The 57,671-nt window shown below is 50.2% G+C and carries 51 protein-coding genes and 6 pseudogenes; 36 read left to right on the forward strand and 21 right to left on the reverse strand.

Annotated features, from left to right (window positions below):
* The 3 genes from LH51_RS23420 to LH51_RS05695 all read right to left on the reverse strand — a co-directional run.
* A partial coding sequence (locus LH51_RS23420; RefSeq protein WP_268746531.1) for a nitronate monooxygenase occupies window positions 1-181 on the reverse strand: 181 nt, incomplete at its 3' end.
* A complete protein-coding gene (locus LH51_RS05690) occupies window positions 96-830 on the reverse strand; it encodes an NAD(P)H-dependent flavin oxidoreductase (protein WP_052063475.1) in 735 nt (244 codons plus the stop codon). The genes LH51_RS23420 and LH51_RS05690, both read right to left, overlap by 86 nt.
* Window positions 831-911: 81 nt before the next feature.
* Entirely contained in the window at window positions 912-3,068 is a 2,157-nt protein-coding gene (locus LH51_RS05695) for an FAD-dependent oxidoreductase (RefSeq protein ID WP_036520627.1), read from the reverse strand.
* A gap of 378 nt (window positions 3,069-3,446) precedes the next feature.
* On the opposite strand from LH51_RS05695, the pseudogene LH51_RS18855 reads away from it, so the two are divergent.
* The 4 genes and pseudogenes from LH51_RS18855 (at window position 3,447) to LH51_RS05715 (ending at window position 10,704) form a co-directional block, all read left to right on the forward strand.
* Window positions 3,447-8,071 (forward strand): annotated as a pseudogene (locus LH51_RS18855) (EAL domain-containing protein).
* A 139-nt stretch (window positions 8,072-8,210) separates the two neighbouring features.
* The gene (locus LH51_RS05705; protein WP_036520629.1) at window positions 8,211-8,579 is read left to right on the forward strand and encodes a hypothetical protein; all 369 of its coding nucleotides are present in this window, start codon (window positions 8,211-8,213) and stop codon (window positions 8,577-8,579) included.
* A gap of 50 nt (window positions 8,580-8,629) precedes the next feature.
* Window positions 8,630-10,210, forward strand: a complete 1,581-nt coding sequence (locus LH51_RS05710) for a multicopper oxidase family protein (protein ID WP_052063477.1) — start codon at window positions 8,630-8,632, stop codon at window positions 10,208-10,210.
* Window positions 10,211-10,317: 107 nt separating this feature from the next.
* A complete protein-coding gene (locus LH51_RS05715) occupies window positions 10,318-10,704 on the forward strand; it encodes a DUF411 domain-containing protein (RefSeq protein ID WP_144244189.1) in 387 nt (128 codons plus the stop codon).
* Here LH51_RS05715 and LH51_RS05720 read toward each other — a convergent pair.
* Window positions 10,699-11,529, reverse strand: coding sequence for an MOSC domain-containing protein (locus LH51_RS05720; protein ID WP_052063478.1), 831 nt, complete (start codon window positions 11,527-11,529; stop codon window positions 10,699-10,701). The two genes, LH51_RS05715 and LH51_RS05720, sit on opposite strands and share 6 nt — an antisense overlap.
* Complete coding sequence (locus LH51_RS05725) at window positions 11,522-11,785, reverse strand: GNAT family N-acetyltransferase (protein WP_235263553.1); 264 nt, start codon at window positions 11,783-11,785, stop codon at window positions 11,522-11,524. The genes LH51_RS05720 and LH51_RS05725 overlap by 8 nt, the downstream gene beginning before the upstream one ends.
* 208 nt (window positions 11,786-11,993) lie before the next feature.
* On the opposite strand from LH51_RS05725, the gene LH51_RS05730 reads away from it, so the two are divergent.
* Genes LH51_RS05730 through LH51_RS05740 form a run of 4 tightly spaced genes read left to right on the forward strand, consistent with a single transcriptional unit; the run spans window position 11,994 to window position 15,097 of the window.
* Window positions 11,994-12,590: a LemA family protein gene (locus LH51_RS05730; RefSeq protein ID WP_200881883.1), complete on the forward strand. Its 597-nt coding sequence runs from the start codon at window positions 11,994-11,996 to the stop codon at window positions 12,588-12,590.
* Between the two features lie 5 nt (window positions 12,591-12,595).
* On the forward strand, window positions 12,596-13,879 hold the full coding sequence (locus LH51_RS05735; RefSeq protein WP_235263554.1) for a M48 family metallopeptidase: 1,284 nt from the start codon (window positions 12,596-12,598) through the stop codon (window positions 13,877-13,879).
* On the forward strand, window positions 13,876-14,559 hold the full coding sequence (locus tag LH51_RS22250; protein ID WP_235263555.1) for a hypothetical protein: 684 nt from the start codon (window positions 13,876-13,878) through the stop codon (window positions 14,557-14,559). The genes LH51_RS05735 and LH51_RS22250 overlap by 4 nt, the downstream gene beginning before the upstream one ends.
* Complete coding sequence (locus LH51_RS05740) at window positions 14,549-15,097, forward strand: YaeQ family protein (RefSeq protein ID WP_036520633.1); 549 nt, start codon at window positions 14,549-14,551, stop codon at window positions 15,095-15,097. Before LH51_RS22250 ends, LH51_RS05740 begins: the two co-directional genes overlap by 11 nt.
* A 73-nt stretch (window positions 15,098-15,170) precedes the next feature.
* Here LH51_RS05740 and LH51_RS05745 read toward each other — a convergent pair whose 3' ends face one another.
* Together LH51_RS05745 and LH51_RS05750 are read right to left on the reverse strand one after the other, a co-directional pair.
* Window positions 15,171-16,658 (reverse strand): CoA-acylating methylmalonate-semialdehyde dehydrogenase, encoded by a 1,488-nt coding sequence (locus LH51_RS05745; protein ID WP_036520635.1) that lies wholly within the window; start codon window positions 16,656-16,658, stop codon window positions 15,171-15,173.
* A 24-nt stretch (window positions 16,659-16,682) separates the two neighbouring features.
* Window positions 16,683-18,017 carry an aspartate aminotransferase family protein gene (locus LH51_RS05750; protein WP_036520637.1) on the reverse strand — a complete coding sequence of 445 codons (1,335 nt, stop codon included), beginning with the start codon at window positions 18,015-18,017 and terminating at the stop codon, window positions 16,683-16,685.
* Window positions 18,018-18,248: 231 nt separating this feature from the next.
* On the opposite strand from LH51_RS05750, the gene LH51_RS24080 reads away from it, so the two are divergent.
* Genes LH51_RS24080 through lhgO form a run of 3 tightly spaced genes read left to right on the forward strand, consistent with a single transcriptional unit; the run spans window position 18,249 to window position 20,378 of the window.
* Window positions 18,249-18,602 (forward strand): LysR family transcriptional regulator, encoded by a 354-nt coding sequence (locus LH51_RS24080; protein ID WP_327124374.1) that lies wholly within the window; start codon window positions 18,249-18,251, stop codon window positions 18,600-18,602.
* A 14-nt stretch (window positions 18,603-18,616) separates the two neighbouring features.
* On the forward strand, window positions 18,617-19,123 hold the full coding sequence (locus LH51_RS24085) for a substrate-binding domain-containing protein (protein ID WP_327124376.1): 507 nt from the start codon (window positions 18,617-18,619) through the stop codon (window positions 19,121-19,123).
* 58 nt (window positions 19,124-19,181) lie between these two features.
* Window positions 19,182-20,378: an L-2-hydroxyglutarate oxidase gene (gene lhgO, locus LH51_RS05760; protein ID WP_036520639.1), complete on the forward strand. Its 1,197-nt coding sequence runs from the start codon at window positions 19,182-19,184 to the stop codon at window positions 20,376-20,378.
* Here the strand turns inward: lhgO and LH51_RS05765 are convergent.
* Window positions 20,375-22,624, reverse strand: a complete 2,250-nt coding sequence (locus tag LH51_RS05765; protein ID WP_081960684.1) for a sensor domain-containing phosphodiesterase — start codon at window positions 22,622-22,624, stop codon at window positions 20,375-20,377. The two genes, lhgO and LH51_RS05765, sit on opposite strands and share 4 nt — an antisense overlap.
* Window positions 22,625-22,825: 201 nt before the next feature.
* Here LH51_RS05765 and LH51_RS05770 point away from each other — a divergent pair, with 201 nt between their 5' ends.
* The 4 genes and pseudogenes from LH51_RS05770 to LH51_RS05785 all read left to right on the forward strand — a co-directional run bounded on the left by LH51_RS05770 (window position 22,826) and on the right by LH51_RS05785 (window position 27,381).
* Window positions 22,826-23,710 carry a DMT family transporter gene (locus tag LH51_RS05770; RefSeq protein ID WP_036520641.1) on the forward strand — a complete coding sequence of 295 codons (885 nt, stop codon included), beginning with the start codon at window positions 22,826-22,828 and terminating at the stop codon, window positions 23,708-23,710.
* Between the two features lie 150 nt (window positions 23,711-23,860).
* Window positions 23,861-25,384, forward strand: a complete 1,524-nt coding sequence (locus LH51_RS05775) for a cryptochrome/photolyase family protein (protein ID WP_036520684.1) — start codon at window positions 23,861-23,863, stop codon at window positions 25,382-25,384.
* A gap of 104 nt (window positions 25,385-25,488) precedes the next feature.
* Window positions 25,489-26,814 (forward strand): annotated as a pseudogene (locus LH51_RS05780) (aspartate aminotransferase family protein).
* Between the two features lie 9 nt (window positions 26,815-26,823).
* Window positions 26,824-27,381, forward strand: coding sequence for a carboxymuconolactone decarboxylase family protein (locus LH51_RS05785; RefSeq protein ID WP_036520643.1), 558 nt, complete (start codon window positions 26,824-26,826; stop codon window positions 27,379-27,381).
* A 61-nt stretch (window positions 27,382-27,442) separates the two neighbouring features.
* Here the strand turns inward: LH51_RS05785 and LH51_RS05790 are convergent, their stop codons facing one another.
* Window positions 27,443-27,994 carry a copper chaperone PCu(A)C gene (locus tag LH51_RS05790; protein WP_036520645.1) on the reverse strand — a complete coding sequence of 184 codons (552 nt, stop codon included), beginning with the start codon at window positions 27,992-27,994 and terminating at the stop codon, window positions 27,443-27,445.
* Window positions 27,995-28,564: 570 nt separating this feature from the next.
* Here LH51_RS05790 and mnmG point away from each other — a divergent pair.
* From mnmG to glmS, 16 genes and pseudogenes are all read left to right on the forward strand, one after another.
* Window positions 28,565-30,463 (forward strand): tRNA uridine-5-carboxymethylaminomethyl(34) synthesis enzyme MnmG, encoded by a 1,899-nt coding sequence (mnmG, locus tag LH51_RS05795; RefSeq protein ID WP_144244190.1) that lies wholly within the window; start codon window positions 28,565-28,567, stop codon window positions 30,461-30,463.
* Window positions 30,460-31,083 (forward strand): 16S rRNA (guanine(527)-N(7))-methyltransferase RsmG, encoded by a 624-nt coding sequence (gene rsmG, locus LH51_RS05800; protein WP_036520649.1) that lies wholly within the window; start codon window positions 30,460-30,462, stop codon window positions 31,081-31,083. The genes mnmG and rsmG overlap by 4 nt, the downstream gene beginning before the upstream one ends.
* Window positions 31,084-31,085: 2 nt before the next feature.
* Window positions 31,086-31,901, forward strand: a complete 816-nt coding sequence (locus LH51_RS05805; protein WP_036520651.1) for a ParA family protein — start codon at window positions 31,086-31,088, stop codon at window positions 31,899-31,901.
* Complete coding sequence (locus LH51_RS05810; protein WP_036520653.1) at window positions 31,901-32,800, forward strand: ParB/RepB/Spo0J family partition protein; 900 nt, start codon at window positions 31,901-31,903, stop codon at window positions 32,798-32,800. The genes LH51_RS05805 and LH51_RS05810 overlap by 1 nt, the downstream gene beginning before the upstream one ends.
* 118 nt (window positions 32,801-32,918) lie before the next feature.
* Window positions 32,919-33,155, forward strand: coding sequence for a hypothetical protein (locus tag LH51_RS05815; RefSeq protein ID WP_036520655.1), 237 nt, complete (start codon window positions 32,919-32,921; stop codon window positions 33,153-33,155).
* On the forward strand, window positions 33,155-33,367 hold the full coding sequence (locus tag LH51_RS19890; protein WP_235263557.1) for an ATP synthase subunit I: 213 nt from the start codon (window positions 33,155-33,157) through the stop codon (window positions 33,365-33,367). Before LH51_RS05815 ends, LH51_RS19890 begins: the two co-directional genes overlap by 1 nt.
* Window positions 33,368-33,383: 16 nt before the next feature.
* Window positions 33,384-34,208, forward strand: coding sequence for a F0F1 ATP synthase subunit A (gene atpB / locus LH51_RS05825; RefSeq protein ID WP_036520657.1), 825 nt, complete (start codon window positions 33,384-33,386; stop codon window positions 34,206-34,208).
* A 71-nt stretch (window positions 34,209-34,279) separates the two neighbouring features.
* Entirely contained in the window at window positions 34,280-34,504 is a 225-nt protein-coding gene (atpE, locus tag LH51_RS05830; RefSeq protein WP_036520659.1) for a F0F1 ATP synthase subunit C, read from the forward strand.
* A gap of 75 nt (window positions 34,505-34,579) precedes the next feature.
* On the forward strand, window positions 34,580-35,050 hold the full coding sequence (locus tag LH51_RS05835) for a F0F1 ATP synthase subunit B (RefSeq protein WP_036520661.1): 471 nt from the start codon (window positions 34,580-34,582) through the stop codon (window positions 35,048-35,050).
* 9 nt (window positions 35,051-35,059) lie between these two features.
* Window positions 35,060-35,599 carry a F0F1 ATP synthase subunit delta gene (locus LH51_RS05840; RefSeq protein ID WP_442934814.1) on the forward strand — a complete coding sequence of 180 codons (540 nt, stop codon included), beginning with the start codon at window positions 35,060-35,062 and terminating at the stop codon, window positions 35,597-35,599.
* Window positions 35,600-35,614: 15 nt separating this feature from the next.
* A pseudogene (atpA, locus tag LH51_RS05845) lies at window positions 35,615-37,158 on the forward strand (F0F1 ATP synthase subunit alpha).
* A 77-nt stretch (window positions 37,159-37,235) separates the two neighbouring features.
* Window positions 37,236-38,105 (forward strand): F0F1 ATP synthase subunit gamma, encoded by an 870-nt coding sequence (gene atpG / locus LH51_RS05850; protein WP_036520663.1) that lies wholly within the window; start codon window positions 37,236-37,238, stop codon window positions 38,103-38,105.
* 37 nt (window positions 38,106-38,142) lie between these two features.
* Window positions 38,143-39,521: pseudogene (gene atpD / locus LH51_RS05855) on the forward strand (F0F1 ATP synthase subunit beta).
* Between the two features lie 32 nt (window positions 39,522-39,553).
* A pseudogene (locus LH51_RS05860) lies at window positions 39,554-39,967 on the forward strand (F0F1 ATP synthase subunit epsilon); the annotation flags it as partial.
* A gap of 251 nt (window positions 39,968-40,218) precedes the next feature.
* Window positions 40,219-41,585 (forward strand): annotated as a pseudogene (gene glmU, locus LH51_RS05865) (bifunctional UDP-N-acetylglucosamine diphosphorylase/glucosamine-1-phosphate N-acetyltransferase GlmU).
* Between the two features lie 12 nt (window positions 41,586-41,597).
* A complete protein-coding gene (gene glmS / locus LH51_RS05870) occupies window positions 41,598-43,424 on the forward strand; it encodes a glutamine--fructose-6-phosphate transaminase (isomerizing) (protein WP_036520665.1) in 1,827 nt (608 codons plus the stop codon).
* A gap of 227 nt (window positions 43,425-43,651) precedes the next feature.
* On the opposite strand, the gene LH51_RS23425 is transcribed toward glmS, so the two are convergent.
* The 11 genes from LH51_RS23425 to LH51_RS05905 all read right to left on the reverse strand — a co-directional run bounded on the left by LH51_RS23425 (window position 43,652) and on the right by LH51_RS05905 (window position 51,580).
* Window positions 43,652-44,152, reverse strand: coding sequence for a transporter substrate-binding domain-containing protein (locus tag LH51_RS23425; protein WP_268746528.1), 501 nt, complete (start codon window positions 44,150-44,152; stop codon window positions 43,652-43,654).
* Window positions 44,112-44,546 carry a transporter substrate-binding domain-containing protein gene (locus LH51_RS23430; RefSeq protein WP_268746529.1) on the reverse strand — a complete coding sequence of 145 codons (435 nt, stop codon included), beginning with the start codon at window positions 44,544-44,546 and terminating at the stop codon, window positions 44,112-44,114. Before LH51_RS23430 ends, LH51_RS23425 begins: the two co-directional genes overlap by 41 nt.
* A complete protein-coding gene (locus tag LH51_RS05880) occupies window positions 44,512-45,450 on the reverse strand; it encodes an amino acid ABC transporter substrate-binding protein (protein WP_235263556.1) in 939 nt (312 codons plus the stop codon). Before LH51_RS05880 ends, LH51_RS23430 begins: the two co-directional genes overlap by 35 nt.
* A gap of 1 nt (window position 45,451) precedes the next feature.
* A complete protein-coding gene (locus LH51_RS23435; RefSeq protein WP_327124396.1) occupies window positions 45,452-45,814 on the reverse strand; it encodes a GGDEF domain-containing protein in 363 nt (120 codons plus the stop codon).
* The gene (locus LH51_RS23440; RefSeq protein WP_268746530.1) at window positions 45,808-46,887 is read right to left on the reverse strand and encodes a putative bifunctional diguanylate cyclase/phosphodiesterase; all 1,080 of its coding nucleotides are present in this window, start codon (window positions 46,885-46,887) and stop codon (window positions 45,808-45,810) included. The genes LH51_RS23435 and LH51_RS23440 overlap by 7 nt, the downstream gene beginning before the upstream one ends.
* Before the next feature lie 332 nt (window positions 46,888-47,219).
* Entirely contained in the window at window positions 47,220-47,930 is a 711-nt protein-coding gene (locus LH51_RS23445; protein ID WP_052063479.1) for an aminotransferase class V-fold PLP-dependent enzyme, read from the reverse strand.
* Window positions 47,931-47,941: 11 nt separating this feature from the next.
* Entirely contained in the window at window positions 47,942-48,529 is a 588-nt protein-coding gene (locus LH51_RS18865) for an aminotransferase class V-fold PLP-dependent enzyme (protein WP_160173682.1), read from the reverse strand.
* A 60-nt stretch (window positions 48,530-48,589) separates the two neighbouring features.
* Window positions 48,590-49,756 carry a tripartite tricarboxylate transporter permease gene (locus LH51_RS05895; RefSeq protein WP_200881884.1) on the reverse strand — a complete coding sequence of 389 codons (1,167 nt, stop codon included), beginning with the start codon at window positions 49,754-49,756 and terminating at the stop codon, window positions 48,590-48,592.
* Window positions 49,757-49,766: 10 nt separating this feature from the next.
* Window positions 49,767-50,081, reverse strand: coding sequence for a tripartite tricarboxylate transporter permease (locus LH51_RS21235; RefSeq protein WP_200881885.1), 315 nt, complete (start codon window positions 50,079-50,081; stop codon window positions 49,767-49,769).
* A 226-nt stretch (window positions 50,082-50,307) separates the two neighbouring features.
* Window positions 50,308-50,562, reverse strand: coding sequence for a hypothetical protein (locus tag LH51_RS05900; RefSeq protein ID WP_036520667.1), 255 nt, complete (start codon window positions 50,560-50,562; stop codon window positions 50,308-50,310).
* Between the two features lie 13 nt (window positions 50,563-50,575).
* Window positions 50,576-51,580, reverse strand: a complete 1,005-nt coding sequence (locus LH51_RS05905; RefSeq protein WP_052063481.1) for a Bug family tripartite tricarboxylate transporter substrate binding protein — start codon at window positions 51,578-51,580, stop codon at window positions 50,576-50,578.
* Between the two features lie 183 nt (window positions 51,581-51,763).
* Here LH51_RS05905 and LH51_RS05910 point away from each other — a divergent pair, with 183 nt between their 5' ends.
* A complete protein-coding gene (locus tag LH51_RS05910; protein WP_036520669.1) occupies window positions 51,764-52,669 on the forward strand; it encodes a LysR family transcriptional regulator in 906 nt (301 codons plus the stop codon).
* Here LH51_RS05910 and LH51_RS05915 read toward each other — a convergent pair.
* Window positions 52,647-53,555 (reverse strand): LysR family transcriptional regulator, encoded by a 909-nt coding sequence (locus tag LH51_RS05915; RefSeq protein WP_052063482.1) that lies wholly within the window; start codon window positions 53,553-53,555, stop codon window positions 52,647-52,649. The two genes, LH51_RS05910 and LH51_RS05915, sit on opposite strands and share 23 nt — an antisense overlap.
* 89 nt (window positions 53,556-53,644) lie before the next feature.
* Here LH51_RS05915 and LH51_RS05920 point away from each other — a divergent pair, with 89 nt between their 5' ends.
* From LH51_RS05920 to LH51_RS05935, 4 genes are all read left to right on the forward strand, one after another.
* A complete protein-coding gene (locus LH51_RS05920) occupies window positions 53,645-54,295 on the forward strand; it encodes a 4-carboxy-4-hydroxy-2-oxoadipate aldolase/oxaloacetate decarboxylase (RefSeq protein ID WP_081960689.1) in 651 nt (216 codons plus the stop codon).
* A gap of 93 nt (window positions 54,296-54,388) precedes the next feature.
* Window positions 54,389-55,357 (forward strand): tripartite tricarboxylate transporter substrate binding protein, encoded by a 969-nt coding sequence (locus LH51_RS05925; RefSeq protein ID WP_036520674.1) that lies wholly within the window; start codon window positions 54,389-54,391, stop codon window positions 55,355-55,357.
* A gap of 82 nt (window positions 55,358-55,439) precedes the next feature.
* Complete coding sequence (locus LH51_RS18870) at window positions 55,440-55,889, forward strand: tripartite tricarboxylate transporter TctB family protein (RefSeq protein ID WP_052063483.1); 450 nt, start codon at window positions 55,440-55,442, stop codon at window positions 55,887-55,889.
* Window positions 55,890-55,901: 12 nt separating this feature from the next.
* Window positions 55,902-57,422, forward strand: coding sequence for a tripartite tricarboxylate transporter permease (locus LH51_RS05935; RefSeq protein WP_081960690.1), 1,521 nt, complete (start codon window positions 55,902-55,904; stop codon window positions 57,420-57,422).
* Window positions 57,423-57,671 lie beyond the last annotated feature (249 nt).

Consider the following 57,671-nt stretch of genomic DNA (forward strand, 5'->3'; position numbering starts at 1 on the left):
CCGCGCGCCGGCGNCCGGAAAACACATTAGTCAGAGCCGTATGCACAGCCTCGGGAGACGCTAGCGCCTGTCGATGCAGGGCGGATGTATTGGCTTCAGGACAGAGTAGATAGGCCGTACCCACCTGCACACCTGTCGCCCCCAGCGCCAGTGCCGCCTTGACCCCGGCCGGGCTGGCGATACCACCGGCGGCAATCACCCGGGGTGTTAAGACGATCTACCAACTGCGGCAGCAGGGCGAACAAACCGGTTTGCGTGCTCAGGTCATCGCTCAGGAACATTCCGCGATGACCACCGGCCTCAAGCCCCTGGGCAATCACCGCATCCACACCACGTGCTTCCAGCCACAAGGCTTCCTCCAGGGTGGTGGCACTGGAGAGGATCTTGCTGCCCCAGCTACGCACCTGCTCTAACAGCCGTTCATCGGGCAAACCAAAATGAAAGCTGACAACCGGTGGTTTAAATTCACTCAGTAGCGCGGCTGTATCGGCATTAAAAGGTGTACGTCCGGCGCCAGCTTGAATAACCTCTTGCCCAAGCTCTAACTCACGATAATAGGGTAACAGTGCCTGCTGCCAGCGAGCTTGTGTCGCGGCATCCGGCGCAGGCTGCGCATGACAGAAAAAATTTACATTGTAGGGTCGCGTGGTTGCCGTGCTGATGCGGCTTAACTCTGCAGCCAGGCTATCGGCGGTAAGCATGGCGCAGGGCAGGGATCCCAAACCCCCGGCCCCGGAAACCGCCAGGGTCAGATCACTACCCTGAACACCCGCCATAGGTGCTTGAATAATAGGCCATTGCATACCCAGATCTTCAGCAAACTTTGACACCTGTCGTCTCCTTATAAATTAACCAGACCCGCCATTAAAGCGGCCCCACTATAACAAACTAACCGGGTGATGCCTTTACCCCTAACGTCTGCGCCAGACATGATAACGCTGCAACCAGGCCAGCACTCGCTGCGGCGCATGGGCTTTTTTCCAGTTACCTGCGGCAAATTTATTGCCCTCAGTCAGGGTTGGATAAATATGGATAGTGCCGAGCAGTTTATTCAAACCCAGCCCATGTTTCATCGCCAGCACAAACTCAGCTATCAAATCACCGGCATGCGGTCCCACCAGGGTCACCCCGAGGATTTTGTCTTTACCCGGTGGTGTCAGAACTTTAATAAAGCCATAGGCCTGGCTGTCAGCAATGGCTCTATCCAGATCGTCCAGAGCATAATGAGTTACCTCATAGGCAACTCCCTGAGCCTTCGCGTCCTGTTCATTCAACCCAACCCGCGCCACTTCAGGATCGGTAAACGTAGCCCAGGGCAGGTAGGTGTAATCCACCGGAAAACGCTTAAACTCACCGAACAGGGCATTCACTGTGGCATGCCAGGCCTGGTGTGAAGCCGCATGGGTAAACTGATAAGGACCGATCAAATCACCGCAGGCATAGATATTGGGATAGAGCGTCTGCAGATAGCTGTTGGTATCAATACCCTTGGCCTGATCCGGAAGTAACCCCAGGGTCTCCAGTCCATAGCCATGCAGCCGCGGCTTGCGCCCCACGGCAAGCAGCAGCCGGTCAAACCCGATACGCTCTTCATCGCCAGTGGCATTTTTAACCAGCAAGTACGACTGACCTGTTTGCGCATCGGTTTCAACAGCCAGCGCTTGATGATTCAGACGCAGATCAACCCCTTCACTGCGCAACTTCATCATCACCGCTTCACTGGCATCGGCATCCTCACGGGGCATGATCCGTTCACCCCGTTCTACCTGAATCACCTGAGACCCCAGACGCTGAAAAGCCTGACTCAACTCACAGCCTATGGGGCCACCACCCAGTACCAATAACCGTTGTGGCAGGGTGTCCAGCGACCAGAGGTTTTCAGAGGTCAGATAATCTATGTCTGCCAGCCCCGCTAAATCAGGCAGCAGCGGTTCGGCTCCAGTCGCAAGAATAATAGCGCGAGAGGACACCCGCTCGACTTTGCCATCAGGGTAGCGAATATCGACTTCCCATGGGCTAACCAGTGTGGCGGTACCTTGACGAACATCCACACCGAGGCCCTGAAAACGTTCAACCGAATCATGTGGCTCAATGGTTTCGATCACCTTATGCACGCGCTGCATCACCGCTTTGAAATCTATATCGGGCGTATGCGGGGTTATACCGAAGCGCTCCGCTTCACGCATTTCCTGAGCCAAGCGGGCGGTGCGAATCAAGGCTTTAGACGGTACGCAACCGGTATTCAGGCAGTCCCCCCCCATCTGGTGTTTTTCCACCAGGATCACCCTGGCTTTAACCGCTGCCGCAATATAAGCCGCGACCAGTCCCCCACTACCAGCACCAATCACCAGCAGATTGGTATCAAACTGACGAGGCTTGGTCCAAACTGCCATAGACTTTCGATTCTTTATGATTGTAAGTACTCGCTTAGCCACTATAGGAAAAATGCCTAGCAGCACAAAAGCACCCAGTAGCCCCGGTGAGAGCACATCACCGGGAGCGCTGATCTGCGCCAGCTGCGTGCCCGCATTCACATACACCAGAGTGCCGGCGATCATCCCCAGTTGACTGACCCACCAGAACGTCCAGACTTTCATCTGCGTCAGGCCCATGGCCAGATTCAGTACGAAGAAAGGCACTGCGGGTACCAGGCGTAAGGCAAACAGGTAAAACGCACCTTCGCGTTGAATCCCGCTATCGAGTTTTTGCATCTGACGACTGAAACGCTGCCGCACCCAATCATGTAACAGAAAGCGTGACACCAGCATCGCCAGCGTAGCGCCCAGTGTGGAAGCGAAAGATACCAACAAAAACCCCCAGCCCAGTCCGAAAACCGCCCCTCCAGCCAGAGTCATAATCGCCGCTCCCGGCAAAGACAGGGCGGTCACACCGACATAGATCAGAAAATACACCAGGCTAAGCAATACAGGCCTGGCATCACGCAGTGCAATCAGTTCATTCTGCTGTCGCTTCAGGTTGTCAAAGCTCAAAACCTCCAGCCAGCCGAGCTGCCAGATCACTAGGCCAGAGGCCAACAGTATCAGCAGCAGCCCTATTTTTTTACTCATAACCGGTACCTTATTCTGTGTAGATGTACTGTATGGGTCGGCACTTATGCAAATACCTTACACAAGCCTCTCAAATTTCTATAGCTAAGCCAGTCTCGCAAGCCAGAGTAACTCCATAAGGTTTTCAAACACACCAGCCGTTGTTAACTCTAGAGTATGACCCTGTTATCACGCATAGTTCAGTCAAATCTTTTCCCGGATAGTGCTTTAGTATCATGGCTCTTGCCTCTTCGCCTTATTCGTGGCAATTCACCCATATAATGTGTAGGATTGAAACAATATCCATGTAGCTTGTGACGTAATTTGGGGGCTTTTGCGGTCTTAGGTAAGTTTCTTATTCCAGCGAAAGGACAAGATGGTTTTATTGAGAACTGCTGAATGACAACAAAACAAAACGCAGTAGATAATAAGTTAATTCACGGCAAGGCTACTGCAGCAAAAAAGCGAGCCGACAAGAGCGGAAACAAGCCGGAAACAAGGGTCGTGGCGGGTAAACGTCCCTATATTGTCGGTATTGGTTCCTCCGCCGGTGGGCTTGAAGCACTAACCAATCTGATCAGTGCACTACCCACAGATCTTGGTGCCAGTTATGTGGTGATTCAGCACCTTTCACCTACCCACCGCAGTATGATGGCACAGCTGCTTGGGCGTGAAACAGCCATGGCGGTACTGGAGATCGAAGACGGTGTAACCCCCCAGGCAGACACTATTTATGTAACGCCTCCAAGTCACAATGTGATGCTGAAAGCTGGCCAGTTCTCACTAATTGAAGGCCCGCGCCAAACCCTGCCTCGTCCCTCGGTAAATACCTTTTTTACTTCTCTCGCCAATGGTAAAGGCGAGGATGCTATTGGTGTGATCCTTTCCGGCACAGGATCAGACGGAGCGGCAGGATTACGCGAGATTAAAGCGGCTGGTGGATTTACCTTTGCCCAGGAACCCGGTACAGCCAAATACTCTGGCATGCCCCAGGCGGCAATTGATACCGGCTGTACCGATGCCGTATTACCCCCGGAATCGATTGCCAACGAAATTGCCCTGATCACCCGCACCCACGGTGCCGTTTCACTTACTCCCAAACCGGCAACTGCCGCGACCTCCCTGAAAAAGCTATTAATAAAGGTCAAGCAGCATACCCACATCGATTTTGGCGGATACAAGGAAGGCACGGTTATCCGGCGTATTGAACGCCGTCTTGCAGCACGCCGCGTAAGTTCACTGGAAGATTATCTTATTCTGGTTGAAAGCGACACGGATGAATTAGACAGATTATGTAAGGATATCCTGATTTCGGTGACCGCCTTTTTTCGTGATCGCGAAGCCTTTGAGGTTTTACGAACATCCTTACAAGCCATGCTGCAGGAAAAGCAGCCGGGTGACGAGATCCGTCTTTGGGTTGCCGGTTGCGCGACAGGAGAAGAGGCCTATACCCTGGCCATCCTGCTTGCCGAGCTGCTGGGACCAAATCTGGTGCATTACCGTATTCAGATTTTTGCCACCGATATTGACATGAATGCCCTGGCTATTGCGCGGCGTGGTTCCTATAACGAAACAGTGCTCAATGACATGGATGATGAGCTGTTGAATCGTTATTTTACCCGTTCTACAGGTAATCACTTTGAAATTTCCCGAACCCTGCGTGAGATGGTGGTAGTAGCACGACAGGATATTATTCAGGACCCTCCATTCCTGCGTCTTGACCTGGTCAGTTGTCGTAATGTGCTGATCTATTTTAATGCGGACCTGCAAGCCAAAGTACTATCAACCTTCCACTATGGCTTACGAACGGGGGCGCTGCTTTTTCTCGGCAAATCCGAAGGAATCGCCCACCAGGAAAACCTGTTTACACCAGCAGACAAATCGGCCCACCTGTTCCGTCGTCAAGCGGGTGAGGGGCGTTTGCTTTCCACCAGCTTCCGGCTGCCGGATGTGCGCCGCCAGAGTTCGAATATGCCCCGCTCTTCGGACAGCGAGCAGCGCTTGCTGGATGTAGCGATCAAGCACTATATCCCGCCGGCCGTATTGATCAATTCCAGTTATGAGATTCAGCATATCCATGGGGATGTGTCGCCCTACCTGTCTATCGGTGCAGGCAGGCCCAGCACCAATCTGCAGCAGTTAATCAAGCAGGAATACCGTACCGACCTGCAACTACTGGTTCATCAGGTAGAACACAAGTTAAATGCTGCCTACGGGCGTCCTTACGGAATCAAGATCCCGGACGGGATGATCCATGCTCGAATGGCAGTACACCCTCTGGAACAGGGGGTTACCAATACCTTTTTTCTGGTCTGCTTTGAACCCACAACTGAGCCTCAAGCACCTGATCCCCAATCAGCACTGACTTATGGTGCTAAGGAGGGCCACGACATCAAGGTGCTTGAAGATGAGCTGAACATTACCCGCGAACGCCTGCAAACTGTTATTGAAGAGCTGGAAACCTCAAATGAGGAGATGCAAGCGCTTAATGAAGAGGTTCAGGCTGCCAATGAGGAGCTGCAATCATCTAATGAAGAACTGGAATCTTCTAATGAGGAATTACAGTCGACTAACGAAGAGCTGACAACTGTAAATGATGAGTTGCAGCTTCGTTCCGCCGAGTTAGCTGAAGCGTTGAATGATCTGGAAAAAATCCAGAACAGTGTCGGCTTCCCAATTCTGGTCTGTAATGCGGCTATGGAGCTGACCCGCTTCAACAGTCCTGCTGCGGATGTCTTTTCGCTGGTGGGCAAATCCATAGGCCAGGCTATCCCGTCCCTGCGTTTACCGAAAGGCATGAAAGATATCTCGGCATGGGTCAATCTGGCTATAGAAGACAATATCAGCATTGAAGAACCGATTTACACCAATGATCGCCACTACCTGCTACACATCGCACCCTATGAGAAAACGCTGCTAGCCGGTACGCGTGGTGCCATTATCGTTTTGATGGATCAAACCGAACAGATGAATCAGGAGCGGGAGATCAGCGAGAGTCGTCAGCAATTGATGGCGATTATGAATAATTCCACAACGATCATCACTCTCAAGGATCTGACAGGACGGTATGAGTTTGTTAACGCCCAGTTTGAAAAAGTGTTTGGTCTGCATGCCCAGGATGTCATAGGCAAAACCGATGCTCAGCTCTTTTCTGCCAAAATATCCGATGAATTACGTAGCCGCGACCTGGATGTGGCTCGCAAGGCCGCGTCAGTTGAATCTGAAGATGTGATCGATTTGATCGATGGCGAGCATTATCTGATGTCAGTACGCTTCCCGTTATTTGATGCCGATGCAGTTATTCAGAGTATCTGCACCCAGTCCATCGATATCACCTCACGCAAACATGCTGAAGAGCAGTTGCGTCTGGCCGCACGGGTCTTTGACCGGGCCGGTGAAGGGATTGTTGTCACTGATACATCACAAACAATTCTGACTGTGAATGATGCCTTCACCAAGGTCACCGGTTATGCGGCTGCAGAAGTATTAGGTAAAACACCAGCTATACTCAACTCTGGTCGTCATGACAAGGAGTTCTACCAGACTATGTGGGATACCCTGCAGGAGCATGGCTGGTGGCAAGGCGAAATATGGAACAAGCGAAAAAATGGTGAACTTTATCCCGAATGGCTGACCGTGAATACGGTGCACAACCCTGACGGCAAGATCATCAACTATGTGGGTATTTTCAGCGATATCACTGTGATCAAGGAGTCTCAGCACCGTATCGAGTTCCTCGCAACCCACGATGAGATGACCTCACTTCCCAATCGCGGCCTTTTCCTTGATCGTGTACATCAGATGGTGATGAGAGCACGGCGTGATCAGAACACCCGTGCGGCAGTTTTCTTTGTCGACCTGGATAACTTCAAGGTAATCAATGACTCACTCGGCCATCAAGCCGGTGATGACATGCTCAAGGAAGTGGCGATTCGTTTGCGTGACTGTGTCCGGGGTGCCGATACAGTAGCGCGTTTTGGCGGTGATGAGTTTGCCCTGTTACTGGAAGGTGCTACTGCAACAGAAGCCGAGATCACCGCAGGGCGTATTGCAACTGCCCTGGCAACCCCTATCTCCTTGTCTGGGCAGGCGATCCATATTAGCGCGAGCATCGGGATCAGCCTGTTTCCTGAAGATGGCGATGATGCAGACACCCTGCTCAAGCACGCTGATGGCGCCATGTACAAGGCCAAGGATGTAGGTAAATGCACCCACTGTTTCTTTACCAGCGACCTGAAAAAATCGGCAGATGAACGTCTGCAACTGGAAAATGGTCTGCGCCTGGCAATTGAGCGGGATGAGTTGTTTCTGCTTTATCAGCCACAACTGGCACTGAGTAGCGGCGAGTTGATCGGTGTTGAAGCCTTGTTGCGCTGGCAGCATCCGGTACTGGGTTTGATCCCACCCGACAAGTTTATCCCCTTGGCAGAAAAAACCGGTCTAATCAATGTAGTAGGAGAGTGGGTGGCCGAAAACGCCTGCCGTCAAGCAGCCGCATGGATCGAGCAGGGCTACGGGTTACCCAGGATTTCGATCAATGTTTCGGCAGAGCAGTTTCGCCGTGGTGATATTCCACTATCCATGCGAAATCTGCTGGAAAAATACCGGCTCGCTCCTGAAAGTCTGGTTATTGAACTGACCGAGACAGCGTTAATGGTCGACCCTGAACAGGCCCAAAAAATATTGCGCAAACTCAAGGATATGGGACTGCGGGTAAGTATCGATGACTTTGGCACGGGCTACTCATCATTGGCGCATTTACGTCGCTTTCCGATAGATGAACTCAAGATTGATCGCAACTTCGTCGATGAGGTAGCCTCCTGTCAGGATGATCGGGCCATCGCCCGGACCATCCTGCGATGGCCGATACTTTGAATCTCTCGGCAGTAGCAGAGGGGATAGAGACTCAGGAGCAATGCAATGTGCTGCATGAGCTGGGATGTCCATCAGGTCAGGGGTATCTTTTTGCCGCTGCAATCAGCGCCGAAGATGTTATGCGACGTTTTCCTATTATCCAAAAATAGTTACAGCGCCTCTGATTATTCGTGAGCAGATATCCTGCTCACCATCCAACTGATCGACGCTTGTTGGCTAATTTAATCATGAACTATTAACTCTGTTTGTCGTCTTATTAGTGCATCAACTTATTAATCAGGGTAACGCATGCAACCCAAACGGCAATTATTACACAAGTACATCGGTAGCCTTATGCTGCTGTTGCTTGTTATTGCCATGTTTCCAGCCAACCTTGTTGCTGCCTCGCCCCTGGCTACTGAACATCACCAGGTAACAGCGCATCCTTGTGATGCACAGTACTCCTCCACTCAGTTTTCCGAATCTACCCAGCCAGACTCAGGCACACTCGTGACTGATATATGTCAGGGGGAGGGTTGCCTGCAATGCAGTACTTGTGCAGCGGTTAACCTGACCATCAGCAGTACCGACGAACCACCACTGGCATGGAAACAATATTATCTAAGCCATCAGGGCAGTGAAACGACCCAGCGTTTAGAACGTCCGCCCAAAAGCTGATTCAGACCCGGTAAACAGATCTGACCTTACCTCTGAAAAGGCTGAACACTATGATACGTCGAGACTTTATGCGCCTGGGTGCGCTGGGACTTTTAACCCTGACACCGCTTGCCTCAATTGCCATGTCCAAACACCACCAGGGTTCTGGTGTTGATCTTAAAATACGCCAACTACCAGAACACCTGCCCCTAAGGCAGCTACCTGAAATAGAGAATCTGGCCAGCGGTAATGTTTTTAAAGCCAGACTCAGCGTTGCTGCGACGCCGGTCGAGCTAACCGGGCCGGAGAAAACACAACTCTGGCTGTATAATAACCAGATCACCCCGCTGATCCAGGTAACCGAAGGGGATCATGTGGAAGTCCAGGTGGACAACCACCTGCACCAACCAACGACGGTGCACTGGCATGGCCTGAAAGTTCCAAACTCGGAAGATGGTGGTCCGCATGACCTGATAGCCCCGCATCAGAGTCGGACTTACCGCTTTCAGGTGAAACCAGGTGACGCAGGACTGCACTGGTTTCACCCCCATCCACATGCATACCTGGCCGACCAGATCGCACACAGCATGGCGGCTGCCTTTCTGGTAAAACCCTACCAGGACCCCATGCCTGCGCTACCCAGCTATTTGTTGATGGTAACCGACTTACGCCTGGACGCTCAGGGACAGGTTGCCCCACATACCCATGTAGACTGGGTGAACGGTCGAGAGGGGGATATATTGCTGGTGAATGGCCAGCGTAATCCTAAACTGGAGCTGGCACCTGGCAGCACCCTGCGGCTACGGATGATCAACGCCTGTGCCGGACGCTACCTGCGTCTGGCACTGGACAAGCACACTATACAACTCATCGGTACCGACGGCGGTTATCTGGAGCAGCCAGTGGAGCTGGAGGAACTGCTACTGGTTCCCGGCCAGCGCTGTGATATGTTGATCAAGCTCAGTCATGAGCCCAACCAATCCTTTGCGCTGCAAACACTCCCTTATGACCGCGACTGGATGGGACCGAGACCGGCACACTACCTGACAACAGAAACCCTGATGACCCTGGCAACCAACGCGGCCACTCGGGCCCCGGCAATTGCACTGCCACAACGCTTGACTGAGATTAAGCCCTTGGCAGAAGCCGAAGTCCATCGTCTGTTAGAGCTGTCTGAGGTCATGCCTGGCCATGCTATGTCATCAATGGGTCACAATCAGGAAAGTACCACTAGCCCCCAAGGCCATGGCGGGCATAGCATGCACGGCAACCAGGGTCAGCATAGCCCCGCAGGCATTATGACAGGGCGTCCCCCGATTGAATTTCTAATCAATGGCGAATCCTTTACCCCCGGCCGGATCATGTTTACCGGCAAGGTCGGACAGCTTGAGGAATGGGAGGTTTTCAACAATTCACATATGGACCATCCCTTCCATATTCACGGTACCCATTTTCAGGTGGTTGCCGAACAGGATGCAGCCGGGGCTTGGCAAATACCGGCTTACCGCGCTTGGCGGGACACAGTGAATTTGCTACCAAACCAGCGCCTGAAATTACGCCTGGTATTTAATGAGCCCGGGGAGTGGATGTTCCACTGCCATATTATTGAACATGAAGAACTGGGTATGATGGCCAGTATACTGGTGCAATAACCCGTTAAGGAGAAAATGATGAAAACCAAGTTTGCAATAATTACTACCGTCTTGCTCAGTGCCTTAGGCTTATCTTGATCAGTGCTAACAGCTCGGCTGAACCGACCATGCAGGTCTACAAGAGTGAAACCTGTGGTTGCTGTCAGGACTGGATAGAGCATATCGAAGCGGCCGGTATTCCTGTTGAAAGCACCAATTTGAACGCTATGAACAACAAGAAAATGGAGCTGGGTGTACCTCCACAACTGGCATCCTGCCATACCGCTGTGATAGATGGCTATGTGATCGAAGGGCATGTACCGGCTTCGGATATCCTACGCCTGCTGCGTGAAAAACCCGCCGTTACCGGCCTCACAGTACCCGGTATGCCGCACGGCTCACCGGGTATGGAAACCGGCAAGGAAGATCACTATCAGGTGCTGGCATTTGACAGCAAAGACGAAAGCATAAACGTCTGGTCTGAGTATAATCAGCCTGATCCCAGCCAATCATGATCCACGCAACACCGGAGGTGCTTTACTTGAGAGCACCTCCAGTTTCATCCCCGTAGCAATCAGGCCCGGCTGCAATACCAGCAAATTCTGCCCAAAGATGGCACCACCTGTCTCCAGACGTCGATGCGCCAGCAAGGTCCGTAAGGGTTCCTGTGTCCGATCAAAGTCCCGACTGCCAGGAGGCAGGGTAATCAACTTACAGCGCTCGCAGGGTGAATGCACTCTAAGACGCACATCACCTATAGCAATATCCAACCAGCCATCTTCGGCAAACGGCAGGCTACCGGACACCACTAAATTGGCACGGAACTGCTGCTTATCCACAGGCACGGGACAACGTGTCTGTAACCAGTCGAGTGAGGCCTCAGAGGTCAGCAACAGCGGGTAACCATCTGCAAAACCCACCTGCGCATCGTCACAGTCTTTAACCGGTCGATGGCTTTGCTGGCCAAAATACACCAGTCGGCAATCTATCCCCAGAAAATGGCTAATCCAGGTATTAGCGCTGTCACCACAGGACTGCGCGGCAACCGTCTGCTTCCAGACCACCACATCTTGATACACTTCAGGAAAGTCAGCGGGTTGCAGATGTAGAGCAGGAAAACCCTCAGCCGCCAACATCATTCCATCACCCACCGGGGTAGCCAGCAGGTGCGTCAGGGCCGGATAGCGTCGCGCGGTAATAAACTGTCCATCGGGATCAGTCAGCATATAACGCCGGTCAGCATCCAATCCCTGTGGACCCACCCAGGCACGGCTCACCCGCAGCGGCGCACTAGACTTCACCGGATAGATAAACAGATCCGTTACAACCCCATCAGTCATCCTGTTCATCCTCTTCTTCCCGTTTCAGAAACTTACCCACATACCAGCAACTGGCTTCAATCTGATAATCATGTTCGCGTGCCCAAGCCAGCCCGGCACGCACCAGCTGTTCTGCGAGCCCTCGTCCCCGCAGGGATTCCGGTACGTAGGTATGAGTAAAATTAATCCGAGTGCCACGAATAACATAATCCAGAACCGCATCAATACCCGCGTCAGTCATGATAAAACGTTGTTGTGAAGGTTGATGTTCAATCACAGGAATTCCTTTATTGTCATAGAATATAAGTCAAGTATTACTCACCCGGAAAAGCAACACAACTTACCCCCTGTAGAGCCTTGCCAGCCACCCCTCACTCAGACTGGACATAACCACGCAATTGCTTAAGAATACTGACATCACATTGGTGCTCGGCTGCGAGCCTGGCCAATGGCCTGAACCCACTCCCAACGCAAGGATACCGCGCATGGAACTGTCTACGATTATCTTCATTGTGGTTGTTGCTGTTGTTGTCTTTTATACCATCAGTATCTTTAACCGCCTGGTGGCGTTGAAGAACCGTTTTGAAAATGCTTTTTCACAGATTGAAGTGCAGCTAAAACGACGCTATGACCTGATACCTAACCTGGTAGAAACCGCCAAGGGTTATATGCAGCATGAGCGGGAAACGCTGGAAGCCGTGACTGCGGCACGCAATACCGCTATGGCCAGTTTACAGGCAGCGGCATCCAATCCGGGCAGTGCCGCCGCCATCGGTGAGTTGATGAGTTCAGAAGGTGCACTGCAAAGTGCACTGAGTGGGCTCAAAGTGACCATGGAAGCCTATCCGGATCTGAAAGCCTCTGAAAATATGCAGCAGCTATCCGAAGAGCTGATCAGTACTGAAAACCGGGTATCCTTTGCACGCCAGGCTTTCAATGATGCGGTGATGGCTTACAACACCTACAAGCAGAGTTTTCCACAGCGGGTGTTTGCTACCACCTTTGGTCATGCGGAAGATGCGTCACTGCTGGTGTTTGAAGACAGCGCCGAAATTCAGGCCGCACCTAAAGTGTCCTTTTAACTCCGATGAATTTTTTTGAGCACCAGGACCGCGCCAAGCGCAAAACGCTACAGCTGGTGGTGCTGTTTATTCTGGGTGTCATCAGCCTGATACTCACCCTGACACTGGCAGTAGGCGCCTTTCTGTATTTTCAACAGGGCTCAGCGGGAGCTACAGGACAAGGACAGTCCTTGCCACCCGTCAGTCAGGTACTCTCTACTGAACAGCTTCCACTGCTTGCAGGTATCGCTCTGGCCGTCTGTGCCGTTGTGTTGCTAGGCTCCTTGTTCAGACGCATGCAGCTGGGCAGTGGCGGTCATACCGTGGCCGAAGCCCTCGGTGGCCGCTTGCTCAATACCGCTACCCGCGATGCCAACGAGAAACGCATACTTAATGTGGTAGAGGAGATGGCACTGGCTTCGGGTATTGCCGTGCCCCCGGTGTATCTGTTGGATGATGATTCCATTAATGCCTTTGCCGCGGGGTTTAACCCACAGGATGCGGTTATCGGCATTACCCGTGGTGCCATAGAGCTGCTCAGTCGTGATGAACTGCAGGGAGTTATTGCCCATGAGTTCAGCCATATACTCCACGGTGATATGCGCCTGAATATCCGTCTGATTTCCTGGTTGTACGGTATTTTGCTGCTGGGGTTGATCGGGCGCTTTCTTCTCAGCAGCCTGCGCTTCCGCCGGGTCCGCTCTTCGCGTAATGACAAGAGTGCGGCGGTAATGATGCTGCTCGGTGTTGGATTACTGATTGTCGGTTATGCCGGTTCTTTCTTTGGTAACCTGATCAAAGCCGCCGTGAGCCGACAACGCGAGTTTCTCGCCGATGCCTCCGCTGTTCAATATACCCGCAACCCGCTAGGCATTGCCGGGGCGTTGAAAAAAATCGGTGGGCATTATGCTGGCTCCAGTCTGAATGCGCCCGGTGCCAATGAATTCAGCCATATGTATTTCGGCAGTTCCGGCAGCTCCGGCCTGACCTCATTGCTGGCTACCCACCCGCCACTGGAAGAACGCATCAAGCGGGTTGATCCTGGCTGGAAGGGCGATCTGCCGCAGCCTGAACGTATGACACAAGAACCGATACAAGAACCGACCGATTCAGGCGACAGGAAAGCGTCGGCTCTGGCCGCGATGGCCATGGCCGCAAGCAGCGTGAATGCTCAACAGGCGGCTCAGCACTCCATAGCGGCGATGGGCGATCCAGATGCCGCACATTTGGCCTATGCCACAATCTGCTTGAAGCACTGGATGATCAACTACAGGCCGCCGCACACGAACCTTTCTCGGCCAGGGCTTTGATCTACGGCCTGCTGCTCAGTGATGATGCACAGATACGTGAACAGCAACTGATACAGCTTGAGCAGGAGGCTCATCCAGATACCTACGCTATGTTACAACGGCACCTGAATGCGCTGATTTCATTGGATGCGCGCCTGCGGCTGCCGCTGACAGACCTGGCCCTGCCCGCACTGAAACAGCTGACGGCTGATCAATATCAGACTTTCAAGTCCTGTATGGATCTGTTAATCCGGGCCGATAACAAGTTCAGTCTGTTTGAATGGTCGTTGCGTAAAATAGTTATTCGCAACCTGGAAAGCCGTCGTCAAAGCACCAAACGCTTCAAGCTGAAAGACTGCCACCCAGAAATGCAACGCCTGATCACTTTACTTGCTCACGCAGGCCAGAGTGATCAAGCAGCGGCATCGGCGGCTTACCAGGCAGCCGCTACACAGCTTCAATTACATGATGATTTCAGTAGATCAGAGCGCCCTGGACTGAAACAACTGGAGCTGGACCTGAACAAACTGGCACAACTGCGGCCACTGCAAAAACCCGCACTGTTGCAGGCACTGGTCACCTGTGCCAGCCATGATGGCAGGATCAGTGTCACTGAAGCCGAACTGCTGCGGGCAATAGCTGACTGCCTCGATTGCCCCTTACCCCCTCTACTTGCTGACAAGGACACCCATGGCGCTTAAAGCCCAGGTTATTAAAGCCCAGTTGCAAATCGCTGATATGGATCGACATCACTATCAGGATTATGCCCTGCGACTGGCACAACACCCCTCGGAAACCGATGAACGCCTGATGATCAGGTTGCTGGCCTTTGCCCTGAACGCGTCGGAGCAGCTTGAGTTTGCCCGTGATCTGAGCGGTGAAGGCGGGGCAGAACTCTGGGCACCCAATCTGCATGGCGGTATCGATCTGTGGATTATTTTCGGTCAGGTGGATGAAAAATGGCTGCGTAAAGCCAGCCAGCAGGCCGGACAAGTGAAAGTCTATACCTATGGCGGTCGCAGTGTGCCTATCTGGTGGCAGCAAAACCAGCAGGCCTTGCAACGCTACGAAAATCTGGAAGTCTGGGAAATCACCGATGACAGCGTCAAGGCGTTAGGGGCATTGGCAGACCGTAATCTACAGCTGCAGATCAGTATCAATGAAGGTCAGGTATGGATTGCCGATGCCAAAACCAGTGTGGCTCTGGAACCCAAATTACTCAAAGGCTTTAAGGCCTGATCCCTGAAGCGGAATCAGGCCACTGGTTTTTCTGAACAGCGAATCAAATCAGTCAAATCAGTTAAATAAGTGCTCAGGACGGGAAGGAGAACTGCGCCCCTTCACGCACACCGGATGATGGCCAGCGCTGGGTAATGGTTTTGCGGCGGGTGTAGAAACGCACGCCATCCGGACCATAGGCAAACAGATCCCCAAACAGCGAACGTTTCCAGCCGCCGAAGCTATGGTAGGACACAGGTACTGGCAGAGGCACGTTAATACCCACCATACCCACCTGGATGTTATCACTGAAATAACGTGCTGCTTCACCATCACGGGTAAACAGGCAGGTACCATTGCCGTATTCATGTGCATCGATCAGATCCATCGCAGCCTGCATGGAATCCACACGCACGACCACCAATACCGGCCCAAAAATTTCCTCTTCGTAGCAGCGCATACCGGGTTTGACCTGATCGATCAGCGTACCACCGACAAAAAAGCCGCTGGCATCACCGACCGCCGGGTTACGGCCATCCACCACTAGCACAGCACCTTCTTCCTCAGCACTGTGAATATAGCCTTCCACCTTGGCTTTATGGGCTTCGGTGATCAATGGGCCAAAGTCATTACTGCTATCGGTGTAAGCGCCCACTTTCAGACTCTGCATCCGCTGACGCAGCTTGGCAACCAGCGTATCGGCCGCTTCATCACCGACCGCTACCGCGACAGAGATCGCCATGCAGCGCTCACCTGACGAACCGAAGGCGGCACCCGTCAGTGCTTCCACAGCGTTATCCATATCGGCATCCGGCATAACGATGGCGTGGTTTTTAGCTCCGCCCAGTGCCTGACAGCGTTTGCCATGCGCAGAGGCCGTCTGATAGACATACTCAGCAATCGGTGTGGAACCAACGAAGCTGACGGCGGCTATATCTGGGTGAGTCAGCAGAGTATCCACAGCTTCCTTATCACCATTGACCACATTCAATACACCAGCAGGCAAACCCGCCTGAAGCAGTAACTGAGCAATCAGCAGGGTGGAGGAGGGATCACGCTCTGAAGGCTTGAGGATAAAACAGTTACCTGACACGATCGCCAGCGGATACATCCACAGTGGCACCATGGCGGGGAAGTTGAACGGCGTGATGCCGGCGACTACGCCCAGCGGCTGCATTTCACTCCAGGAATCGATGCCTGGGCCAACATTTTTGCTGTGTTCACCCTTAAGCAGCTCCGGGGCATAGCAGGCATATTCAACATTTTCGATACCACGCTGCAGTTCACCCATGGCATCGTGCGAAATTTTGCCATGCTCCAGTCCGATCAGGCGAACGATCTCGTCCGCATTGGCTTCCAGCAGTTCCTTAAAGCGAAACATCACCCGGGCACGCTTGGCCGCTGGCGTGTTACGCCAGGCCGGGAAGGCCGCTTTGGCGCTGGCAATAGCCTGTTCAACTGTCGCTGTTGAAGCCAGCAGTACATCGGCATGTGCCGACCCGGCCGAGGGGTTATACACAGGCTGGTGTCGCCCTTCGGGGGTAACCAGCTCGCCGTTAATCAGGTGTCCAATCGGGTTCATTCGTGTCTCACTTCTTTAATCGGGTTATTCGGTTTCGTTGATCGCATCGCCCAATGCATTGATCAATAAATCTATTTCTTCTTTATCCACAGTAAATGGCAGGCCGAGTTGAATCGTGTCACCGCCGTAGCGGACATAAAAGCCTTTATCCCAGCACTTCATCGCTATCTGATAAGGCCGCTTCAGGGGTTCACCCGGTGCCGGCGCAATAGTCAACGCACCCGCCAGACCATAGTTACGAATATCGGTGATATGCTGAGTGCCTTTCAGACTGTGCAGCGCCTGCTCAAATACCGGCGCCATACTGGCCGAGCGCTGTATTAGTTGCTCACTTTCCAGCAGATCCAGTGCCGCCAGCCCAGCCGCGCAGGCCACCGGATGCGCCGAATAGGTATAACCATGTGGCAGTTCCAGCAGATAGTCCAGTCCACCCTGTTCCATAAAGGTGGTATAGATCTCTGAACGAACCACCACCGCGCCCATAGGCACAGCACCGTTAGTCATCTGTTTGGCAATATTCAGTATATCCGGTTTGACGCCAAAAGCTTCTGCACCTGTCTTGGTGCCGCAACGTCCGAAGGCGGTAATGACTTCATCAAAGATCAACAGAATATTGTGCTGATCACAGATTTCCCGCAAGCGTTGCAGGTAACCAACTGGCGGGGGAATAACACCGGCGGAACCGGCCATAGGTTCTACTATCACCGCGGCTATATTGGAGGCATCATGCAGGGTAATCAGTTCCAGCAGCTCATTGGCCAGCTCAGCGCCGGTTTTCGGCATACCCCGGGTAAAGGCATTTTCTTTAAGTATGGTGTGCGCCAGATGGTCCGCTTCCACCGCCTGACCGAACAGCGCACGGTTAGCGCCTATGCCACCGACACTGATGCCACCGAAATTCACCCCATGATAGCCCTTGATCCGGCCAATCAGACGGGTTTTCGACGGCATGCCTTTCTTGCGCCAGTAAGCACGGGCAATTTTTAACGAGGTGTCGGCACTTTCCGACCCGGAACCGGTGAAAAACACATGGTCCAGACCTTCCGGCATAAACTCCACCACCCGGTTGGCCAGTTGGAAGGCTTTCGGATGGCCAAACTGAAACGCCGGGGAGTAATCCAGCTGTTTCAACTGTTGACTGACCGCCTCGGCAATTTCCGGACGGTTATGACCGGCACCACAGCACCACAGACCAGAGAGGCCATCGAAGATACGTCGACCTTCAGCATCGATATAGTATTTGTCGTCGGCCCCGACAATCATGCGCGGGTTGTCTTTGAACTGACGGTTGCCGGTATAGGGCATCCAGTAGGCTTCTAACTGATCACGGCTCAAACCAGCGGCTTTGTTATCCGACATAATGGCATCTCCAGGTGCCGGTACAGGTTTCCGACACAGCGATAGTAATAATAAGTGCAACCAGTGTGAGCCGGACGTTAGGTTTTTAAAATATTTATTTAGTTATCTTTACTTAACCTTTTAGTTAACTAAAAGGTTGGCTAAACTAAAACTCTTTAACTGTTAAAGCATTAGCATGAAAACATTAAAACCCGCCTTATCTGCCAGGTAGCCGATGCCGATATCCGCTTATTGCGGATTTTTCGTAACGTTGTCGAACGGGGCGGTTTTGCCGCCGCAGAAGCGGACCTGAACATCAGTCGCGCCGCTATCAGTACCGCCATGTCCGATCTGGAACAACGCCTGTCATTACGTTTGTGCCAACGTGGTCGTAGTGGCTTTTCCCTGACAGAAGAGGGCCGCGAGGTCTATGCCTACAGCCTGCAACTTCTGTCAGCACTGGAAGATTTCCGTACCCAGGTCAACAGCCTGCATGCACACTTGAAAGGGGAGTTAAATATCGGCATCACCGATAATCTGGTGACCATGCCGAAAATGTATATCACCGATGCCATTGGTGCTATCAAGCACGCGGCCCCGAAGTGATGATCAATATCCGCATGGCCCCTCCCGCTGAGATTGAAGTTGCGGTGCTGGATGGGCGTTTGCATCTGGGTGTGGTCCCGGTCATCAAAGCCCTGCCAGGGCTAAATTATCTGGCACTTTACAGCGAGACCTCACAGCTCTACTGCAGCCATTCAAATGCGTTGTTCGGTAAAGAGACTGTAACGGACACTGAACTCAAGCGTATGGATGTAGTTGCTGCTGCCTATGCACAAACAGAACAAGCGCTGAATCATTACCAGTCACTGCATGTCAGCGCCACAGCCACTGACAGGGAAGGGATCGCCTTTCTGATATTAACTGGTCGTTATCTGGGTTTTCTACCCACCCATTATGCCGAGCGTTGGGTCAGGGAGGGAAAAATGCAGGCGATTGCACCTGCCCAACGTCAGTTCAGCACGGATTTTGCGGCGATTACCCGCAAGGGCAAGCGCCCCAATCTGATTTTAGAAACCTATCTGGAACTGTTGCAACACACCATTGAGAAAACAGCAGAGCATTGAGTGTGTTCAACAAACACGCCACAATGATTGTTCATTGACGTTAATGAGGTTCAGCAGGGTGTACGATTTCATCATTATCGGTGGCGGTATTCTGGGTACGTCCACAGCAATGCAGCTGCAACAACGCTATCCGGACAAACGGGTTCTGCTACTGGAAAAAGAATCCGGCCCGGCTCAGCATCAGACAGGTCACAACAGTGGGGTGATCCATGCCGGTGTCTACTACACCCCGGGTAGTCTGAAAGCGCGTTTTTGCCTTGAAGGCAATCGGCGCATGAAAGCTTTCTGTGATGAACACCAGGTAGAGTATAACGTTTGTGGCAAATTGCTGGTTGCTACCAATGACCTGGAAATGCAGCGTATGCAGGCGCTCTGGGAAAGAACAGAGGCTAATGGCCTGGAACGTGAATGGTTGTCAGCCGGTGCTCTACGCGAACGTGAACCCAATATAACCGGACTCGGCGCGATTTTTGTGCCCTCCAGCGGTATCGTGAATTATGCCCAGGTAACCCAGGCAATGGCACAGGTGTTTCAGCAACTAGGAGGCGAGATACGCTATGATCATAGTGTGAATGCCTTACTGGAAACTGATCAGGAAGTGCGGGTTTCCACCGAGCAGGAAACCTTTACCACGCGTTACCTGATCAGTTGCTCCGGCCTGATGGCAGATAGGGTAGTACGCATGCTGGGTCTGAAACCTGACTTCACCATCTGCCCGTTCCGGGGAGAGTACTACCTGTTACCAGAGCAGCATAACCAGATCGTCAATCATCTGATCTATCCGATTCCCGATCCCTCCATGCCGTTTCTCGGTGTACACCTGACCCGCATGATCGATGGCACCACCACAGTAGGACCCAATGCGGTACTGGCACTGAAGCGGGAAGGTTATCGGAAAAGCGATATTTCAGCAGCTGATATGCTGCAGATGTTCACCAACCCCGGCATTCTTAAAGTGTTGGCCAAAAATCTGCGTCCTGGTCTGGTGGAGATGAAAAACTCGCTGTTCAAATCAGCCTATCTTGAAGAAGTGCGCAAATACTGCCCGAATATTACCCAGGCCGATCTGCAACCCTATCCTGCGGGTGTGCGTGCACAGGCCGTTAGCCGTGATGGCAAACTGATTGATGATTTTCTGTTTATTAATACCCGCCGCACAGTGAATGTCTGCAATGCACCATCGCCTGCGGCCACGTCTTCCTTGCCAATTGGCGAGCATATTCTTGAGCAGGTGGATAAACTGATCGAAAACTAGAAACTCAATAGCGGTAGCGTTTCGCTCACCCAGTCGGGGAGCGCATCAGCTGGCATAGGACGGGCAATGCCATAACCCTGTGCCAACTCACACCCCAATGCCAACATTTTGCGGCAATGCGCTGGTGTTTCAACACCCTCAGCGATGACACGCAGGTTAAAGGCCGCCGCCAGACTAAGAATACCCTGAATAATGGAAAGATCATCGGTCTCAGTGAGCATGTCACGTACAAAACTCTGATCAATTTTCAAACACTCAATCGGTAAGCGTTTAAGATAGGCCAGCGAAGAGTAACCTGTTCCAAAATCATCCAATGAAAAACTGACACCCAACCGGCGACAGTCCAACATGATCTGAGTGACCTGTTCGATATCGCTCAGTGCACTGGTTTCCAGTATCTCCAGCTCAACATCCTCTGCATTGACTCTGGGGTGAGCCGCCAAAGCAGATTGCATAAACAGGCTAAAGTTATCCAACTGTATCTGCTGAGCTGCAACGTTGATACTTAACGGACAATCAAAACCCTGTTGTTTCCACGTTTGCATCTGCATCAATGCCGTGTTGATCACCCATTCACCCAGCTTGATACCCAGCTCATGTCCTTCTGTAACTGGCAGAAATATTCCCGGAGATAACAGGCCCAGCTGTGGATGCTGCCAGCGAACCAAGACTTCTGCCCCCTCAAGTGTAAGGGTACGCATATTGATTTTTGGCTGATAATAGAGAACAAACTCTTCACGCTCTAAACCTTCAGCAATCGATTGTCTGGCTCGTTGCTTTTTACATATTTCATCTTCCAGTTGAATATCAAAGAACTGGAAACGGTTCTTACCTGCCTGTTTAGCCAGATACATCGCCTGATCAGCATGCCGAATTAATTGATCCGGATCCGACTCATCCAGGGGATAGAGAGTAACGCCAATACTGGCAGATACTTTTAAGCTATGCCCATCCAGGATAACTGGCGATGAAGCCGCTTCCAATAAACGTTCCATCAGCAGCTCACAATCATCCATGACATTAATATTGCCTAATACGGCAATAAACTCATCTCCACCAATACGTGCCAGAGTGTCATCTTCACGTAAGCAGGATTGCATCGATTGCGCCAACTGTTTGAGCAACAGATCACCCATATTATGGCCATGGGTATCATTGATGTGTTTGAAGCCATCCAGATCCAAATAGGCTACGGCCACCAGATGATTATGACGACGGCTCATGTTCAGCATTTGGTTAAGTCGGTCAGCCAGTAAAGTACGATTGGGCAAACTCGTTAGTGCATCAAAGTGTGCCAGTTGTTTCAGTTCCTGCTGAACGGCTTTCAATGCGGTTAAATCGACATCAACACAATAAAGTTCTTTCTGACCCACTGAGGTGGTGTGCATAACATGACTGGAAAAGACTCTGAGACGAGAACCGTCCTTACGTTGCAAAGTCAGCTCGCCTGAGGGGATCTCTTCATTACCCTGTAGCCAGGATACAATCGCTGCTTTAACCTCACTGCGATCTTCTGATGGAATAATCAGATTTTCCAGTTGTTGGCCTAAAGCTTCTTCCAGTGTATAGCCATAAAGCTGCTCACTGGCTTTGTTCCATAAAAACACACGTCGGTTGGCGTCATAACCCTGTACAGCAATGGCAGGTATCTTCTCAAATATATAGCGCAATCGTGCTTCACTGGCCTTCAACATATCTGTAGCACGTTTGTGCTCCAACGCATGGGTAAAGATGTCACCCACAATCCGTAACAGATAAATGTCATCATCCGACCAGATGCGTTTTTGATTAACCGCATCCAGACCAATAAAACCTACCAGACGGGTATTAGAAATCATCGGGACTGATAGCATGGACTGAATAGACTGACTAACCAACAGCTCCTTATCGGCGAAAGCTTTGCCAGTAAGCTGCGCTACATCAGGGAAATTAACTATCTGCTTGGATTTGATCAACTGAGCTGTCAAATAACGATCACTCAACGGCATATTTTGAAGTATTGCCTTTTGGGGCTTAATACCTGGTGCACACCATTCATGGGTATTGTCTGCATGGGTTTCTTCCCATATTTGGAACAAATAGCAACGATCTGCGCGGGTAAAATCAGCAATCAACTGTAACGAGTTCTCAATTTCTGTGTCCAGGTCCTGATAGGTACACACAACCACGGCTGAAGAGATGCGGCTAATCAGATGCTCCAGCTCATAACGCTGATTCAGTAATTGAATTGCCGTATCTTTATCCATTCTAATACCACTACATAGGTTCTATTTGTGTTTCAAAGTATAGTCGCTATATGTCGTTATCAAACTATACGGTTGAGAGCCAGATTAAGATGCATAAATTGCCCTGATGACAAGATCGGCAACACAAAGTCTATGCACTAGGGTATTCTGATAATCTGTGTATGAAAACTCATCGGGAGCCTAAAGGGACAAGCGTAGTTTATGAAGGATCAAAAAAAAGCCGTGTTTTTTGCCCTGGGTGCTGTGGCCTGCTGGTCAACTGTTGCAAGTGCTTTTAAGTTGTCTCTCAACTATTTTTCACCGGCGCAATTACTGCTTATAGCAACCCTTACCTCTGTATTGCTAATGCTGGGTATCCTCTCATTTCAGGGCAAACTGAAATACTTACTGCCCACTTTCGGCAAGCGCCCGTACTTTTTTTTACTGGCCGGTTTTATGAACCCGGCGCTCTATTATCTGGTGTTGTTCCAGGCCTACGACCGTCTTCCGGCTCAACAGGCACAAACCCTCAACTACACTTGGGCTATCACCCTAACGCTACTGGCGGTGCCTTTTCTGGGCCAACGTATCCGCCGTCAGGATTGGCTGGCCATCATACTGGGTTATTTCGGTGCACTGGTTATAGCGACCAAGGGGGATTTACTAAGCCTGAATTTCGATGATCCAACAGGTGTCGCACTGGCTTTACTATCTACTGTGATATGGGCTGGCTACTGGATACTGAACACCCGCAACTCATCCGATCCAATTATTTCTCTGGCGTTAAGTTTTATACTGGCTTTTCCAATGATTCTGCTCGCCACCGCCATCTGGTCTGATTTTCAGATGACTGCATGGCAAGGCTGGCTGGGCGCCATCTATGTGGGCATTTTTGAGATGGGTATTGCCTTTGTCATGTGGTTGATGGCAATGCGCTATGCTGAAAACACCGCCAGAATATCCAACCTGATCTTTATTTCCCCCTTTGCTTCTCTGATTTTTCTGCGCTTTCTGGTGGGCGAACAGATCTATGCTGCAACGCTGGTTGGTCTGGTGATGATAGTGATTGCATTACTGATTCAACAGATCAAAAAATCAACACCTTGAATTATCAGATAAAATCGAACTTATATGCGGTTATTAACCAAGACTGCAGCTGTTTTTTACACATTATAAACAGAGTTATCCACAGATTTTTTGATCTAAGTACTGTTGAAAGCCGTAATTCAGTCTTAACTCTTAAACATCGATGTGACTATGAAAGAACTGCGACTGATTCTGGGTGATCAATTAAATGCGGCACATAGCTGGTATAAACACCAGGATGATCAGGTCATTTTCCTTATTGCTGAATTGGCGCAGGAAACCCATTATGTTGTCCATCATGTGCAGAAGATCACCGGCTTTTTTGCCGCTATGCAGCAGTTTGCCCAGGCTTTACAACTGGCGGGCCATCAGGTTGACTACCTGACCCTGGATGATACAGCCCAATTCAAGGATCTGCCCGAGCTACTTAGCAATCGTATAGCCCTGCATGCTATTACCCAGTTTAGTTATCAAGCGCCTGATGAATACCGCTTGGATCAACAACTGAGTCGCTTTACAGAGTCATTAAACATTCCAGCTACAATGGTTGATACAGAGCATTTTTTAACCTCGAGAGATGCCTGGAACAGCTTACCGCACAGCCGCATGGAGTTTTTTTACCGGCATTTACGTAAGACCTATAATGTTTTAATGGATAGTGAAGGAAAACCCCTGGGAGGACGCTGGAACTTCGATAGCGAAAACCGTAATCGATTACCGGACAAGACCAACATACCTGAGCCCTTGCTATTCAGTGAAGATGTATCTGCTATCCATGCACGATTGCAACGCCACCGGGTTAAAACGCTGGGAAGCCTGGACCCGCATAACTTTATCTGGCCAATTAACCGCCAACAGGCGCGTCAGCTATTGCAGCATTTTTTACACCAGTGTTTAAGCCACTTCGGTCAGTACCAGGATGCCATGACCGAACGGGGCTGGAGCCTGTTTCACAGTCGACTGTCATTTTGCCTGAATACAAAAATGCTGCATCCGATGGAAGTTATTCGTGCCGCTGAAAACTACTGGCAAACACACCAGTCAGATATATCACTGGCACAAATAGAGGGTTTTATTCGCCAAATACTGGGCTGGCGGGAATATGTACGAGCACTCTATTGGGCGCACATGCCTGATTATGCCAACAACAACTATTTATCAGCCGAACGGGACCTGCCTGATTTTTACTGGACAGGACAAACACACATGCGATGCATGGCCCATAGTATTACCCAGTCACTTGAACAAGCCTATGCACACCATATCCAACGCTTGATGGTCACTGGCAATTTTGCCCTGCTCGCCGGGCTCCATCCCGATGCCGTTGATCACTGGTACCTGGGCATCTATATGGATGCTATAGAGTGGGTTGAAATGCCCAATACCCGGGGAATGAGCTTGTTTGCCGATGCGGGCCTGATTGCCAGTAAACCCTATGCCGCTTCAGGTAACTATCTGAATAAAATGAGCCACTACTGTAAAAACTGCCACTATGATGTGAAACGTCGATCAGGATCGGGCAGTTGTCCATTCAACAGTCTTTATTGGCATTTTATCCATACACATGCCGATAAATTCAGCACCAACCCTCGTATGACTATGGTGTACCGAAACTGGCAAAAATTTAGTCAGGAAGAACAGCAATCTATTCTTATTACAGCCGAGAATAACCTGGAAAACATACACAAACTCTAATAAATCCAGTCGTGCCGTCTGATAATTTGGCCTATACTTTTGGCTTAGTTTATTAACCATATTTATGTCGGCTTTTAACAGCCTAATCGTGTCAAGGATGTGCCATGAGTCATGTATTGCATCGCAGCTTGCTTCAGAATTACCCCACCGCTGTAAAAGGAGATGGGGTCTACATTATTGATGCTGACAATAAACGTTACCTCGATGCCTGTGGCGGTGCCGCTGTCTCCTGCCTGGGTCACAGTGATGCAAGTGTGATAGAAGCAATAAAAAAACAGGTGGATTCTATCGCCTATGCGCACAGTTCTTTCTTCACCACGGAACCCATGGAGCAGTTGGCTGATTTTCTCGCTGAACGTGCACCCGGCTCACTCAATTCAGTGTATTTTGTTTCAGGCGGTTCAGAAGCAGTAGAGTCTGCACTGAAACTGGCGCGTCAGTATTATGTGGAAAAAGGCAACCTCAGCGTAAACACATTATTGCCCGACGCCAGAGTTACCATGGCAATACTCTGGGCGCCCTGGCCACCGGTGGTAACCTCTGGCGACGCCAGCAATTTGAACCCCTGTTGATTAATATCCATCACCTGAGCCCTTGTTATGCCTATCGCGAACAACTGAGTGACGAAACTGAAGCGAATTTTGCCCTACGCTTAGCCAACGAGTTGGAGCAGAAAATCGCTGAACTGGGTGGCGAAAACATTATGGCCTTTATTGCTGAACCCGTTGTCGGCGCAACAATGGGTGCGGTGCCAGCCGTTACTGATTACTTTAAACGCATGCGCGAAATCTGCAGCCGCCATGGGATTTTACTCATTGCTGATGAAGTGATGTGTGGTATGGGTCGCACCGGGGCTTTATTTGCCAGTGCTCAGGAAGGGATTGAACCTGATCTTATCTGTATTGCCAAAGGCTGGGTGCCGGTTATCAGCCTATCGGTGCCACCCTGGTGAGTGAAGACATCATTTCTACATTACGTAATGGCAGCGGATTTTTTCAGCATGGTCATACCTATATAGGTCATGCAACAGCCTGTGCCGCTGCTTGGCGGTTCAACAGCGAATTGAATCTGATCAACTACTTGAAAATGTAACCCTGATGGGTGAAAAACTTCATCAAGCCCTTGTACAAGCACTGGGTGATCACCCGAACATTGGCGATATTCGGGGACGCGGACTATTTCGTGGGATTGAACTGGTCAAAAACCGAGATACCAAGGAACCCTTTGATGCATCACTGAAACTGCATGCTAAAATCAAGGCCGAAGCCATGCAGCAGGGCTTGATGTGCTACCCCATGGGCGGAACCATCAATGGAAAAGATGGCGACCATATACTGCTGGCGCCAGCGTTTATTATTACCGAAGCACACATCACTGAAATAGTCGATAAACTGAGCCGATCTATCGATCAGGTAATGAAACAGGTTTAAGGAAAAACGATGCAATCACGCTTGACAGAACTAACACCCGAAAATACCACTACTGAGCAGCAACGTGTGCTCGACTCTATTCTGAATGGGCCCAGAGGCAATCTGGATGGCCCCTTTTTGGCTTGGGTACACAGTCCGGAGCTGGCTGATCACGCCCAGAAACTGGGTGCTTACTGCCGTTACCATAGCCGTATTCCATTAAGACTGAGTGAATTGGCTATTTTGACAACGGCGGCCTGCTGGCAATCTCAGGCAGAATGGCAGATACACGAACCTATTGCCCATCAGGCCGGTATAAGTTCTCAAATATCTGAAGCCATACGTACAGATAAAGAGCCTGTGTTTGCAGATGCGCAAGAGCAATTAGTGTATCAAATCACTCGAACTCTCTATAAAAGCAAACGTATTTCCGATTCTCTCTACCAGCAGGCCGTTGCTATTTTAGGTGAAGCTGCTTTGGTCGACCTGATCGGTATTCTTGGCTACTACAGCCTGGTGGCAATGACGCTGAATGTTTTCGAAGTACAGCGTGAAACTGATCAACCACTGCCCTTTGTACAACCCTGATATAAGCAGATACACAGCTAATAGTCAGCACCCTGAATACACAGGTTCAGGGTGCTTTTTACTAACGGATCATCGGATCTGTCAAAACCCCTTCATCCAGGTCTTCTGAACGACGCGGTGAATGGCCTTGCTGCATTGGATCTGTGCGTATATTTTCCAGCATACGATCACCACTTACAGCCACTGAACGTATCTGAATCCGAACACTTTGTGACTCACCCTCATCAAACAGCAGATTCATACTGAAGCGACTGCCGGCACGCAACCTTGAATTGATACCTTCCAGCAACAGATAAAGGTTGGTGTTATCCATATTAACCGGCACGCCACTGGGTAAAACTACATCACTGATATCCGTGATCTGAGCAGTGCCTTCAACATTTACCATACTTTGAATCACAACCTTATCCGCAATATCAGTAGTTACAGATAGCAACTTACGCTCTTTATTGGATAAGTTAGTAATTGTCATATAGACCGGAGCACGATCCAGTTCAGGAACAGCAAAATAGGGACTCCAGGCACTGTCTACATATATTTTTTCAGCTATTGCCTGAGCAGAAAAACTCAGACTGACCAGTAATATGGCCAAAAAACGATAAATACCCATCATTTTACCCTCCTTATCAGTTAGGGATAACCCCTACTAGGCATCAAGTGTAACCTAGTTTTCCACCGATCCCAAACCTATTTTAATCCCTTGTTTTTAGTGTATATGTGGATAAAACCACAGTTTAACCACAGGTTATTAGCATTATTACCACCAGTACAGTGATAAAAAATACTTATCCACTTTTAGCTGTGTGTAATATGTATAATTAACCCGTAACAACCTTGGCATAAAACTGTGTATAACTTCACCTGTGGATAAGCAGCTTGTTTATTCACAGGCCCTCAACATCTGCAACACACCCAAAACAGCCCTGAAGTAACAGAGTTAACCATAGTCTAATATCATGTAATATATAGAATTTATGTATTTTTACACAGAAAAATGGCTAGCTTACTATAAACACAACAATAAGCTTTTCTTCTTAAAAGACTTTATTTTATTAATATCAAAACACTTAATAGCATTGGTTATTTTTTGACCATTTCTTATCGGCGTTCAGAAGGCTATACTTAGCGCCCTGAAATAACCGCCTGCCTACCAGGCTCAAATTTTTAACGGTGATAACACATGCTGGATTACCCGGATCACTTTGATGTCATTGTCATAGGTGGTGGCCATGCCGGTACTGAAGCGGCTCTGGCCTCGGCACGTATGGGCGTAAAAACACTACTGCTGACCCATAACATCGAAACCCTGGGGCAGATGTCCTGTAACCCCGCAATTGGGGGAATAGGAAAAAGTCATTTGGTCAAAGAGATCGATGCTTTGGATGGTGCCATGGCGCGTGCCACGGACTTAGGTGGTATTCAGTTTCGTACATTGAATGCACGCAAAGGACCCGCTGTGCGTGCTACACGTGCCCAGGCTGACCGTATTCTTTACAAAGCCGCCATTCGTCATATTCTGGAAAATCAGCCCAACCTGCAGATTTTTCAGCAAGCCGCCGATGATCTGATCATGCAAGGTGACAGGATTGCCGGTGTAATCACTCAAAGCGGCATACGTTTTCAGGCAAAAACGGTGGTATTAACCGCAGGTACATTTCTTGGTGGTGTGATCCATATCGGTCTGGAAAACTATCAAGGGGGCCGCGCTGGTGATCCTCCCGCTGTTGCTCTGGCACGTCGTTTACGTGAAATGCCGTTTCGGGTTGAACGCTTAAAAACCGGAACCCCACCGCGTATTGATGCGCGTAGTGTCGATTTTTCAGTGATGCAGGAACAACCGGGTGATACCCCTACCCCGGTTATGTCGTATATGGGTAACCTGGCAGACCATCCGCAACAGGTAAGTTGTTATATCACCCATACCAATGCACAAACACATGAAATCATTCGTGGTGGATTAGATCGTTCACCTATGTACAGTGGTGTGATTGAAGGGATTGGCCCGAGGTACTGCCCTTCGATTGAAGATAAAATTCACCGCTTTGCCGATAAGGATCAGCATCAGATTTTTGTTGAACCGGAAGGCCTGACAACACATGAACTCTACCCCAATGGTATATCCACCAGCTTACCCTTTGATGTGCAACTGAATCTGGTACGTTCGATCAAGGGCTTTGAAAACGCGCACATCACCCGCCCCGGCTATGCCATAGAGTATGATTATTTTAATCCTCAGGATCTTAAGCACACCCTGGAAACCCGTTTTATATCCGGGCTGTATTTTGCCGGTCAGATCAATGGTACAACCGGGTATGAAGAAGCGGGTGCTCAAGGATTGTTGGCAGGGATGAATGCCGCGCTGCAAGTTCAGGAAAAAGCCCAGTGGTATCCTCGTCGCGATGAAGCCTATATCGGGGTGTTGGTCGATGATCTGATTACCCACGGTACCTCAGAACCCTATCGCATGTTTACCAGTCGTGCCGAGTATCGCCTGGTATTACGTGAAGATAATGCTGATATGCGTCTGACTGAAAAAGGTCGAGAGTTGGGATTGGTGTCTGATGAGCGTTGGCAGGCCTTTGAGCGCAAACGTGAAGCGGTTGAACAGGAAAAGCAGCGTCTTGAAACCACGTATATTCAGCCTAATTCACCTGAATCGGCTAAGTTGGCTGAAAAACTGACTACCCCTCTTAGCCGTGAATACAGTCTGGCTGATCTGATCCGTCGTCCAGAGTTAGGCTATGCCGATCTGTGTGAACTGCATGGTGAAGGTGTGGAAGATCCCGCCGTGGCTGAACAGGTGGAAGTGGCCTTTAAGTATGCCGGTTACATTGAGCGTCAGCGCAGTGAAATAGAGCAGATGCGCAAACAAGAGGATACGCCACTACCCGCTGATCTGGATTATTCACAAGTCGGAGGCTTATCCAATGAGCTACGCAGTAAACTGGAAGCGGTTAAACCGGTGAGTATTGCCCAGGTATCCCGCATTCAGGGGATGACCCCGGCTGCCGTCTCTCTGCTGCTGGTACATTTGAAAAAACGTCAGATGGCGGCAAAACAGGCTCGGACTGCAGCGCTATGAGTAGTTATCGTAATCAACTGGATAAAATATTTGTCCAGATGGGCATAGCGATCAGTGATGCTCAGGCCGATCAGTTAATTGCTTACCTTGAACTGCTGATCAAGTGGAACAAGGCTTACAACCTCACGGCTGTCAGATCACCTGAGGCCATGATCAGCCGGCATCTGGCCGATAGTCTGAGCATTCTGGCCCATGTCAGTGGTGATCGCATCATTGATGTTGGCAGTGGTCCGGGACTACCCGGCATTCCCCTGGCAATCTGTAAACCTGACTGTGAAGTAACTACGATTGACAGCAACGGCAAAAAAACCCGTTTTCAGCAACAGGTTAAAGCCGAACTGGGGTTGCACAATCTGACTGTGGTTCAAGGTCGCGTAGAAGCTTATCAACCGACACCTTTTGATGCGGTAATTTCCAGGGCTTTTGCCTCTGTGAATGACATGCTCGACTGGACGGCGCATCTTTGTGCTGACAAGGGTATTTTTCTTGCCATGAAAGGGCTGTATCCTGAGCAGGAAATCAGCACACTTCGTGAAGGGTTTAGTTTGCAGTCTACCCATGTTTTAACTGTTCCGGGGTGCGATGCTGAACGACATCTGCTGATACTAGGGAGAGCCTGACGGTGGCGAAGATTCTCACGATTACCAACCAGAAAGGTGGTGTCGGTAAAACCACAACCTGTGTAAACCTGGCGGCATCGCTGGCGGCGACCAAAAAACGGGTCTTGCTGATAGATCTTGATCCACAGGGCAATGCGACCATGGGAAGTGGAGTCGACAAGCATGAACTTGAGGGTTCATCTTATGAACTGCTGATTGGTGACATGACCGCTGAGCAGTGCATAGTCACAGGACTACCCTGTGGTTTCGATATTATTGGTGCCAATGGGGATCTTACTGCTGCCGAAGTGGAATTGCTGCAACTGCCACGACGTGAATTTCGTCTGAAAATGGCGCTGATGCCACTGCATGAACGTTACGATTATATTTTGCTGGATAATCCACCGTCACTGAATCTGCTGACCGTCAATGCGCTGTCAGCCTCTGCGGGCGTATTGATTCCGATGCAGTGTGAATACTATGCCCTGGAAGGCATCAGCGCATTGATCGGTACTATCGATAAAATACACAAACGTCTGAATCCTGAACTCAAGATTGAAGGCATACTGCGAACCATGTTTGATCCGCGTATGAGTCTGACCAAAGATGTCTCTGTACATCTGGTAGAGTACTTCGGTGACAAGGTTTATCGTACGGTAATTCCGCGAAATGTACGTTTGGCCGAAGCGCCGAGTCATGGTTTACCTGTATTGCAATATGATAAAAGCTCACGTGGCGCCTTGGCTTATTTAGCCTTGGCTGGAGAGTTAATCCGGCGTACCGAAGCGGAACTTAAACAGTCAACACAGCAACAACCTGACACACAGGAAGCCGAATAATGGTGGTGAAAAAGCGTGGTTTAGGAAGAGGCCTGGATGCCTTGTTATCCGGGATGTCAGACGATCAGCAATCGCCCCTGCATGAGGCAGCGGTACCCTTGTCTTCTCCAGGTGAACTGCAGCATATGGATCTTAACCGGATTGAACGGGGTCGTTATCAGCCGCGTCGGGATATGGAACCTCAGGCACTGGAAGAACTGGCTGAGTCGATTCGGGTACAAGGGGTAATGCAACCCATCGTGGTGCGCCCCATTGCCGATGGTAATTATGAAATCATTGCTGGTGAACGTCGTTGGCGTGCAACTCAAATGGCTGGGCTGAGCACTATACCGGTCATAATTCGTGATGTACCGGATGAAGCGGCCATTGCTATGGCGCTGATTGAGAACATCCAGCGCGAAAACCTCAATCCTATTGAAGAAGCCATGGCATTGAGTCGTTTACAAACCGAGTTTGAACTAACTCAGCAACAGGTGGCAGATGCGGTGGGTAAATCCCGATCGGCTATTGCTAATTTATTGCGTTTAATGAACCTTACCGATGACGTTAAGAAATTGCTCGAATACGGCGATTTAGAAATGGGGCATGCACGCGCCCTGTTGGCACTGGAAGCGGAGTTGCAGATAGAAGCGGCTGGTCAAGTGGTAGCAAAGGCCCTTTCCGTTAGAGAAACTGAGTTGCTGGTAAAAAAATTCCAGTCAGGTGAAATTCCAAAGAAATCAGCACCGCCAGTACAAAGTGAATCGTTAAAAGATATATCCAGCCAATTATCGCGCTTTTTTTCAGCGCCGGTGAAAGTCTCTTCCAGTGCTCAGGGTAAAGGAAAAATCAGCATAAGTTTCAACTCACAAGAGCAGCTTGATGCCATTTTGACGCAATTGGATAAATCGACTGATTAAACTATGTACAACTGTCGATTAGTAATACCTTAGTAATAGACAAGCGCTATAGCTGTTGAGTCATAAGGCTTAAACCCCTATAATCGCCGGACTTAACATCAGGCTGTAGTTGGATAGGATGAGCCCGGATCAGGAGAAACGATTAGAATCTGCTGGTTTAGCAAGTGGTTCAGGCAGAGATAAGCAACGTAAACGCTTTGCTGCTGTTTGCTTCAGGGTGTTATTACTGCAATTGGCACTCACAAGTGTGCTAGCCTTAGCACTGATGTTTAAAGATTTTGTGACAGCCTATTCGGCCTTTATTGGGGGCTTCTATATCTTCTCCCAACAGGTTGGTTTTCACTCAGAGTACTGATAAAAAACACAGCACGATCGCCACGGGAAATACTGGCCAACATTTATATGAGTGAAACCGGAAAGGTTTTGTTGGCCGTGGCACTGTTTAGTCTGGTATTCATGCTGATTGAACCGCTGAATGCCGCGGCGCTGTTTGTAACCTATATCCTGCTGCAGGTCACCGGTTGGTATCTGCAGTTGAAACTGAATCATCGATTTCTGAAACTTTGACTGAGAGAAGCTGAGAATGGCAAGCGAAAACCCTACATCCTCAGAATACATATCCCATCACCTGAGTAATCTGACTTTTGGTAATCACCCCGTGGAAGGCTGGGGTTTTGCTGGTGGTCAGAAAGCTGCAGAAATGGGATTCTGGGCGATCCACGTTGATACCATGTTTTTTTCGATTCTAACCGGGGTGTTCTTCATCTGGTTGTTCAAAAAAGTGGCTGATACCGCTGTAAGCGGAGTACCTGGCAATCTGCAAAACTTCATTGAAGTGGTTGTGGAATTTGTTCAGGATAACGTCAAGAGTATTTTCCATCACAACAACCCGACTATAGCGCCTTTAGCGTTAACGGTATTTGTGTGGATATTCCTGATGAACGCCTTGAAGCTGATCCCGGTAGATTTCATTCCCTACATAGCGGGTGAAATGGGGCTGCCCTACTGGAAAATAGTACCAACAACCGATATCAACGCCACGCTGGGCATGAGTTTCAGCGTATTTTTCCTGATTATCTACTACAGTATCAAGGTTAAAGGCGTTAAAGGGTTTGCTGCGGAACTGTCTTTACAGCCGCTGGGTAAGTATTTCATTCCGTTCAACCTGTTCCTGGAACTGGTTAACCTTGTAGCCAAGCCTGTTTCACTGGGTCTGCGTCTATTCGGTAACATGTATGCGGGTGAAATCATCTTTATCCTGATTGCGCTACTGCCTTTCTGGATTCAGTGGGTGCTTTCAGTACCCTGGGCGATCTTCCATATCCTGGTTATCGTACTACAGGCGTTTATCTTCATGGTGCTGACAATCGTTTACATGGCGATGGCACATGATGAACATGAGCACTGATTAAGGTCAGTGCTGTTAACTAAAATCGATTTCAATTCACTTTAACCTTAAAAAAATGTTGGAGAAAAAAAATGGCTGAACTGCTGTTTATCGCTGTTGCTCTGCTACTGGGTCTGTCTGCACTGGCTGGTGCTCTGGGCGTAAGTTTGCTGGGTGGTAAGTTTCTTGAAGGTGCTGCACGTCAGCCAGAGCTGGTTCCACTGCTTCGCAGCCAGTTCTTCATCGTCGTCGGTCTGGTTGATGCGGTTCCGATGATCGGTGTTGGTATGGCACTGTACATGCTTTTCGCAGGTTGATAACCGGTAATTATACCTTTGGGGCTGACCCTGGCAGGGTCTTAACCATTCAAATCAACCGCGAGGGGTAATGGCGTGAATATTAATCTCACCATCATTGGTCAGGCCATAGCATTCGCGATTTTTGTGATGTTCTGCATGAAGTATGTATGGCCACCGATTACGGTAGCTATGGCAGATCGCAAAAAGAAGATTGCCGAAGGTTTGGATGCAGCTGACCGTGCTGAACGTGATCTGAGACTCGCTCAAGAGCGGGCCGCTGATGATCTACGTGAAGGCAAGGAACAGGCCGCCGCCATCATTGAACAGGCCAACAAACGCGCTAACCTGATGATTGAAGAAGCAAAAGAGCAGGCTCGAGAAGAAGCCAACCGTGTAAAAACGGCTGCTCAGGCTGAACTGGAACAGGAAGTAAACCGTGCAAGAGAAGTTCTTCGCGCACAGGTTTCTGTTCTGGCGATTGCCGGTGCTGAAAAGATTCTGGAAGCCTCTGTTGACCAAAAAGCACACGCTAAGCTGGTTGAAAAACTAGCCGCTGAGCTTTAAGCGAGGTTTATGATGGCTGAACTCAACACAATCGCTCGGCCTTATACCAAAGCAGCGTTCGACTATGCGCTGAATAAGGGCGACCTCGATCAGTGGTCAGACATACTGGCATTTACGGCAGTAATCGTGAATGACAGTGAAATGAAGCGAGTTCTTGGAACGCCTTCACTGAGCACGGAGCAAAAAGCAGAACTGATCGTATCGGTCTGTGATAAGACCATGAACGACGGTGCGAAGAATTTCATCTATCTTCTTGCCGAAAATCAGCGTCTGCTTTTGCTTCCCAAGATATCAGCACAGTTTGATCAGTTTAAAGCCGATCATGAAAAGTCAGTAGATGTTGATCTGACGACGGCGTTTGAACTGGATCAAGAACTGGTTGATAAACTGGCTCAGGCACTGCGCTCCAAACTGGGACGTGAAGTGAAAATGACCTCGACGGTGGATCAATCCATCATCGGCGGCGTGATCCTTCGCGCAAATGACCTTGTGATCGACGGTTCGGTTCGTGCTCGACTGACGAAACTGGCCGAAGCGATGAATTCCTGAGTATGGGGAATAACTATGCAGCAACTGAATCCATCTGAGATCAGCGAGATTCTCAAGAAGCGCATCGAAAAACTCGACGTGTCTTCTGAAGCCCGTAATGAGGGCACAATCGTAAGCGTATCTGATGGTATTATTTTGATTCACGGTCTGGCCGACGTAATGTACGGCGAAATGATCGAGTTTCCAGGTGGTATCTACGGTATGGCTCTTAACCTTGAGCGCGACTCTGTCGGCGCCGTGGTTCTGGGTGATTATCAAAGTCTGGTAGAGGGCATGATTGCTCGCTGCACAGGCCGAATTCTGGAAGTGCCAGTTGGCCCTGAACTGCTTGGTCGCGTTGTAGACGCGCTGGGTAATCCGGTCGACGGCAAGGGTCCAATTGAAGCTAAATTAAGCGATCCGGTCGAAAAAGTGGCCCCGGGTGTTATTGAACGTCAATCGGTAGATCAGCCTGTTCAGACAGGTCTGAAAGCCATCGACGCTATGGTACCCATCGGTCGTGGTCAGCGTGAGCTGATCATCGGTGACCGCCAGATCGGTAAGTCAGCGATCGCAATCGATGCGATCATCAACCAGAAAGGTACCGGCATCAAGTGTATCTACGTAGCGATCGGACAGAAACAGTCCACCATTGCTAACGTGGTGCGTAAGCTTGAAGAGCACGGCGCGATGGATCACACCATCGTCGTAGCCGCTGGTGCAGCTGACCCGGCTTCCATGTTGTTCCTGGCTCCTTATGCCGGTTGCTCCATGGGTGAATACTTCCGCGACCGCGGTGAAGATGCACTGATCATTTATGATGATCTGACCAAGCAGGCCTGGCTTATCGCCAGATCTCCCTGCTGTTGCGTCGCCCACCGGGTCGTGAAGCTTATCCTGGTGACGTGTTCTATCTTCACTCTCGTCTGCTTGAGCGTGCTGCTCGCGTAAACGTTGATTATGTTGAGAAGTTCACCAAGGGTGAAGTCAAAGGTAAAACAGGTTCATTGACAGCGCTGCCTGTAATTGAGACTCAGGGTGGAGACGTTTCGGCGTTCGTACCAACCAACGTTATCTCAATCACTGATGGTCAGATCTTCCTTGAATCCGACCTGTTCAACTCAGGTATCCGTCCAGCGATCAACGCCGGTCTGTCTGTATCCCGTGTAGGTGGTGCTGCTCAGACCAAAATCGTCAAGAAACTTGGCGGTGGTGTGCGTTTGGCTCTGGCACAGTATCGTGAGCTTGCGGCTTTCGCGCAGTTTGCTTCTGACTTGGATGACACGACACGTGCTCAGCTTGAGCATGGTCAGCGCGTTACCGAGCTGATGAAGCAGGCACAGTATTCTCCGATGTCTGTCGCTGAGATGGGTCTGAGTCTATACGCTGCCAACGAAGGCTTCCTGAAAGATGTAGAGCTGAACAAAATCGGTGCTTTTGAAACTGCGCTGATCGGCTTCTTCAACAGCGAATTTGCTGACCTGATGAAGTCAATCAATGAATCCGGCGATTATAACGACGAGATTGCAGCGAAGTTGAAAGCCGGCATCGAGAAGTTCAAATCTACCCAGACTTGGTAATTACTCGTCAGAGTAGCGGGTCTGTGGTGAACTTCACTTTACAGACCGGACACTGAGTTAGGAATAGAGGCGGAACTATGGCAGTCGGAAAAGAGATTAAGACACAGATTGCGAGCATTGGTAGCACGCGCAAGATTACCAGCGCCATGGAAATGGTGGCTGCGTCAAAAATGCGTAAAGCTCAGGACCGCATGAAGGCTTCCCGCCCGTACGCTAACGGTATCAGAGGTGTTGTTCATCATTTGGCCACGGCCAATCCTGAATACAACCACCTCTATATGCAGGAGCGTGAAGTGAAACGCGTCGGATTTATCGTCGTGTCCACGGATCGCGGACTCTGTGGTGGCTTGAACGTGAATACGTTTAAGACAGCCGTCAGCGCTATGAAAGAATTCCATTCGCAGAATGTCGAAATCGATATTTGTGCACTGGGAAACAAGGCGATTACTTTCTTTAAAAACTATGGCGGTAATGTTGTTGCTGCCAAAGGGCACATGGGTGATACCCCGGAACTGGCTGATCTGATCGGCTCAGTTAGGGTGATGCTCAGCGCTTTTGAAGAAGGCAGACTGGATAAAATATTCATGGTTTCTAACGAATTCGTGAATACCATGACCCAGAAGCCGACGGTAGAGCAAGTGTTGCCAGCTAAGGCAGACGAAAACGACACAGAAGAACAGCTCAAGCGCAGCTGGGATTACCTCTACGAGCCGGATGCACAGGAGTTGCTCGAAGCACTCTTCATTCGCTATGTAGAATCGGTGGTTTACCAGGGTGTGATTGAGAATATCGCCTGTGAGCAGGCAGCAAGAATGCTGGCGATGAAAAATGCGACAGATAATGCCGGCGACCTTATTGATGAGCTTCAAATGGTATACAACAAGGCTCGTCAGGCGGCTATTACTCAGGAAATTTCTGAGATCGTCAGTGGTGCTGCTGCTGTATAGTGCAGTGAACAGGTTTAAACGTTGAGAGGATCCGAACATGAGTAGCGGACGTATTGTTCAGATTATCGGTGCGGTAGTTGACGTGGAATTCCCACGTGACGCCATTCCGAAGGTTTATGACGCATTACACGTCACAAAAACCGGCCTGACACTGGAAGTTCAGCAGCAGCTGGGCGACGGTGTTGTAAGGCTATTGCCATGGGTCAGACCGAAGGTGTGAGTCGTGGATTAGATGTAGAAAACACAGGTGCACCTATTTCTGTACCTGTAGGTACAGCGACACTGGGACGTATTATGGACGTTCTGGGTAATCCGATCGATGAAGCGGGCCCTATCGGTGAAGAAGAGCGCATGCCTATTCACCGTAAAGCACCGGCTTACGCCGATCAGGCAGCGTCTAACGACCTGCTGGAAACCGGCATCAAGGTTATCGACCTGGTTTGCCCGTTTGCCAAGGGTGGTAAAGTCGGTCTGTTCGGTGGTGCCGGTGTAGGTAAAACCGTAAACATGATGGAGCTTATCCGTAACATCGCGATTGAACACTCAGGTTTCTCTGTGTTTGCCGGTGTGGGTGAGCGTACTCGTGAAGGTAACGACTTCTACTTCGAGATGAAAGAGTCCAACGTACTGGACAAAGTATCTCTGGTATACGGTCAGATGAATGAGCCTCCTGGTAACCGTCTGCGTGTTGCGCTGACTGGCCTGACCATGGCAGAAAAATTCCGTGACGAAGGCCGTGACGTACTGTTGTTCGTAGACAACATCTACCGTTACACCCTGGCCGGTACTGAAGTATCAGCACTGCTGGGTCGTATGCCATCGGCGGTAGGTTATCAGCCAACTCTGGCGGAAGAGATGGGCGTTCTGCAGGAACGTATCACCTCAACCAAAGTCGGTTCTATCACTTCTATCCAGGCGGTATACGTACCGGCGGATGACTTGACTGACCCGTCTCCGGCAACGACCTTCTCGCATCTTGATGCGACTGTGGTACTGTCGCGTCAGATCGCTGAGCTGGGTATCTATCCTGCCGTTGATCCACTGGATTCCACATCACGTCAGCTGGATCCGCTGGTTATTGGTCAGGAACACTATGAAGTCGCACGTAACGTCCAGGGTGTTCTGCAGCGCTATAAAGAGCTGAAAGACATCATTGCGATTCTGGGTATGGATGAGTTGTCTGATGAAGATAAATCCATTGTATCCCGTGCACGTAAGATTCAGCGTTTCCTGTCTCAACCGTTCTTCGTGGCTGAAGTATTTACCGGATCTCCGGGTAAATACGTACCGCTGAAAGACACCATCAGCAGCTTTAAAGCCATTCTGGAAGGTGAATATGATCACATGCCAGAACAGGCTTTCTACATGGTTGGTGGCATCGACGAAGCGATTGAGAAAGCCAAGGGCATGAAATAAGTTCTGGCGGAACCTTTTAAGAGGTAATCAACATGGCTGTAACTGTTCAATGCGAGATCGTCAGTGCTGAGGAAGAGATTTTCTCCGGGCTGGTAGAGTTTATCTCGGTGACAGGTAGCCTGGGTGACCTGGGTATTATGCCCGGTCACACTCCGCTGTTAACGGAACTGAAACCAGGCCCGGTCGAACTGCGAAAAGAGGGCGGTGAACAGGACGTTTTCTACGTCTCTGGTGGTTTTATCGAGATTCAGCCGTTCAAGGTAACGGTTTTGGCAGACACAGCGTTGCATGCCAAAGATCTGGATGAAGCTGCAGCAATGGAAGCGCAGAAACATGCACAGCATGCTATTTCTGACAAATCCGGTGAGTTTCAATACTCACGCGCTGCCTCCCAGCTGGCAGAAGCCGCAGCTCAGCTGCGTACTCTGCAGCAGATCAAGAAAAAAACTCGGCAAGTAACCCGTCCAGGCGGGTTTGCCGAAACAAAAGAGCCTCCTTCGGGAGGCTTTTTTATTTACAGGATGTACGGGCAGAAAACCGCTCCTGCGTTTTCTGCATAGGCGCCGTCCATGGCGCTATATGCCGCAGGCACACGGATGCGCAGGAGCGGTGACGTTTCGTCTTCGATCATGGATGTTTAACACCTCCCCGGTGTAAAATAGGCGCCAGTAGCAATCAAGGACACAGGAAATACGGCATGCAAACAGATGTAGTGATACTGGCGGCGGGTCAGGGAAGCCGAATGAAATCTGCGTTACCTAAGGTAATGCACTCGCTGGCAGGTAAACCCATGCTGCAGCACGTCATAGACAGCGCTTCATCACTGCCTGATACCGATATCCATGTAGTGATAGGGCATGGCGCCGATCAGGTCAAACAACAGCTGCACAATCAGCCAGTAACCCTGGCCCTTCAGGCTGAACAACTGGGTACCGGGCATGCGGTTGCACAGGCCCTGCCTCAATGCCACAAAGAGGCCATCGTATTGATCCTCTATGGCGATGTGCCACTGATTCAACCTGAGACCCTGAACCAACTTATCCACATAGCGGCGCAGGATCACCTGGCGTTGCTGACGGTTGAGTTAAATGATCCAAGCGGTTATGGCCGTATAGTACGCAACCCGGTAAAGGATGTTGTCGCCATCGTTGAACACAAGGATGCCAGCGATGATCAACGGGCCATAAATGAAGTGAATACCGGCATTATGGCGCTGAAACACAGCTATTTGCAGGCCTGGCTGCCGCAGTTGTCTGCTGAAAATGCACAGGGCGAATATTATCTCACCGATATTATTGCCATGGCCGCGGCGGAAGGTGTCAGGATTGGCGCGATTCAACCCACCTCTGAACAAGAGGTCCAGGGGGTTAATAATCGTCTGCAACTGGCCGAACTGGAGCGCTGGTATCAGCGTCAACAGGCTGAATTACTTATGACCAATGGCATCACCCTGATGGATCCTGCGCGCATAGATGTGCGTGGTCAGCTTTCAGCCGCGCAGGATGTTATTATCGATGTGAACTGTATTTTTGAAGGTGAGGTTAGCTTGGGTGAAGGGGTGGTTGTCGGTCCCAACTGCCTGATCCGTAACAGCCATATCGCTGCGGGCTGTTGTATTGAAGCCAATTCCATCATTGATGGGGCGCAGGTTGGTGAATCAGCAGTCATCGGTCCCTTTGCTCGTTTGCGCCCAGGTACTGAGCTGGCCGAGGGCAGTAAAATCGGCAACTTTGTCGAAACCAAAAAGTCTCGTATCGGTAAGGGTAGCAAGGTAAATCATCTGAGTTACATCGGTGATGCCGATATCGGTGAAGAGGCTAATATCGGTGCCGGCACCATTACCTGTAATTATGATGGTGTGAATAAATCCGAAACACATATAGGTGATCGTGCCTTTATCGGCTCCAATACTGCCTGGTAGCCCCAGTCAAAGTTGGTGATGATGCGACCATTGCTGCCGGTTCGGTGATTACCCGAGACACCCCGGCCGGACAACTATCAGTTGGTCGTGCCCGACAGCAAACCCTGAGCCACTGGAAACGCCCCAGTAAACGCAATGCATAAGGAATCTGAGTCATGTGTGGAATAGTTGGAGCTGTTGCTGCCCGTCCGGTAGCTGAAATTCTTCTGGAAGGCTTAAGACGGCTGGAATACCGCGGCTATGATTCTGCCGGTATGGCGTTATTGGAAGCCGGGCAGGTGGAACGTTTGCGCCGTGCCGGTAAGGTGCAAGCGCTGGCCGATCTGTTGGCCGAGCAGCCACAAACTGGTGAAATCGGCATAGCCCACACCCGCTGGGCGACTCATGGTAAACCTACAGAATCCAATGCCCATCCACACATGTCAGGCGAACGCCTGGCGGTAGTGCACAACGGCATCATTGAAAACTATGAACCCCTGCGCGAAGCACTCAAGGCCGACGGCTATGTGTTCAACTCTGACACAGATACCGAGGTGGTTGCGCACCTGTTGGATCAGACACTAAAAACCGGCGTCACACCGACACAGGCGCTACGCCAGTGTGTTGCACGTATGGAAGGTGCCTTTGCACTGGGGGTGGTGCATGCCGACTATCCTGATCAACTGCTGGCGGCCCGTAAGGGTAGCCCGTTGGTAATCGGTGTCGGTATGGGCGAGAACTTTATTGCCTCGGACCAACTGGCGCTGTTGCCGGTGACTGACCGCTTTATGTTTCTGGAAGAGGGTGATATTGCCACTCTGACCACCCATCAGATTCAGGTTGTGGATGCCGCAGGTAACGCAGTAGAGCGTCCCATTAGTATTTTTGAACACGGTCAGGCTGCGGCCGAAAAGGGCGCCTTCAAGCACTTTATGCTGAAAGAAATCTATGAACAGCCGGAAGTAATGAAACGGGTACTGGAAGGGCGCATCAGTCAGGGGCACCTGCTGGAACAGGCTTGGGGCGTGGGTGCCTCGGCGTATTTTGATCAGGTTAAACAGGTGCAGATAGTCGCTTGTGGTACCAGTTACCATGCCGGAATGATTGCCCGTTACTGGATAGAGTCGATTGTCGGCATTCCTTGTAATGTCGAAGTGGCCAGCGAGTTCCGCTACCGTGACGTGGTACTGCCGCAAAACACCCTGTTGATAACTCTGTCACAGTCGGGTGAAACCGCCGATACCCTGGCGGCACTGCGTGAAGTGAAGCAGCGCGTACTCGCCAGTCTGGCGATCTGTAATGTCCCCGGCAGCTCCCTGGTACGTGAATCCGACCTGGCACTGATGACCAACGCTGGTCCCGAAATCGGCGTAGCATCCACCAAGGCGTTCACCTCACAGCTGGTGGCACTGCTGATGACCACACTGATACTGGCGCGACGCACTGGTCTGAAATCCGAACAGGAAGGGCAAATTGTAGAAGCCCTTCAGGCGTTACCGACACTGATCCAATCGCTGCTGTCACTCAACGACAGCATCGCCAAAATGGCCGAAGCCTTTGCCGAAAAACACCACGCCCTGTTCCTGGGACGCGGCACCCTCTATCCGGTGGCTATGGAAGGAGCGCTGAAACTTAAAGAGATCTCCTACATCCATGCCGAAGCCTACCCGGCTGGCGAGCTAAAACATGGCCCGCTGGCACTGGTCGACAAGGATATGCCGGTAGTCGCCGTAGCACCCAACAACGACATGCTGGATAAGCTCAAGTCCAACCTCCAGGAAGTACGCGCCCGCGGCGGTGAACTCTTCGTGTTCACTGGCTGCGAGCAAAGCATACGCGACGAAGAGGGCGTCACCACCCTGACACTCCCTGCCGTACACCCGCTACTGGAACCCCTAGCCTATACTCTGCCACTACAGCTGCTGTCATACCATGTCGCCGTACTGAAAGGCACGGATGTGGATCAGCCGAGGAACCTGGCAAAAAGTGTAACGGTGGAATAGCACCCTGTAGGAGCCCACTCTGTGGGCGAAAAAGAAAGGCATCGCTCCTGTAGGAGCCCACTTCGTGGGCGAAGAGCTTCGCTCACAGAGTGAGCTCCTACGCAGAGTGAGCTCCTACAGAATAAAGAACACCCCCCTATTGTAGGAGCCCGCTCTGCGGGCGAAAGGTGTTTTGTTTGAGCATTCGCCCGCAGAGCGGGCTCCCACAACAAAACAGCTAATTCCCCCTACCGGGGTGCAACAAAGTGCTCAGCCAACATGTCACTCATTGGCACGTTAAGCGTTATGCCTTTCCCGGGCAGGGGTTGCTGAAACCAGCGTTGATACAGCCGTGGCATCTCCGGGCTGGTGTAAATCTGTTCAAGCGCGTTATTCACGTGTTCCGCAAAGGCGTCATCACCCAGTCGCATCATAAAGCCCAGGGGTTCCGTCGGGGAAACAGCTTCTTCAGACAGGGTGTATCTTTCAGGGTTGTCTGATTCGGCAATCATGGTACTGAGTAATATATCGTCCATGGCGAAGGCGGCTACGCGATCATCTGCTACTAGATCAAAGGCTTGTTGTAAGGTGTCTACCGGAATGATGGATAAATTCAGTTGTTGCTGTCGGTTTGCCCGATTAATCTGACTAACATTGACTGTACCTCGGGCGACACTGACGCTGCGCCCGGCCAGATCTTGCAGGGTTTTAAAATTGTTTTTCTGCAGGGCTACGTAGCGCACGGACACAAAAAAAATGGCTCAGCGCAAACTGTGCGCTACGCTGGCGCTCTGGCGTATTAGTGCTGGCATTGCACTCAATATCGATATCGCCACTATTGAGTAACATAATCCGGTTGCTGGGTGTGCGCGGCACATAGACTATATCCAGTGAGGGAAGGTTTAATTGCGCTTGCAGTTGTTCAGCCAGGCGTTGGCAAATATCGATAGAGTAGCCAACGACCTCGTTGCTCTGCTCATCCACATAAGAGAAGGGCGCTGTATCACCATAGCCAACGCGCAGCACCCCTGTTGCTTCTATACGTTCAAGCGTATTGATCGGTGTTGTTGCCTGTGCAGCCCCTCCACCCCAAAGCATGATCAGTAAGCTACATCCCAGGGATAATATACGTCGGCGCATCATAGTCTACCTCATTCTTTGTACTGCTCAGGATTGGCAAATATAGCGGCAAGCTCTGCGCTAACGGCAGGTTCAATACTCTGTTATCAGGAGGAATAGGTTGCACAAACCACTTATCATAAAGGGTGTAAATGGAGCCACTTTGATAAATATCACCCAGGGCCTTGTTTACCTGTGCAACAAAAACAGGGTCATCAGATGGCATCATTAATCCATAAGGCTCGGTGTTACTCAGGGTCGCTTCGGAAATCCGGAAGGCCGCAGAATTGGGGGCTGAGGCAATCAAACCGGCTAATAAAATATCATCCATAACAAAAGCAGCAGCCTGCCCTGAAGCCACCATGGTAAAAGCCTCTTCATGATTACGGCTCAGCATCACTGAAATATTCAGCCCCTGGGTTCGATTGAGTTCGTTGAGTTGTGCAATATTAACGGTACCTGTGGTGGATACCACACTTTGGCCAGCTAAATCCTGCAGGCTATTCATCTGTTTTTCGGCTAGAGATACATAGCGTGTGGCTGTCAGAAAATGCGGGTATGAAAATGCGGCCTGGCGGCGGCGCTCTGGCGTATTGGTGGTCACTCCACATTCAATATCGACTGTGCCGTTACCTACCAGGATAAACCGGTTTGCGGGCGTGAGGGGTACAAAGGTTACGTTGAGTTCATTTAACCCGAGGTTTTCCTGCAGAGCATTGATCACTTCCAGGCAAAGGTCGATGGCATAACCGATTGGTTGTCCGTTTACCAGATAGGAAAAAGGTATTTCGCTGCTGCGATGTCCGATAGTAATTTCGCCAGTAGACACAATATGTGACAGGCTGGGCGAAGAGGCTAACAGATCACTGGCCAGGGCACTTTGCCAGATCGTGCTACTTACTAATACAGCGATTAGCCATTTCATCATATTACTCTCTGTCAATGATACTGGAGCCCATGGTCATCCCTTCAGTATAGTGCATATAGCAGTCGCGTCCTTTCGCCTTGGCTGCATAGAGTGCCAGGTCAGCCTTGTGCAGAAGATCATGACTGTTATTACTATTCAGGGGTGCGTTTGAAATGCCAACACTGACGCCGATATGAATATCCTGCTTATCGATAATAAACGGCTCTCTGAGGGCGGAAACTATTTTTCCTGCCAGCAGGCTGGCCTCTTCCTGTGCATTGACAGTAACCGGCTGAATGATGGCAAATTCATCACCCCCCAGACGTGCGACTAAATCATTAGCGCCGAGAAGTGCCAGGACTCTCTGACTGGCTTCTACTAACAGGCCGCAACAACCCCGTGTCCCAGGCTATCGTTGACGGCTTTAAAATGGTCGAGATCAAACAGCATGACATTAAACACCTCGCCCAGAAGCAAGGTGTGTAGCGCGTCTGTTAATGCGTCATTAAACTGTGCACGATTAGGTAATTTGGTTAAGGAGTCGTGGTGTGCAAGGTGTTGAAATCGCAGTGCTTCATCTTTTACATCAAGTAGATGCTCACGTTCAATAACCTTCTTGCGCAGGGCATCGATAGCCTTGGCCATTTCACCGATTTCATCATTACGCTCAGTATAGGGTGTGGCGTGAGTGGTTTGATTTTTGGCTATATCGGTTAATGCCTTAACTAAAATAGGAACGGGTTTGAAAAATTGGCGCATCAATATCGTGACCAGCAACGCAGTTGCAACCAATACAATCAAAAGCGTCACAAAGATTTTACCAATCAAGTCGTTATGTATCCGATACAGCTTATCTTTTTGGCCAATTGTTGATACGACAACCCCCAGCAGTTGATTATCTGCACTGACAATGGGTAGTGAGCTAATAAAATGCTCTTGATTCGCTATTTTGGCAAAGCCAACATAAAAATGGGTAGCGTCTGTATTTGTCTGCCAAGCATCTACAGTCAAGCTGGCAGGGGTTTTCATCGATCCATTAAGCGCTTCTGCCACAACCTTGAAAGATCCGTCAGAAGACTCAGCAAACAACCACACATTATTACGTGTTTGTGCACTGGCCAGCGCCAACACGTCAACTGGGCTAAATCCGGTTTCAAGCACCGACTCCTCATCGCCAATCGGGCGCCGGGAAACAATATGGGTGACCTGGCCTGTGTCATCCGTTGTTACAGCCACGGATGTATAAATACGCCGAATCGTCGCGCTGACAATTTGCGCATTGACCTGGGCTTCGCGTTTCCACTGTTCGCGAGCGCCGCGTTCCACCATAAAAAAGCCCGACAAGGCTCCAGTCACATACGCAAACAATACGCCCAGCAGCATACACACCACCACCTTACCCACAAGGGTGTGGTGCCAGGGAAGCCCTGGAGCGTTGTTCTGCTGGTGTTCTTGCATAGAATCCGATTCCTGTATTGCAACAACCTGGTTACCAGGGTGTAATTACGACGAGTAATCCTTTCTTTGATGGGATATTTTGAGCATAACTTGCTTCGATAAGCTTATAAGATACATTACGCTTTAGGTAGTAAAGTATCACTAAATGAAGGCGCGTGCTTTAAAAAATCACAGCGCTCAGGAGTGCTAGTCAACATCAAGGAGGGCAATGTGGGGGCTATGCTAATAGCAGAAAAATGTTTAAGCCTGAGACGGAGTTACATCCGTTCAATACAGTCCCCATATAGTAACAAACGGGCACTGTACTGAAATATCCCAAGGACATTGGATGGTTACAGCAAAATCTCCTGTAAGGCGGCTAAACACGCATCAATTTCTTCTACACTGTTGTAATGAGCTAAGGAGATACGGGTGACCGCCTTAAGCCCCAGCGGGCGTAGAATATTACCCGAAAAGACATCATCACTGCGGGCATGAACGCGTATCCCACGATTACCGAGTTCAGCGACGATATACTTAGCCTCATACTCAGCGATTGCAAATGACACCACGCCTTCACGGTGAGGGGTGTCTGAAGGCCCAATCAGTTTTATCCCGGGATATTTACTTAACCCGGCTAAGCTTTTGCTTCCGTTAATTAATCTATGTACGAGCGCACGCTCGTGATTACCTATGGCATTTCCGGCCGCGATCAAGCCAGCTCGGCGTGACGTCGTATCGGTAAAGTGTCCACCCAGCCAAACCAGGTAGTCGACCATTGCGCTAATGCCGATCAAGGCGGAGGGATCACGACTACCCAACTCCCATGCATCGGCTGACTTTCCGATCAGTTTGTCGTGTTCGGTTAGGCTAAGGCGCCTGGATAGCCAGGCATAGCCATTATTAAAACGGCAGAAAACCTTATAAGGCGAAATAACATAGGCATCAACACCATAGGTTTCGACATTGAGTAAACCGTGGGGCGCATGTTGGATACCATCGACGATGATGATGCACTCAGGGGCAATGCAGCGGATACTTTGTGCTATCTCAGCAACATCCATGCTCATCCCCGTTACTGGCTGGTATGCAGGATCGTGGCGATGCGGGTATCGGAACGTACAAACTTGGCATAGTGTGTCGCCGTCACGCGTCCTGCATTAATATCGAAAGGAACCTCAATCCACTCACGGTTGGTGCGTTGGGCCCATTGACGAGTCGCATCGTAGGTGGCGGGGTGTTCGATTGCGCAGGTGACAAGGCTACCCCCGGCTTCAGCCGAGAGTGCAGCGGCACGGATCACGCGAAAAAGGCATTCTGTTCCTGTTTCACCACCAAAAATCACGCCATTATCAGGGCTAATACCGAAGAAGGTCATTAAATCGTTGCGACCGGCAGCAACGATCGCGGATATAGCATGGGAGGCGGGGTTATCGCGGTGTTCGTTATCGGGAATAGCCGCTATTTCTGCCCCTTGGGTAATGACCGACTTAAGCGTTAGTGAACCACCGGCGTTTTCAAAGTAGGTTCGCTTACCGCTATAAGGGCAAGTGTCGACATGCAAGAAACGCTCCCGTACCTGAGCCAATAGCTCATTGGGTAATAGGGCGCCTTGAGTTGAATGGGCTGGGGCCGCTGTATTGAGAAAAGTTGTCGTGCTCATAATAGTTGTCAGCATCTCAAATGATTAGATGTGGGTTTGCTTGTTGTTCACAAGATCTAGTTATTTCTGGTTGTTGCGTCGACGCCATTGACTCCATAGCGGATACGCCAGAGCCAGCACTACGAGAGCGCAAAGCGTTAGCGACAGTGGCCGAGTAAAGAAGGTGGTAAGATCCCAGTGCGAGATTTGCATCGAACGGCGAAAGTTAACTTCAAGAATAGGTCCCAGGATCAGGGCAATGACCAAGGGGGCGGCAGGGTAACGCCAGCGCTCCATAAAATATCCAACCACACCGAAAGCAACAACCAGCCAGACGTCAAACATCTCGTTACGCAGTGCATAAGTACCGATTACGCTGAATACCAGAATCATCGGTCCTAATACCGCACCAGGGACTTTTGTTACGATGACCAGATAGCGACACAGCCACAATCCCAGAATCGCAAAAAGCACATTGGCCAGTAACAGGGAAAGGATGAGGGTATAAGTTGTTTCCGCGTGTTGGGTAAACAGGCTAGGTCCTGGAATGAGTCCGTGAATTGTTAAACCGCCTATAAAGACAGCCGTGACGGCGTTTCCAGGAATGCCCAGCGTTAGGGTTGGAATTAAGGTACCACCTGTGACAGCATTATTGGCGGATTCAGAAGCCGCAACCCCTTCGAGCTCACCTTTACCAAAGTTTTCCGGTGTGCTCGAATGACGCCGGGCTTCATTGTAAGAAATAAATGACGCAATGCTGGTGCCTGCACCGGGTAAAATCCCAACAACTGAACCTATGACAGAAGAGCGCAATAACGTGCGTAGGCAGCGTTTAATGTCGGACCATAACGGCAGATTACGCCCTTGGAGTTGGGGCCCTTTACCGGTTAGTACTCCCGCACTTCTGGGAACGCACAGATTAAATGCTTGAGAAACTGAAAAAAGTCCGATGAGCACCGGTAGCAAGGGCACGCCATCAAACAGTTCGCGTTGGCCGAAAGTAAAGCGCTGCGCACCAGTGAACGCATCCAGCCCTACACTCGCCAAAATCAGACCTAGTGCCGCTGATAGCACACCTTTTATGGGTTGATCCGAGGCGACACCTACAATGGTTACCAGCCCGAATATAGCTAAAACCGTGTACTCTTGTGGCCCGAACGCGAGGGCAACGGTCGACAGCGGGGGCGCAACAGTGATCAATACAATCACACTGAAGAGACCGCCGAAAAGTGAGGCCAGTGTTGCCATGCCAATGGCCTCACCCCCTCGTCCCAGCCATAGCTAATGGATATCCATCCAGCGCTGTGGCGATAGATGCATCTGTGCCAGGGGTACGCAATAGAATGGCGGTAATGGAGCCGCCATAGACCGAGCTAACGTATACGGCACCGAGTAGAATCAGCGCCAGATCTGCTGGCATGTTAAAGGTGATTGGAATACAAAGCGCGACGCCCATGGTTGAAGAAAGTCCTGGCAAGGAGCCGATTGTCATTCCGGCCAAGGTACCAAGCAACAGCGTCAATAGAGCCATCGGCGTCAGAATATTACCTAGTGCAACAAGTAGTATATCCATAGAAATAGTCTCTTGGGTGTCTTTGAAGAAAGCTGTTAGTTGGCTAGCCAATTCCAGAGCCCGCCACCAGGTAGGGGGACTGAAAGTAAGTGCACAAAAACGGCATAAATAAGGCTAGAAAAAGACACCGCAAGTATTAGGGCCGTGGGCCAGCGTAAGTCGCTCAAGCTGCGTAAACTAACCAGCAGAAATACAATCAGCGCAACAAATGTTCCAACACTTATCATCAGCCTAATAATCCCAGCACACATAGGCACCAGAGGGTGAAACGTTGCCAGGCAACTGGGAGCTGGGATTCATCAGGGAGTTTGCGACGAAAAGAATCGAGTCCGATGCCCAAACAGGCAAGCCCCCCAAGTGAACCGGCGATCACGGGGAAAACCCCCGCATCGCCACGCATGTCAAGCCCGATCCAGACTACACCAGCGCACAAGCCTCCAATCAAAACGGCCAGCATACGGTCAATTTTGTTGAGTGGCATAGAGCGAGTCCTCCTAACGGGTTAAATCACTGCTCAATCCAAGGCTCTTGGTCCCAAAGGCTTTTAGCCGATCATGACTTTCGTGGATAAAGTCAACGTAGTCTTGTCCATAAATAGGATTAACCGGCATATTGAGCTGCTCCATTTCGGCCAGAAACTCCGGATTCTCTACCACCTCACGGGTCACAGACAACAGAATGTCATACACTGGTTGCGGAATATCAGCCGGTACAGCAAACCCGCGTGATGCCGCCGCTAGCACGTCATAACCCTGCTCTTTACCGGTAGGTACAGCCGAAATTGCATCGATGCGTTCATTTGACCAAACAGCTAAACCACGCACTTTGCCCTCTTTGATCTGGTTTACCACTTCCGACATGTTGCCTTCAAAAGCCGTGATGTGCCCACCAAGAAGAGCGGCTGTTGCTTCAGCATTACCACTGTAAGAGACAAAATTAAGGTCGATGTCAGCTTCTTTGGCAAAGTTGAGTGCTGCCAGATGGTCGTCACCGCCAATGCCTTCGTGGGACACAACTACGGATCTTGGATCTTCCTCTACCGCTGTAACAAAACTTTCCAGCGTTTGATAAGGACTGTCGGTGGCTACTGCCAAAACGCCAGGATCGGTAATGATATTGGCCAGAGGGCGAATATCATCAAGGGAATAACCCACAGTGCCTTCACGGGTGAAAGGATAAACTTCGACCACTGGCGAGTTAATCAAGCCAAGGGTATAGCCGTCGGGTGCCGCATTGGCTAAATGTACCCATCCCAACTCACCCCCAGCGCCTGGTCGGTTAACCACGACGATACGTTGGCCGAGTTCTTCTTCAGCGTACTTCGCGAATATGCGTGCCATCGTATCGGTACTACCTCCGGCACCGAAGGCGACAATCAACTGTATTGGTTTGCTGGGGAAATCGTCAGCTGCTAGCACTGATGCACTTAGCCCACTTGCCAAGATTGCCGTCATCGCACTCAGGATCAATTTTTGCTTGTATTTAAACTGTGCCTTCATCGTCTTGTTCCTTGTTACTTTTATAGTTTCAAAGTTATGTAGGGCAGTAGGGCACTCATTAGAAGTATTTTTAAGGCCTGACGCCATTGAGTGCCTGTGTCTTAGTTAAAAGCATTCTATACTTTCAAAAAAGCGAATAAAATTCATAAAATACAAGTCGAAATATTCATATATGGAGTCTCTATGCTGACACTTAAGCAACTTGAAACGTTTGTGCAGGTGGTTGAATTAGGTACATTTGAAAAGGCATCGCAGCGGCTAAATGCAACTCAATCGACTGTTTCTAAAAGAATTTCAGAGCTAGAGCAGGCAACAGGGCTGCATATTTTTGATCGCTCACTGCGTAATGCACGTTTAACCGAAGAGGGTGAACAACTACTAGAACTGGCCTACTTGACGATAGACAGCGCCAATAAGATTCGTGAACTCAATAAACAACCGGAGAGTAAACTTCACCGTATCCGCATTGGCTTTACCGAACTGACCGCGCTGACTTGGCTGCCTGGATTTTTGCGGGAATACACCCTTGAACGGCCTGATATCCGTTTGGATATCACTATTGATATGAGCCGCACCCTCTACCAACAGTTTCAGGATGGTGAACTGGATTTGGTGGTAATACCGCTTGTCCCAGAAGTGTTTGCCCAGCCTGGTGTGGAAATGCTTCTGTTAGAAAGCGTGGAAATGGCGTTTATGGCCAGGGCTGGATTAGTGGATGGGCCGCGTCCCCTACCCATTAGTAAACTGGAATCCTATACTCTGATAAGTCAGGGCAAGCGCTCTGGGTTTGCTCAGGACATAAATCGCTGGATTTCACACCAAGGTATGGCTTCACCCGTTCAGATAGCCGATAACTTACTTGCCCTTGTTGGCTTGGTGACGGCTGGGCGGGGTATCAGCGTACTGCCAAAACTCTGCGTGCAGCGTTTTGCCCAAACACAGGAGTTGGAGATATTAGAGACTCTTCCTCAGCCCCCAACGATCGGTTACTACGCGTTATACCACAGTGGTATTCGGATCTCATTGCTTGAAGAAATAGCCCTTCGTCTTGGTAAAGCCGCCGATTTTACCCGTCCTTTTTTTGTGTAGCTGTATTCGCGATAAGCATGTTTATAAAGTTATCCAGAAGGGGGTTGGTTTCGTCTTTGCGTGTGACCGCAACAAGTGTTGTACTGATATCAATGTCATCGACAGGTAGAAAAACCACATCCCTTCGATTGTTGGGTGTGATCGACCCACTAACCAGGGTTCCACCGAGTCCGGCTCCAACCAGTGCCAACGCGGTATGAATTTCAATGGCCTCATGGGTTAACGTCGGGCGTATGCCTTTTTCCTCAAGGTGCGTCAGAATTTTTTGTCCGAATGGGCTGCGAGGATCCTTAGGATACAGAATGAAGGGGAGTTGCTTGAAGGCACTGATAGGGAAGCTGTCATGCTGTGCAAGTGGATGATCAATTGGCAGGGCGGCCATAAACGGGTCGTTAATGATCACTTCATAGTGCATGTCCGCATGGCGTTCAAACAAGCCGATAAAGCGTGAAATACCGACATCTATACGGTGTTGCCTTAAGCCTTCTTCCTGATATTCGGACAGTACCTCAACAAGATCGAGATGTACCTCTGGGTTTTGGGCTCGGTAACTTTTGATCACAGAGGGCAGCAATGAAAAAAGTGTTGAGCGAATAAAACCAATACCCAGCCATCCGCCACTGCCACTGGCGACTTGTCTGGATTCTTCCTCTAAGCGGGTTGCCTGAATCAACAGCTCTTTTGCACGAGGGTAGAAAAACTTTCCAAGTGACGTGAGCTGCATAGGCCGGGTTGAGCGATCAAACAGCTCCCCTCCCAGGTTCTGTTCCAGCAAGGTCAGCTGTGCACTGATGGCTGTCGGCGCAACAAACAGGCGTTTTGCGGCGGCACTCCCTCCACCGGCATCGACGACCTCACAGAAGTAGCGTATCTGTCTTAGATTCATTTTTAGTGAACTTACCTGCGTAATTCGCTGATTGATTAAAGATAATCAATATATGATAGTGAGGCTGAGGTCAACTCAGGAGTATAAAAATGATAAATAAAACCAACTTTACCGATCTCGTTTCACAACTCAGCCAGTTCGGTAGCGCTTCCATCTATGAAGCACAAGGCGCCTGTGGCGCTTTAGATAGTGGCATGAAGCCACTGTGTAGCAGTATGCAGGTGTTTGGGTCGGCATTTACAGTCGATATTCGTCCTGGTGACAATCTTATGTTGCACTATGCCTTACTGTATGTGCAGCCTGGAGATGTGTTGGTGGTGGACGCCAAGCGTTTCGTCGAAGCTGGCCCGTGGGGCGATATTCTAACCGAGCAGGCGATCAAGAAAGGTGTGGCCGGTCTTGTGATTAACGGTGCCGTCAGGGATGTCCAGACTATTAAAGCACTCGGTTTTCCGGTGTTCTGTCAGGGTATCAGTATCAAAGGTACGGCCAAGAAACAGCCGGGGAAGATCAATGTGCCAATTTGCATTGGTGATACGTTGATTAATCCGGGCGATTTCATTTTTGGTGATGCCGATGGTGTGGTGGTGGTTCCTCGGCAAGATATCGCCAGCGTGCTGCACGAAACCCAGTTGCGCGAAAAAACAGAAGAAGACTTTCGAACAAAAATCAAGGAAGGTGGCAGCACTGTCGACCTGCTTGGTTTACAAAACACGCTAAAGCGATTACAGCTGATGTAACTTCGGCCCCTTAAGAGTTAAACCCTACTCATTTTCGTTATTAAATAACTATAAATAAGCACTGCAGACAACAGTGCAAACGAGGAAACAACAATGAAAACTATAAAAAAAGTTGGCATGCTTGCCTGTATTTCACTTCCAATCGCCATGTTCTCTAGCGTCTCATGGGCCGATTCATACCCAGATCGACCGATCTCCACAATCATTTCATTTGGTGCTGGGGGCAATACTGATGTTGGTGCGCGTATCCTGTTTCCCGCCGTAGAGCGTGAGCTGGGCGTACCACTGAATATCATTAATCGTCCTGGTGGTGGAGGCTGGGTCGGCTGGACGCAACTACTCAACGCCTCTAATGATGGGTACACCCTAGGTTACATTAATACACCCAATCTGATTACGGGGTATATGGATCCGCAGTATCGGCGCGATGTTGACCTGGATGACTTTGAACTCATTGCCAATCATGTGACAGACTATGGTGTCATTTCTATCAATAAAGATGAAACACGTTATAGCAATATTGATGAACTGGTGGCCTATGCTGAGTCGAATACGCTGACGGCTTCAACTACTGGCGCGAATGGTGATGATCATATTGCGCTGCTAAAGATGAACCATCATTATGACACTCAGTTTGTGCCTGTGCATACGACCGGAACGGCCGAGCAACGTGCAGCAATTCAGGGTGGTCATGTCGATGTGAACTTCTCCAATGTGGGTGATACCAACATGGCTCACCGCAATGGCGACTTAAAGATCATTGCCATCATGGCACCTGAACGTTCAGATTTTATTCCAGATGTGCCTACGCTTGAGGAGAAAGGATATTCAGGCGTGATCTCTTGGTCAGCGCGAGGTATTGCGGCACCTAAAGGCATCGATCCGACTCAGCTTGAGCAACTTCAGCAAGCCTTTATCACTGGCATGCAAGACCCTGAGCATTTAGCCAAAATGGCTGAAATGGGATTGAAGGTAGACATTCGTACCGGTGATGCTTATCGCGAGATGCTAGAAGAGGAAGAGGAAGGTGTCCGCTCGTTAGGAGAGTTACTGGGCTGGTAAGCTCAACAGGCCGTGATGTCTCATTGCATCACGGCTACCCATTCAATTAGGCCAAACTTTACAACAATAAATAGGGTGCCTTATGAAAGCGTTACACTCAGATTTGCTAATCGGGTTGGTTATGCTGCTTTTCGCCATAGGCTTCTACAGCCTCTCGGCTCAGATGCCTGCGGACCCAGCGGTATTTCCCAAACTTATTCTGGTCACCTTCGCGGTTTTTTCGCTGTTTATTGTTTGGACAGGGTTAGCTAAAACGCTGGCCAGCAAAAAACACGGGATTCAACACGACCCAGTATTCCAGAATATACGCGGTCCGATCGTCACTTTTGTTGCGCTGTGCATTTATGTGGCCTTGATCAGTATGCTCGGATTTTTTGTTGCCAGTTCGCTCACAGCGGTATTTTTCATGCTTTATTTCGGGGTGAAATCCTACCTTCAAGTGCTGCTAGTACTCGTCATCATGAATAGCTTTATTTATATGCTCTTTGTTTGGCAGTTACGCATCTCCCTTCCCACTGGGCTATTGCTGTAAAGGAGAGAGATCATGCAAGTTGATACTACCCTGTTGTTGTCAGTCCTGGCGCAGTTAGCTTCGCCGGATGTTATCTTGATGCTGTTTGTCGGTGTACTTGGAGGGATTTTTCTGGGCGCTTTGCCTGGGTTGAGTGCTACCATGGGCATCGCGTTACTGATTCCGGTCACCTTTGGCATGCAGCCTGTGGCGGCTCTGGTGTTGCTTTCAGCTATTTATGCCTCTGCCGTCTACGGTGGATCCATCACCGCTATCTTGATTCATACTCCTGGCACACCGGCATCGGCGGCGACGGCAATGGATGGCTATCAGATGACGCTACGTGGTGAGGGCCTTAAAGCGCTGGGAACCTCCACGATTTGTTCGGTGATTGGCGGCATTGTCAGTGTTGTGGCGTTGCTGCTGTTGGCGCCGCCTTTAGCCCAGATTTCATTGCGCTTTAGTGCACCCGAGTATTTTCTGATCGCCATCTTTGGTTTGACGATTATTGGCAGTTTATCCAGTGGTGCGATGGTGAAAGGACTCTCCGCGGGCCTGCTAGGTTTGTTGGTCAGTCTGGTTGGTGTGGATGTTATGACCGCCTACCCACGCTTTACCTTTGGTGTTGGCGAGTTGGAGAGTGGCATTTCACTGATTCCCGCCATGATTGGTCTGTTTTCCATTTCCCAGGTTATGATTCAGGCTGAAAAGCTCCATGGAGCCAAAGAGGTTACAGCGGCTCCTGAATTGATTGGGCACCTCTTTCCCAATCGCGCCGAGTGGCGAAGACTTCGGGGTACAATTACTCGCTCATCCATCATCGGTGTTTTGGTTGGCTGCTTGCCGGGAGCGGGGGGCGATGTGGCCTCCTGGGTGGCCTACAATGAGGCCAAGCGTAGCTCCAAAAATACAGACAACTTTGGCAAAGGCGAGATTGAAGGTCTGGCTGCCGCTGAAACAGCCAATAACGCCGTTACCGGTGGCGCCATGATTCCATTGCTGACCCTGGGGATTCCCGGCAGTGCGGCCACAGCCGTGATGCTGGGAGGACTCTATATTCATGGCTTACAACCTGGACATGAGCTGTTTACCGTTAATGCCCATATCGTTTACGCCATTATTGTTGGGCTGCTACTGGCCAATATCTTGATGGGAATTGTGGGTTTGGCGTTGGCCAAGCAGGTGGTCAAGGTGGCCTCGGTTCCGTTTGCCATTCTTGCGCCGATCATCGTGGTGCTATCGGTGGTGGGTTCCTACACCATCAATAACAGTATGTTTGATGTTTACGTGATGGCGGCCTTTGGTTTACTGGGCTACTTGATGAGAAAAACTGGTTTCTCAACGGCCGCTATAGTGCTTGCGATGATACTGGGTGCAATGGCCGAGATCGGTTTCCGGCAGTCCTTGGTCATGTCCAAAGGTAACCTGCTGGGCTACTATTTCGACCGGCCATTTTCGCTGCTCATCATGGGGTTCATCCTGCTGGCGCTGCTGTCACCACTGCTCATTCGCTGGAAGCGCAAGAGAGCGCTACGCGATCTCCAACACTCTTAGTCCATGATGTAAAGCCATGGCCCTGGTTGGGTAAATCAGGGCCATGGTACTTGGTATCATCAGGATATCACTGTATTCCAGGCCTAGGCTGAACACTATCATTCCAACTGCAATTGTTTTATACCCGCACAGATTTTAAAAACACTGATAGAAGTGTCTTTGGAAGGGGGCGCTGCTTGGGGCATGTACTCGATCAGAGTATGAGGCAGGACAGACTAAACCCCAGTAGACTAAATCCACTCCTTTCAG

This window comes from Nitrincola sp. A-D6, assembly GCF_000764495.1.
Classification (GTDB): Bacteria; Pseudomonadota; Gammaproteobacteria; order Pseudomonadales; family Balneatricaceae; genus Nitrincola.

Bases quoted from the DNA above. Each gene is read 5' to 3' on its own strand.
- LH51_RS05695 (WP_036520627.1), bottom strand. From the start codon at position 3,068: ATGAGTAAAAAAATAGGGCTGCTGCTGATACTGTTGGCCTCTGGCCTA.
- rsmG (WP_036520649.1), top strand. From the start codon at position 30,460: ATGAGTAGTTATCGTAATCAACTGGATAAAATATTTGTCCAGATGGGC.
- atpB (WP_036520657.1), top strand. From the start codon at position 33,384: ATGGCAAGCGAAAACCCTACATCCTCAGAATACATATCCCATCACCTG.
- LH51_RS05740 (WP_036520633.1), top strand. From the start codon at position 14,549: ATGGCGCTTAAAGCCCAGGTTATTAAAGCCCAGTTGCAAATCGCTGAT.
- LH51_RS23440 (WP_268746530.1), bottom strand. From the start codon at position 46,887: ATGCAAGAACACCAGCAGAACAACGCTCCAGGGCTTCCCTGGCACCAC.
- atpG (WP_036520663.1), top strand. From the start codon at position 37,236: ATGGCAGTCGGAAAAGAGATTAAGACACAGATTGCGAGCATTGGTAGC.
- LH51_RS05810 (WP_036520653.1), top strand. From the start codon at position 31,901: ATGGTGGTGAAAAAGCGTGGTTTAGGAAGAGGCCTGGATGCCTTGTTA.
- LH51_RS24085 (WP_327124376.1), top strand. From the start codon at position 18,617: ATGGCCCCTCCCGCTGAGATTGAAGTTGCGGTGCTGGATGGGCGTTTG.
- LH51_RS05730 (WP_200881883.1), top strand. From the start codon at position 11,994: ATGGAACTGTCTACGATTATCTTCATTGTGGTTGTTGCTGTTGTTGTC.
- LH51_RS18865 (WP_160173682.1), bottom strand. From the start codon at position 48,529: ATGAGCACGACAACTTTTCTCAATACAGCGGCCCCAGCCCATTCAACT.
- LH51_RS23445 (WP_052063479.1), bottom strand. From the start codon at position 47,930: ATGGATGTTGCTGAGATAGCACAAAGTATCCGCTGCATTGCCCCTGAG.
- LH51_RS05770 (WP_036520641.1), top strand. From the start codon at position 22,826: ATGAAGGATCAAAAAAAAGCCGTGTTTTTTGCCCTGGGTGCTGTGGCC.
- LH51_RS05715 (WP_144244189.1), top strand. From the start codon at position 10,318: ATGCAGGTCTACAAGAGTGAAACCTGTGGTTGCTGTCAGGACTGGATA.
- LH51_RS05735 (WP_235263554.1), top strand. From the start codon at position 12,596: ATGAATTTTTTTGAGCACCAGGACCGCGCCAAGCGCAAAACGCTACAG.
- LH51_RS05925 (WP_036520674.1), top strand. From the start codon at position 54,389: ATGAAAACTATAAAAAAAGTTGGCATGCTTGCCTGTATTTCACTTCCA.
- LH51_RS05935 (WP_081960690.1), top strand. From the start codon at position 55,902: ATGCAAGTTGATACTACCCTGTTGTTGTCAGTCCTGGCGCAGTTAGCT.
- LH51_RS05765 (WP_081960684.1), bottom strand. From the start codon at position 22,624: ATGGATAAAGATACGGCAATTCAATTACTGAATCAGCGTTATGAGCTG.
- LH51_RS05910 (WP_036520669.1), top strand. From the start codon at position 51,764: ATGCTGACACTTAAGCAACTTGAAACGTTTGTGCAGGTGGTTGAATTA.
- LH51_RS05905 (WP_052063481.1), bottom strand. From the start codon at position 51,580: ATGAAGGCACAGTTTAAATACAAGCAAAAATTGATCCTGAGTGCGATG.
- LH51_RS05705 (WP_036520629.1), top strand. From the start codon at position 8,211: ATGCAACCCAAACGGCAATTATTACACAAGTACATCGGTAGCCTTATG.
- LH51_RS05745 (WP_036520635.1), bottom strand. From the start codon at position 16,658: ATGAACCCGATTGGACACCTGATTAACGGCGAGCTGGTTACCCCCGAA.
- LH51_RS05775 (WP_036520684.1), top strand. From the start codon at position 23,861: ATGAAAGAACTGCGACTGATTCTGGGTGATCAATTAAATGCGGCACAT.
- LH51_RS05915 (WP_052063482.1), bottom strand. From the start codon at position 53,555: ATGAATCTAAGACAGATACGCTACTTCTGTGAGGTCGTCGATGCCGGT.
- LH51_RS23430 (WP_268746529.1), bottom strand. From the start codon at position 44,546: ATGATGCGCCGACGTATATTATCCCTGGGATGTAGCTTACTGATCATG.
- LH51_RS05815 (WP_036520655.1), top strand. From the start codon at position 32,919: ATGAGCCCGGATCAGGAGAAACGATTAGAATCTGCTGGTTTAGCAAGT.
- LH51_RS05840 (WP_442934814.1), top strand. From the start codon at position 35,060: ATGATGGCTGAACTCAACACAATCGCTCGGCCTTATACCAAAGCAGCG.
- LH51_RS05785 (WP_036520643.1), top strand. From the start codon at position 26,824: ATGCAATCACGCTTGACAGAACTAACACCCGAAAATACCACTACTGAG.
- glmS (WP_036520665.1), top strand. From the start codon at position 41,598: ATGTGTGGAATAGTTGGAGCTGTTGCTGCCCGTCCGGTAGCTGAAATT.
- LH51_RS05790 (WP_036520645.1), bottom strand. From the start codon at position 27,994: ATGATGGGTATTTATCGTTTTTTGGCCATATTACTGGTCAGTCTGAGT.
- LH51_RS05720 (WP_052063478.1), bottom strand. From the start codon at position 11,529: ATGACTGATGGGGTTGTAACGGATCTGTTTATCTATCCGGTGAAGTCT.
- LH51_RS05900 (WP_036520667.1), bottom strand. From the start codon at position 50,562: ATGCCACTCAACAAAATTGACCGTATGCTGGCCGTTTTGATTGGAGGC.
- LH51_RS05750 (WP_036520637.1), bottom strand. From the start codon at position 18,017: ATGTCGGATAACAAAGCCGCTGGTTTGAGCCGTGATCAGTTAGAAGCC.
- atpE (WP_036520659.1), top strand. From the start codon at position 34,280: ATGGCTGAACTGCTGTTTATCGCTGTTGCTCTGCTACTGGGTCTGTCT.
- LH51_RS05880 (WP_235263556.1), bottom strand. From the start codon at position 45,450: ATGATGAAATGGCTAATCGCTGTATTAGTAAGTAGCACGATCTGGCAA.
- LH51_RS05895 (WP_200881884.1), bottom strand. From the start codon at position 49,756: ATGGCAACACTGGCCTCACTTTTCGGCGGTCTCTTCAGTGTGATTGTA.
- LH51_RS05710 (WP_052063477.1), top strand. From the start codon at position 8,630: ATGATACGTCGAGACTTTATGCGCCTGGGTGCGCTGGGACTTTTAACC.
- LH51_RS21235 (WP_200881885.1), bottom strand. From the start codon at position 50,081: ATGGATATACTACTTGTTGCACTAGGTAATATTCTGACGCCGATGGCT.
- LH51_RS18870 (WP_052063483.1), top strand. From the start codon at position 55,440: ATGAAAGCGTTACACTCAGATTTGCTAATCGGGTTGGTTATGCTGCTT.
- LH51_RS05920 (WP_081960689.1), top strand. From the start codon at position 53,645: ATGATAAATAAAACCAACTTTACCGATCTCGTTTCACAACTCAGCCAG.